Annotated in this window: 48 protein-coding genes and 4 tRNA genes (1 of these 52 only partly in view); 38 read left to right on the forward strand and 14 right to left on the reverse strand. The window is 39.6% G+C overall.

From position 1 onward, the window contains the following. The first annotated feature begins 49 nt into the window (after window positions 1–49). On the forward strand, window positions 50–2,236 hold the full coding sequence (locus WBW42_RS04845) for a SulP family inorganic anion transporter (RefSeq protein ID WP_032057225.1): 2,187 nt from the start codon (window positions 50–52) through the stop codon (window positions 2,234–2,236). Window positions 2,237–2,304: 68 nt separating this feature from the next. On the opposite strand, the gene WBW42_RS04850 is transcribed toward WBW42_RS04845, so the two are convergent. Both WBW42_RS04850 and WBW42_RS04855 read right to left on the reverse strand, forming a co-directional pair. Then, a complete protein-coding gene (locus tag WBW42_RS04850) occupies window positions 2,305–3,195 on the reverse strand; it encodes an SDR family NAD(P)-dependent oxidoreductase (protein WP_032057226.1) in 891 nt (296 codons plus the stop codon). 274 nt (window positions 3,196–3,469) lie between these two features. Then, a complete protein-coding gene (locus WBW42_RS04855; RefSeq protein ID WP_032057227.1) occupies window positions 3,470–4,747 on the reverse strand; it encodes an O-acetylhomoserine aminocarboxypropyltransferase/cysteine synthase family protein in 1,278 nt (425 codons plus the stop codon). A 295-nt stretch (window positions 4,748–5,042) separates the two neighbouring features. On the opposite strand from WBW42_RS04855, the gene ettA reads away from it, so the two are divergent. Then, window positions 5,043–6,704, forward strand: a complete 1,662-nt coding sequence (gene ettA / locus WBW42_RS04860; protein ID WP_005067029.1) for an energy-dependent translational throttle protein EttA — start codon at window positions 5,043–5,045, stop codon at window positions 6,702–6,704. Window positions 6,705–6,748: 44 nt separating this feature from the next. Here ettA and WBW42_RS04865 read toward each other — a convergent pair whose 3' ends face one another. Both WBW42_RS04865 and WBW42_RS04870 read right to left on the reverse strand, forming a co-directional pair. Continuing rightward, a complete protein-coding gene (locus WBW42_RS04865) occupies window positions 6,749–7,132 on the reverse strand; it encodes a tetratricopeptide repeat protein (RefSeq protein WP_002116715.1) in 384 nt (127 codons plus the stop codon). A gap of 340 nt (window positions 7,133–7,472) precedes the next feature. Continuing rightward, on the reverse strand, window positions 7,473–8,165 hold the full coding sequence (locus tag WBW42_RS04870; RefSeq protein ID WP_032057228.1) for a YidX family protein: 693 nt from the start codon (window positions 8,163–8,165) through the stop codon (window positions 7,473–7,475). 147 nt (window positions 8,166–8,312) lie between these two features. Between WBW42_RS04870 and WBW42_RS04875 the strand changes: the two genes are divergently transcribed. The 9 genes from WBW42_RS04875 to WBW42_RS04915 all read left to right on the forward strand — a co-directional run bounded on the left by WBW42_RS04875 (window position 8,313) and on the right by WBW42_RS04915 (window position 17,389). Beyond that, complete coding sequence (locus WBW42_RS04875) at window positions 8,313–8,711, forward strand: cation efflux protein, CzcI-like (protein WP_032057229.1); 399 nt, start codon at window positions 8,313–8,315, stop codon at window positions 8,709–8,711. A gap of 56 nt (window positions 8,712–8,767) precedes the next feature. Then, window positions 8,768–8,962: a hypothetical protein gene (locus WBW42_RS04880; RefSeq protein ID WP_005804517.1), complete on the forward strand. Its 195-nt coding sequence runs from the start codon at window positions 8,768–8,770 to the stop codon at window positions 8,960–8,962. Then, window positions 8,953–9,570, forward strand: coding sequence for a methyltransferase family protein (locus WBW42_RS04885; RefSeq protein WP_002116753.1), 618 nt, complete (start codon window positions 8,953–8,955; stop codon window positions 9,568–9,570). Before WBW42_RS04880 ends, WBW42_RS04885 begins: the two co-directional genes overlap by 10 nt. Before the next feature lie 144 nt (window positions 9,571–9,714). Next, window positions 9,715–9,888, forward strand: a complete 174-nt coding sequence (locus WBW42_RS04890; protein WP_191113142.1) for a hypothetical protein — start codon at window positions 9,715–9,717, stop codon at window positions 9,886–9,888. Window positions 9,889–10,084: 196 nt separating this feature from the next. After that, window positions 10,085–10,477: a cation efflux protein, CzcI-like gene (locus WBW42_RS04895; protein WP_031944216.1), complete on the forward strand. Its 393-nt coding sequence runs from the start codon at window positions 10,085–10,087 to the stop codon at window positions 10,475–10,477. 57 nt (window positions 10,478–10,534) lie between these two features. Continuing rightward, the gene (locus tag WBW42_RS04900) at window positions 10,535–11,944 is read left to right on the forward strand and encodes a TolC family protein (RefSeq protein WP_032057232.1); all 1,410 of its coding nucleotides are present in this window, start codon (window positions 10,535–10,537) and stop codon (window positions 11,942–11,944) included. Next, window positions 11,944–13,152, forward strand: coding sequence for an efflux RND transporter periplasmic adaptor subunit (locus tag WBW42_RS04905; RefSeq protein ID WP_032057233.1), 1,209 nt, complete (start codon window positions 11,944–11,946; stop codon window positions 13,150–13,152). The genes WBW42_RS04900 and WBW42_RS04905 overlap by 1 nt, the downstream gene beginning before the upstream one ends. Beyond that, entirely contained in the window at window positions 13,142–16,300 is a 3,159-nt protein-coding gene (locus WBW42_RS04910; protein WP_017400513.1) for an efflux RND transporter permease subunit, read from the forward strand. Before WBW42_RS04905 ends, WBW42_RS04910 begins: the two co-directional genes overlap by 11 nt. A 132-nt stretch (window positions 16,301–16,432) precedes the next feature. Beyond that, a complete protein-coding gene (locus WBW42_RS04915; protein WP_002116718.1) occupies window positions 16,433–17,389 on the forward strand; it encodes a cation diffusion facilitator family transporter in 957 nt (318 codons plus the stop codon). A gap of 19 nt (window positions 17,390–17,408) precedes the next feature. Here WBW42_RS04915 and WBW42_RS04920 read toward each other — a convergent pair whose 3' ends face one another. Then, a complete protein-coding gene (locus WBW42_RS04920; RefSeq protein WP_002117013.1) occupies window positions 17,409–17,747 on the reverse strand; it encodes a hypothetical protein in 339 nt (112 codons plus the stop codon). A gap of 273 nt (window positions 17,748–18,020) precedes the next feature. Here WBW42_RS04920 and WBW42_RS04925 point away from each other — a divergent pair, with 273 nt between their 5' ends. Next, the gene (locus WBW42_RS04925; RefSeq protein ID WP_002116860.1) at window positions 18,021–18,968 is read left to right on the forward strand and encodes a hypothetical protein; all 948 of its coding nucleotides are present in this window, start codon (window positions 18,021–18,023) and stop codon (window positions 18,966–18,968) included. Between the two features lie 91 nt (window positions 18,969–19,059). Here WBW42_RS04925 and WBW42_RS04930 read toward each other — a convergent pair. The 8 genes from WBW42_RS04930 to WBW42_RS04965 form a co-directional block, all read right to left on the reverse strand. Beyond that, window positions 19,060–19,135 (reverse strand) — tRNA-Glu (locus tag WBW42_RS04930). Window positions 19,136–19,164: 29 nt separating this feature from the next. Then, a tRNA-Glu gene (locus tag WBW42_RS04935) sits at window positions 19,165–19,240 on the reverse strand. 121 nt (window positions 19,241–19,361) lie between these two features. Continuing rightward, window positions 19,362–20,261, reverse strand: coding sequence for a PGAP1-like alpha/beta domain-containing protein (locus WBW42_RS04940; protein ID WP_080777191.1), 900 nt, complete (start codon window positions 20,259–20,261; stop codon window positions 19,362–19,364). A gap of 120 nt (window positions 20,262–20,381) precedes the next feature. Then, a complete protein-coding gene (locus WBW42_RS04945; RefSeq protein WP_005067053.1) occupies window positions 20,382–21,803 on the reverse strand; it encodes an amino acid permease in 1,422 nt (473 codons plus the stop codon). 128 nt (window positions 21,804–21,931) lie between these two features. Next, a tRNA-Glu gene (locus tag WBW42_RS04950) sits at window positions 21,932–22,007 on the reverse strand. 25 nt (window positions 22,008–22,032) lie between these two features. Further along, window positions 22,033–22,108, reverse strand: a tRNA-Ala gene (locus WBW42_RS04955). A 57-nt stretch (window positions 22,109–22,165) separates the two neighbouring features. Further along, complete coding sequence (gene gltX, locus WBW42_RS04960) at window positions 22,166–23,674, reverse strand: glutamate--tRNA ligase (protein ID WP_032057236.1); 1,509 nt, start codon at window positions 23,672–23,674, stop codon at window positions 22,166–22,168. A gap of 116 nt (window positions 23,675–23,790) precedes the next feature. Then, window positions 23,791–24,090, reverse strand: a complete 300-nt coding sequence (locus WBW42_RS04965; protein WP_002116889.1) for a hypothetical protein — start codon at window positions 24,088–24,090, stop codon at window positions 23,791–23,793. 400 nt (window positions 24,091–24,490) lie between these two features. On the opposite strand from WBW42_RS04965, the gene WBW42_RS04970 reads away from it, so the two are divergent. From WBW42_RS04970 to WBW42_RS05010, 9 genes are all read left to right on the forward strand, one after another. Then, window positions 24,491–25,492: a sulfate ABC transporter substrate-binding protein gene (locus tag WBW42_RS04970; protein WP_032057238.1), complete on the forward strand. Its 1,002-nt coding sequence runs from the start codon at window positions 24,491–24,493 to the stop codon at window positions 25,490–25,492. A 231-nt stretch (window positions 25,493–25,723) separates the two neighbouring features. Then, window positions 25,724–26,647, forward strand: a complete 924-nt coding sequence (gene rsmH / locus WBW42_RS04975) for a 16S rRNA (cytosine(1402)-N(4))-methyltransferase RsmH (RefSeq protein WP_032063185.1) — start codon at window positions 25,724–25,726, stop codon at window positions 26,645–26,647. Next, window positions 26,647–26,979, forward strand: a complete 333-nt coding sequence (gene ftsL / locus WBW42_RS04980) for a cell division protein FtsL (RefSeq protein ID WP_002116847.1) — start codon at window positions 26,647–26,649, stop codon at window positions 26,977–26,979. Before rsmH ends, ftsL begins: the two co-directional genes overlap by 1 nt. A gap of 11 nt (window positions 26,980–26,990) precedes the next feature. Beyond that, window positions 26,991–28,823, forward strand: coding sequence for a penicillin-binding protein PBP3 (ftsI, locus tag WBW42_RS04985; RefSeq protein ID WP_017400506.1), 1,833 nt, complete (start codon window positions 26,991–26,993; stop codon window positions 28,821–28,823). Between the two features lie 3 nt (window positions 28,824–28,826). Then, window positions 28,827–30,326, forward strand: coding sequence for a UDP-N-acetylmuramoyl-L-alanyl-D-glutamate--2,6-diaminopimelate ligase (locus WBW42_RS04990; RefSeq protein WP_032063184.1), 1,500 nt, complete (start codon window positions 28,827–28,829; stop codon window positions 30,324–30,326). A gap of 8 nt (window positions 30,327–30,334) precedes the next feature. Continuing rightward, on the forward strand, window positions 30,335–31,735 hold the full coding sequence (locus WBW42_RS04995; protein ID WP_032057242.1) for a UDP-N-acetylmuramoyl-tripeptide--D-alanyl-D-alanine ligase: 1,401 nt from the start codon (window positions 30,335–30,337) through the stop codon (window positions 31,733–31,735). After that, window positions 31,736–32,854, forward strand: a complete 1,119-nt coding sequence (gene mraY, locus WBW42_RS05000; RefSeq protein WP_002116751.1) for a phospho-N-acetylmuramoyl-pentapeptide-transferase — start codon at window positions 31,736–31,738, stop codon at window positions 32,852–32,854. Window positions 32,855–32,913: 59 nt separating this feature from the next. After that, window positions 32,914–33,246 carry a DUF7709 family protein gene (locus WBW42_RS05005; RefSeq protein ID WP_002116981.1) on the forward strand — a complete coding sequence of 111 codons (333 nt, stop codon included), beginning with the start codon at window positions 32,914–32,916 and terminating at the stop codon, window positions 33,244–33,246. A 2-nt stretch (window positions 33,247–33,248) separates the two neighbouring features. Continuing rightward, the gene (locus WBW42_RS05010; RefSeq protein WP_080777164.1) at window positions 33,249–34,073 is read left to right on the forward strand and encodes a putative RNA methyltransferase; all 825 of its coding nucleotides are present in this window, start codon (window positions 33,249–33,251) and stop codon (window positions 34,071–34,073) included. 15 nt (window positions 34,074–34,088) lie between these two features. On the opposite strand, the gene ponA is transcribed toward WBW42_RS05010, so the two are convergent. Beyond that, the gene (gene ponA, locus WBW42_RS05015) at window positions 34,089–36,650 is read right to left on the reverse strand and encodes a penicillin-binding protein PBP1a (RefSeq protein WP_032057246.1); all 2,562 of its coding nucleotides are present in this window, start codon (window positions 36,648–36,650) and stop codon (window positions 34,089–34,091) included. A 161-nt stretch (window positions 36,651–36,811) separates the two neighbouring features. Here ponA and WBW42_RS05020 point away from each other — a divergent pair, with 161 nt between their 5' ends. From WBW42_RS05020 to WBW42_RS05100, 17 genes are all read left to right on the forward strand, one after another. Continuing rightward, entirely contained in the window at window positions 36,812–37,870 is a 1,059-nt protein-coding gene (locus WBW42_RS05020) for a pilus assembly protein PilM (protein ID WP_005067078.1), read from the forward strand. Then, window positions 37,870–38,511 carry a PilN domain-containing protein gene (locus WBW42_RS05025; RefSeq protein WP_002116944.1) on the forward strand — a complete coding sequence of 214 codons (642 nt, stop codon included), beginning with the start codon at window positions 37,870–37,872 and terminating at the stop codon, window positions 38,509–38,511. Before WBW42_RS05020 ends, WBW42_RS05025 begins: the two co-directional genes overlap by 1 nt. Then, entirely contained in the window at window positions 38,508–39,287 is a 780-nt protein-coding gene (locus WBW42_RS05030; protein ID WP_032057248.1) for a type IV pilus inner membrane component PilO, read from the forward strand. The genes WBW42_RS05025 and WBW42_RS05030 overlap by 4 nt, the downstream gene beginning before the upstream one ends. An 11-nt stretch (window positions 39,288–39,298) precedes the next feature. After that, complete coding sequence (locus WBW42_RS05035) at window positions 39,299–39,826, forward strand: pilus assembly protein PilP (protein WP_005067086.1); 528 nt, start codon at window positions 39,299–39,301, stop codon at window positions 39,824–39,826. A gap of 62 nt (window positions 39,827–39,888) precedes the next feature. Next, entirely contained in the window at window positions 39,889–42,054 is a 2,166-nt protein-coding gene (locus tag WBW42_RS05040; protein WP_032063183.1) for a type IV pilus secretin PilQ, read from the forward strand. Between the two features lie 11 nt (window positions 42,055–42,065). Further along, entirely contained in the window at window positions 42,066–42,635 is a 570-nt protein-coding gene (aroK, locus tag WBW42_RS05045) for a shikimate kinase AroK (RefSeq protein ID WP_002116987.1), read from the forward strand. 28 nt (window positions 42,636–42,663) lie between these two features. After that, window positions 42,664–43,746 carry a 3-dehydroquinate synthase gene (gene aroB / locus WBW42_RS05050; protein ID WP_002116776.1) on the forward strand — a complete coding sequence of 361 codons (1,083 nt, stop codon included), beginning with the start codon at window positions 42,664–42,666 and terminating at the stop codon, window positions 43,744–43,746. A gap of 16 nt (window positions 43,747–43,762) precedes the next feature. Then, entirely contained in the window at window positions 43,763–44,632 is an 870-nt protein-coding gene (locus WBW42_RS05055; protein WP_032057253.1) for a hypothetical protein, read from the forward strand. A 461-nt stretch (window positions 44,633–45,093) separates the two neighbouring features. Further along, window positions 45,094–49,569 carry a glutamate synthase large subunit gene (gene gltB, locus WBW42_RS05060; RefSeq protein ID WP_014207826.1) on the forward strand — a complete coding sequence of 1,492 codons (4,476 nt, stop codon included), beginning with the start codon at window positions 45,094–45,096 and terminating at the stop codon, window positions 49,567–49,569. 73 nt (window positions 49,570–49,642) lie between these two features. Beyond that, entirely contained in the window at window positions 49,643–51,064 is a 1,422-nt protein-coding gene (locus WBW42_RS05065) for a glutamate synthase subunit beta (protein WP_002117101.1), read from the forward strand. A gap of 173 nt (window positions 51,065–51,237) precedes the next feature. After that, window positions 51,238–52,125: a metal-dependent hydrolase gene (locus WBW42_RS05070; RefSeq protein WP_014207824.1), complete on the forward strand. Its 888-nt coding sequence runs from the start codon at window positions 51,238–51,240 to the stop codon at window positions 52,123–52,125. Between the two features lie 130 nt (window positions 52,126–52,255). After that, window positions 52,256–52,846: a LemA family protein gene (locus WBW42_RS05075; RefSeq protein ID WP_002117090.1), complete on the forward strand. Its 591-nt coding sequence runs from the start codon at window positions 52,256–52,258 to the stop codon at window positions 52,844–52,846. Window positions 52,847–52,870: 24 nt separating this feature from the next. Further along, window positions 52,871–53,953, forward strand: a complete 1,083-nt coding sequence (locus WBW42_RS05080; protein ID WP_032063182.1) for a TPM domain-containing protein — start codon at window positions 52,871–52,873, stop codon at window positions 53,951–53,953. Then, window positions 53,947–54,507, forward strand: a complete 561-nt coding sequence (locus WBW42_RS05085; protein ID WP_032057259.1) for a TPM domain-containing protein — start codon at window positions 53,947–53,949, stop codon at window positions 54,505–54,507. The genes WBW42_RS05080 and WBW42_RS05085 overlap by 7 nt, the downstream gene beginning before the upstream one ends. A 348-nt stretch (window positions 54,508–54,855) precedes the next feature. Continuing rightward, complete coding sequence (locus WBW42_RS05090) at window positions 54,856–55,293, forward strand: pilin (RefSeq protein ID WP_004789794.1); 438 nt, start codon at window positions 54,856–54,858, stop codon at window positions 55,291–55,293. A 57-nt stretch (window positions 55,294–55,350) separates the two neighbouring features. After that, window positions 55,351–56,664 carry an O-antigen ligase family protein gene (locus WBW42_RS05095; protein ID WP_032063181.1) on the forward strand — a complete coding sequence of 438 codons (1,314 nt, stop codon included), beginning with the start codon at window positions 55,351–55,353 and terminating at the stop codon, window positions 56,662–56,664. A 105-nt stretch (window positions 56,665–56,769) separates the two neighbouring features. Then, window positions 56,770–57,671, forward strand: partial view of a PglL family O-oligosaccharyltransferase gene (locus tag WBW42_RS05100; RefSeq protein ID WP_017481721.1) — the 5' portion only. It continues 727 nt past the right edge of the window; 902 of the gene's 1,629 nt are visible here — the first part of the coding sequence; its start codon is at window positions 56,770–56,772; its stop codon lies beyond the right edge, outside the window.

Raw genomic sequence — 57,671 nt, forward strand, 5'->3', positions numbered from 1 at the left:
TGTAATAGTACAACTTTGCTTATTTCTTTATATTATAAATGGTTGTTTTATGTCGGTTTTAAACCTGAAAAATAGATTTCATTTAAAAGACCTCTTGTCCGGAGTTGTCGTATTCCTCGTGGCATTACCGCTGTGTTTGGGTATTGCTTTAGCCTCAGGTGCTCCCATCATCTCTGGTATTATTGCAGGTATTGTGGGCGGCATTATTGTGGGTTTACTAAGTGGTTCTCACATTAGCGTTGCAGGCCCAGCGGCAGGGCTGACTGCTGTCATCCTTGTACAGTTAGAACAATTAGGCGGCAATTATGCCGCCTTTTTATTATGTATTATTTTTGCCGGTGTTCTACAAATTCTATTTGGATTATTTAAGTTAGGTTTTTTTGCGAACTTTATTCCAAATAATGTCATTTTAGGGTTATTAGCTGCTATTGGCGTGATCCTGATTGCCACGCAATTGCCTTATCTGTTCGGACTTTCTGATTTTTCATGGAAACAAGTTTGGACTTCAACACCTGATGCATTCCTTCAACGTTTTGATGGAGGCGCAGCGCTTATTGGCTTACTCAGTTTATTTTTAATTTTAGCGTGGGATAGCAGTCCACTTAAAAAACTAGCTTTACCTTCTGCTTTGATTGCGGTTGTACTAGCAGCAGTTTTAAATTTTATTTTGGTGAGTATGGGTTCTGCATGGGCAGTGCAAATTGATAACCTCATTCAATTGCCGAATATATTAAAAGCTCCCGAAGAAGTATTAATTTTCCCTGATTTTAGCTATTTAGCTGAGCCTATGATTTACACAGGGGCAATTACTCTGGCTGTCGTTGCATCTTTAGAAACGTTATTGAATTTAGAGGCAGCAGATAAAATCGATCCTCAAAAACGTTCTTCTCCGCCGAACCGTGAACTTTGGGCACAAGGCACAGGGAATATCGTTTCGGGCTTAATAGGTGGTATGCCCGTCACTTCCGTGATTGTGCGAAGTTCGGTGAATGCGAATACAGGTGCGCGTAGTAAATGCTCTACCATTATTCATGGGATATTGTTGCTGTTGGCGGTTTTGTTCTTTGTGCCATTGATGAACATGATTCCTTTGTCTGCATTGGCCGCGATCCTTATTGTCACAGGCTTTAAGCTTACTCATCCAAAACTATTTAAACAGCTTTATCAAAAAGGTTGGAAACAGTTTTTACCTTTTATTATTACCTTAGTTGCAATTTTGCTGACCGATCTTTTAATGGGAATTTTAATTGGTCTGTTCACCAGTAGTGCTTTTATTCTTTATGGCAATTTTAATAAAGGTATTCGTGTTTATAGAGAGAAGCGTTTGCATGGCGTAGTGACTCGTATTGAGCTTCCTTCTCAAGTCACCTTTCTTAATCGTTCTGCGCTTATTTCGGCATTAGAACACGTACATAAACATCAACAACTCATTATTGATGCAACTCAATGTGATTCGATCGATCCTGATATCTATCAAGTTATTCAAGATTATCAAAGTGAAACGGCTATTAAACGCCAAGTAAATCTTAAACTGGTCGGGTTTAAGCAGCACTATCAAGATGTTGATGATGCGGTACTTGATATTGATATTAGTACACATGATTTGCAACAAAAGCTGAGTCCACAACAGGTCGTTAACCTACTTAAAGAAGGGAACGAACGTTTTGTAAAAAATGAACGTCTACAACGAGATATTTACCGACAAATTCGTGTGACTGCAGATGAAGGGCAACATCCGATTGCAGCAGTCCTTGGGTGTATGGACTCACGTGCCCCTACCGAAATGATTTTTGATGTGGGTATTGGTGATCTGTTTAGCTTACGAATTGCAGGTAATATTGCTGGGCAAAAAGTATTGGGTTCACTTGAGTTTGCATGTCAGGCCAAAGGTTCTAAAGTCATCGTTGTTTTAGGACATACCGATTGCGGTGCGGTAACAAGTGCATGTCAATTGCGTTTAGAGCAAAAGCAAGTGTCTGATGTGAAGGAAATGCCACACATTCAATATGTGCTTGGACCATTAATGCATTCGGTTGATAGCGTATATGACATTATGCAACCACGTGAATTAGGTAATGCTTTTATTAGCCAAGTGACAGCAATGAACGTTCATTACAATATCCAGTACATTATTAATAACAGCAGTGTGCTTAAAGATATGGTTGATCGAGGTGAGATCGTAGTTGTGGGTGCAATTTATGATGTAAAAACAGGGCACGTTCAGTTTCTTGATTGATCAGTCCTTTAGTTAAAAAAAGCGCCTTAGTTAAGGCGCTTTTTATTCGTTATGCGTTTAACTCAAAATTACCAGTGTTCACCAGGGAAAATACGTGCATAAGCTTTTTGTGCCCAGTTTAATTTCTCAGTTTTTTGTCCCTTCGCTGCATCTGAACTTGGGAATAAACGGAAACCAATCGACATAAACATATTATTGATGCCTGGTGCTACAGAATAAGTCATTGAAGCTAAGCGACCTAAGTTGGTTGCCATACGTTTCGGGCGTTTCACAATTGCATAAGCAATTAAGTCAGCAGCCTGCTCAGGTGAAAGGGTTGGGACATATTTATAAATTTTAGTTGGTGCAATCATTGGGGTACGAACCAATGGCATATAAATTGAAGTAATTGCGATTTTGTGTGCATGAACTTCGGCCGATAGACAGCGGCTAAATGCATCAAGCGCTGCTTTAGAGGCGACATATGCAGAGAAGCGAGTAGCGTTTGCTAACACACCAATCGAGCTAATGTTAATGATTTGTCCATCTTTACGCTGAATCATATGCGGCAAGATATTGAGAACTAGCCGAACTGCGCCAAAATAATTTAATTGCATCGTGCGTTCAAAGTCATGAAAACGATCATAAGACTCATGTACAGCACGGCGAATAGAGCGACCTGCGTTATTAATTAAAATATCAATGTGATCCAAAGTTGCTAAAATTTCTTTAGAAACTTGGTCAATCATTTCCATATCGTTGAGATCACATGGGAAAATTGATGCCTTACCGCCACGTTTTTCGATATCTGCTTTTACTTCTTCCAAAGTTTCTTGAGTACGGGCAACCAGTAAAACATGGGCTCCAGCATCAGCAAGTTTGTTTGAAATCGTTAATCCGATTCCACTCGAGGCGCCTGTCACTAAAATGACTTTATCTTGTACCTTTTCCTGGAACAGAGCTTCTAATTTTTTATTCACAGCATTTTACCTAAGTAGGGGCAGGGACTATTTATTCCGGTATGTAATTTTTATTTTTTACAACCGTAGATTCATCCAGATGAACTCATAAATATTGTCTTTATCTTAATAGATGTTTAAAAATTGTCTAGTCTGTAAATATATGAAATTTAACAATTTATTTAGAGTAAAAACTCTAAAATAGTATCTTAATCCATTAATTATTTTAGTTATATAGTGAACAGAAAAATGAAAAAAGCCTCTATTTCCAGAGGCTTGTTGAATGGTTTAAAATTTATACAGCTGAAAGTGCTTGGTCTAAATCGGCAATTAAGTCATCAATATGCTCAATTCCAATAGAAAGACGAACCATATCTTCACTTACACCAGCAGATTTAAGCTCTTGTTCATTAAGTTGACGGTGAGTTGTAGTTGCAGGGTGGCAAGCCAAACTTTTCGCATCACCAATATTCACCAGACGAGTAAATAGCTGAAGTGCATCGATGAATCGAGTACCGCCTTCACGCCCATCTTGTACACCGAAAGATAAAATTGCAGAAGGTTTACCTTTTACATATTTTTGAGCAAGCTGGTGTTGCGGATGATCTTTTAAACCTGCGTAATTCACCCATTTTACTTTTGGGTGGGTCTGTAAATACTCTGCAATTTTTTGCGCATTTTCAGTATGACGCTCCATGCGGAGATTTAGAGTTTCTAGACCTTGTAAAATCAAGAAAACACTCAGTGGACTAATAGCCGCGCCTGTATTACGCAATGGTACAACGCGAGCTCGTGCTATATAGGCAGCTTCGCCTAATGCCTCAACATAATTCACACCATGATAACTTGGGTCTGGCGTGTTCAAAACTTTAAAACGCTCTGGATATTTACCCCAAGGAAATTTACCGTTATCGATAATTGCACCACCAATGCTATTGCCATGACCACCAATATATTTAGTAAGCGAATGGATGACGATATCGGCACCATATTGAAATGGTTTTAATAAGGCAGGGGTGGCAACCGTATTATCGACGATGACAGGTACGCCATATTCATGTGCAATTTTTGAAATTGCTTCTAAATCGATAATATTTCCGAGTGGGTTACCAATCGACTCAACAAAAACAAGTTTAGTTTTATCATCAATTAAATTACGTAAGCTTTCAGGCTGTTGATAATCAAAAAAGCGAACTTCAATGCCTTGTTTTGGTAAGGTGTGGGCAAATAAATTATAAGTTCCGCCATATAAAGTTGAGACGGAGGCAATGTTGTCTCCTGCTTCTGTAATCGTTTGGACGGCATAGGTAATCGCTGCCATTCCAGAAGCCAAGGCTAAAGCACCAATTCCGCCTTCGAGAGCAGCAAGGCGTTGCTCAAGCACAGCAGTGGTCGGGTTCATAATGCGAGTATAAATATTGCCCTGAACTTTTAAATCGAAAAGGTCGGCACCGTGCTGTGTATTATCAAATGCATATGAAGTGGTTTGATAAATAGGAACCGCAACCGCTTTTGTTGTTGCTTCGGGTGAGTAGCCAGCATGAATTGCTAAGGTTTCATCTTTATAAGTCATTATTACTTCATCTTCGTGAGTTAAATATTGAGCGAGTCTAGCTTAAAAGTTAAATAGAAAATTGCAGAAATTCTGGTTTGTTTTCTAATTTTAGGAATAAAGATAGAAAAATAGGCGCTGAAACGCTGTACAAATCTTATCCATAAACATTTTGCAACTTATTGAAAAAGAAAATTGTTTGATAAATCCGTACGATGGAAATCATAACTTCAAGTCATAGAGGTTTTCAGCGTATAATACGCGCTATTATTTATCGCTTATGCGATGTATTGGTTTTTCAATTGAGGAGTCCTGCGTGGCCCAATATATTTATACGATGAACCGAGTGTCTAAGATGGTTCCGCCAAAGCGCGAAATCTTAAAAGACATCTCTTTATCATTTTTCCCGGGTGCCAAAATTGGTGTACTCGGTTTGAACGGTGCAGGTAAATCTACCTTGCTTCGTATTATGGCTGGCGTAGATAAAGATTTCTCTGGTGAAGCTCGTGCACAACCTGGAATTAAAATCGGCTATTTAGAGCAAGAGCCACCTCTTGATCCGACTAAAGACGTTCGTGGTAACGTTGAAGATGGCGTACGTGAAGCTTTAGATGCTTTAGAACGTCTTGATCAGGTATTTGCAGAATATGCAGACCCGGATGCTGATTTTGATGCACTTGCAAAAGAGCAGGAAAAATTAGAATCAATTATCCATGCTTGGGATGCACATAACTTAAATAACCAGCTTGAAATCGCGGCAGATGCGTTGAACCTTCCAGCTTGGGATGCAGACGTAACTAAGCTTTCAGGTGGTGAACGCCGTCGTGTAGCACTGTGCCGTTTATTACTTTCAAAGCCAGACATGTTGCTTCTTGACGAACCGACGAACCATTTGGATGCAGAATCTGTTTCTTGGTTAGAGCGCTTCTTGAAAGATTTCCCTGGCACAATCGTTGCGATTACGCATGACCGTTATTTCTTGGATAACGTTGCCGAGTGGATCTTGGAGCTTGACCGTGGGCATGGTATTCCTTACCAAGGTAACTATTCTTCTTGGTTAGAGCAAAAAAATGCTCGTTTAGAACAAGAGCAGAAACAAGAAGAATCTTTTGCTAAAGCATTGAAAAAAGAACTTGAATGGGTTCGTTCAAATGCGAAAGGTCAGCAAAAGAAAAACAAAGCACGTATGGAGCGTTTTGAAGAGCTTAACTCTAAAGAATTCCAGCAACGTAATGAAACGTCTGAAATCTACATTCCACCTGGCCCTCGTTTGGGTAATAAAGTTGTGGAAGTGGAAGGTATCAGCAAATCATTTGACGGCCGCGTATTGTACGAAAACTTATCGTTTACTGTACCTCCAACAGCAATTGTGGGTATCGTTGGTCCAAACGGCGCGGGTAAAACGACTTTATTCCGTATGATGACTGGCGAACAGCAACCTGATACAGGTACTGTGACTTTAGGTGAGTCAGTTAAAGTGGCTTACGTGGGTCAGATTCGCGACACTCTAGACAATAACAAAACTGTTTGGGAAGAAGTATCTGGTGGTTTAGATATCTTGAAAGTGGGCGATTATGAAATTGCTTCACGTGCTTATATCGGCCGCTTTAACTTCAAAGGTCAAGATCAGCAAAAACGCGTAGGCGAATTGTCTGGTGGTGAGCGTAACCGTTTACAACTTGCGAAAATTTTACAGCAAGGTGCAAACGTTATCTTACTGGATGAGCCATCAAACGACTTGGATATTGAAACTTTACGTGCGCTTGAGGATGCAATTCTTGTGTTCCCAGGTACAGTAATGGTGGTATCGCATGACCGTTGGTTCCTTGACCGTATCGCGACACACATCTTGTCATTTGAAAATGAACAGCCAGAATTCTACACAGGTAACTATGCAGAATATGAAGCGTATCGTCAGTCACGTTTAGGTGAAGACGCTGTTCAAAAACGTACTAAATACAAAAAAATTAGCGGATAATCTCTGTTAATTTAAAAACCAGCCTAAGGGCTGGTTTTTTTATTTTAAGAAAAAGCGAGCTTGCTAAACGCTTCTTGTAAGCAGCGTTCAGCATCGGGATGTCCCTGACTTGCTGCTTTTTGTAGCCATTTTTCAGCTTCACGATAATTTTTATCTAATCCAAATTGACCATTTAGATAACCGATACCAAGTTTAAAAGAAGCATCAGAGCTACCACGTAAAGCTGCTCGTAGGTAGCACCACATAGCATTTCGGTCATTAGGAGTTACATCTAACCAATTTTGCATACGTTCATGGTCTTGCTCGGCTAGTTCCTCAAAGCGTAAACCCTGTTCAATTTCATCAACTGCTTGTGAATGCATATCAGAAGGTAAGTTTTCAAAAGCAAACAAGTGATTAAGCCTATACTTGATTGATTTCATATTCATGATAGTCTCCCTTGTTCCTCAATTTAATTGAATTGACTCACACTTTTAAGCTAGTCCCTTATATTGAAATATTATGTTTTTTTTTGTAAATGTGATATAGCGCATTTGGATGAAAAATAATGAAGTTTTGGCTTACATAAAAGTTACACGTGTTTTTACGCTAAGTGAAATTACTATGAGAATAGCTGCATTCTTAAGTGAAATTAGAGCTTTTAAAATTAAAAAATAACTATTATTTAGCGCAAAAGACTTTTAAGAAAATTTATAAATATCAAACAAAAGAAATTTCTTTAAACAAAACCAGCCTAAGGGCTAGTTTTTATTTTAAGAGTGAAAGATCTTATTTATTAAAGTCACCATGTAAATCTGACCAGATTAATGATGGAGCTACCGTAATCACGTCAAAGGTCATTGCTAGAGGATATAAAGCCATGCGTGTTACACGTTTAAACGGATGTTTCTTGGTTATTTCATCTTTTTGTTGTAGAGCGACTGGGTAGGGAGTTGGGAGCTGCTGTTGAATCTTTTGATTATCTGCTTTTTGATAAATCTTTCCTTTAAAGCGGATTATGGTAAAAGGGTAGAAAACTTGTTTTTGATTTTCCATCGCCATAAATTGATTTTTAAAACCTAATGTATTTAAAAGTTCTTTTTGTTTTTCATCTATTTGATAAGTGGGAATATTATAACGAATCGTTATTTCACCATGAAAATGAGTAGAATCATCCATCTCAAGTACAAGCGGTGATGGTGTCTTTAAGTTTCTCTGTTCTGCTGGAATACTTTTGATAATATTTAAAAGGTTTGAGCTACCGTCAGTCATTAAATAGTTGTAGTCTTTCCCCACAAATACAAAACCTTGTTCTTGGTCATTTTCAACTGTTTGACCTAAGGCAATGATTTGATCTTTTGCTAAAATGATCTTCTCGGTTTTTGTGGTTTCGTTAGGTAAAGCTTCTGAAAGTAATGTCGTGGCACAAGCACTCAAATTTAAACAGACGACAACGAGTAGGGTAGAAAATAGTTTATACATTGCAGGAACTCAAACAGGAAATTAATTTTTCTAAAGAAAAAACTTTTTTAAAACAGCGATAAATTAACCAAAAATCATTTTGTAATTTTATTACATTGGTATCGCTTGCTATAGTGACTTTGTGCAATTTACTGTCATGGTGTACCGTTGTCACGTTCTACAGTTTTTATGTCCGTCTTGTTTAGTTTGCTTATATTCCAAAGCTTATGGAATGTGGCAGCGGCATTTTGCGTGCATAAAAATCAGGAAAAGGCATTACAACATTTCGGTCATCATGCAGATTTAAATGTATATCAATCTTCAGACCATATGCAGACTGAACATGTTGGTATTGTAGAAAATTCTGATAATGCTCCATTAAGCTGGCAAGATCATCACGATCATTTACCTTCATGTTTTCATGTAGTGATGACTGAAAATGCACAACAAGCTCAAGAACCTTTTGTGCGTGTACATGAGCTTTCACAAATTTATTACTGGTCTAATTCTTATCAGTCTCCGTATCTTGGCTCTTTAAATCCCCCTCCTGTCTTAACCCTGCTATAGGTGGGGTAGCCGAAAAATAACCCACCAGAAATTTATTTATTTCAAAGGGTTATTTTATGCTTAATTATATGTGCAAACAAAGCGCAGCAATCTTCTATGTAGATTACTCGCTTAAACATTCACGTCTTTATGTTAATGACAAGGCGGGATATAAAGTTCTGACAAATTTTTCTGGAACACAAAAATATCATTTTAATGAATCTGTTATCTCATCTCTTATGATTCACAGTGATGGAGGTTTATGGAAATGAATATTTTATTTACCCCCCGTGTTAGAACTGTGAGCTCCCGAGTGATTGGGCTGATTTTAGCTATTATTCTTGCTTTAAGTTTTAGTAAATGGCATTTCCAGGCGGCATTTATAGAACATATTTTATGGTTCTTTGGATGGTTTTTTGTGGGCATAGGAGTAATGGGAAGAATATGGTGCAGTCTTTACATTTCCGGATTTAAGAATGCCAAGTTGGTGACAGACGGTCCCTATTCTTTATGTAGAAATCCACTCTATCTGTTTAGTTATCTGGGTGGAGTCGGGATCATGTTGATTACAGAGACGTTTATCTTCCCAATATTATTCACACTTTATTTTCTCTGTTACTACCATTTTGTTATACGCCAAGAAGAAGCATTCCTGAGTGAAAAATATGGAACTGCATATTCAGATTATATAAAGACAATTCCACGTTTTTTACCAAGTTTCAAAAATTTTAAAGAGCCTGAGTTCTATCAGGTTTCGCCGAAGCATTTCCGTATTTTTTTAACGCAGGTGGTGTGGTTTGTCTGGGTTGCAGCCTTAGTCCAACTTTTTGATGAGTTGCGACTACACGGTGTTCTCCCTTCATTGTTTAGTTGGTTCTAAAAATGAAATGAAAGTATATCCGCATGCTTCTTAGAGACTCAGAAGATTTGTCCTGAATTGATTAACTAAAGCATGCGAAAAATTAATTTTATTTCTGGGCTAAGTCCTTAAATAAATTCGGAATATTTAGATCTGGTGATTATTATGTCTATTAAACTAAATACAAAATCGGCTTTGATGGTTTTACTTCTTTCAACAAGTTTGGCTCATGCTGATGGAGGGTTAATATTCCTCGAAAAGAATATTAAGTCTCAGCAAGAAACAAAAGCTAAAGCTGAAGAAAGTAAGAACCCTCATTTAACTTGTAAGCGTAAATAATTTCTTTTGTAGGAAACTAATTACTTAATAATTAGTTTCCTATGAGTAAAGATAGAGATTCTTAATGATTTATTCTTATCTTTACTCAGGCGAGATTAGAATCGCTTCTATACTGCTACTTATAGATGTAATTTTATTACATGCCCACTGCCTGCTATAGTGGCTTTGTTCAACTTCTTAGTTTAATGGTGTGCTGTTGCCACGTTCTGCACTTTTCATGTCCGTCTTATTCTGTTTGCTTATATTCCAAAGTTTATGGAATGTGGCAGCGGCATTTTGCGCCCATGAAAATCAGGAAAAGGCATTACATCATTTTGGTCATCATGCAGCGTTGAGTTATGAAGCTTCACAGCATAGCCATACGGAAAAGACAGATATCGTAGGGACTCATAAAGCTCCCTTAAACTTGTCCGATCATCATGACCATTTGCCTTCATGTTTTCATGTTGTGATTGTAGAAGCACAAGAAAAACTTGTTTCACCGTTAATACAGTCATCTGAGCCAAAACAACAATATTATTGGTCCAATTCTTATAAGTCCCCTCATATCTCTAAACAAGACCCGCCTCCTGTTTTAGCCCTGCTATAGGTGGGGTAGCCGAAAATTAGCCCACCAGAAATATTATTTATTTCATAGGGTTAATTTATGTCTATTTTTTTATACGAAAAGCGTTTCGTTAGTCTGAGCACATCTTGGGTATTTAAATCATTAGTTGTTGCTGTTGCACTTTCAACTGGTGTCGTAACAAACGCAGCCAGTTCAAATCAGAACCTTGCTGAGAATACACAACCACAGCGTGTACAGAATGTTTTAACGTTTGAACAGGTGCTCGATCAGGTTAAGCAGTTTCAGACTCAAACAGGAATTTGGCAAACTCAACAAGATATCGCCGAGAGCAATATCAAACAGAGCCAGCTATGGGAAAATCCGACGGTTTCTGTACAGCAAACGGGTTTTAAATCTGGAAAAGATCAGGAATTAGAACTTGGGATCTCGCAAAAACTAGATATTTTTGGTGTACGTTCCGCAGCAAAAAAACTAGCAAGTGTTCAGCAAAATCAAGTTGAGTTAAATCAGGTTTTATATGAGGCTCAACTGAAGCTGGCGGTAAAATATTTATGGTCACAAGTATCTATTTTAGAGCTTGAACATGAAGTTGCTAAAGCCCAGTTAAGAACGAGTAAAAATCTTCTTGATGCTACCCGCTTACGCTTTCAGGCAGGCAGTATTGCTCAGGTTGATTTAGATCGAACTCTCATGACGCATGTTGAAAATCAGCGTTTATATCAGGAAGTTGAATTATCACTGAGTAGTGCTAAAAGAAAATTGGCTAACTTATGGGGTGAGACAGAAGATAACTTCACGTTACGTCCAGATATAAAAAGTGTGTGGCCTTTAAAAAATGAAGGTGATATCGATCAATATCTAAAACAGAATTTGTTAGAACAGTCCCTGCGGCTTCAAGCAATACAACAAAATTCTGAAATTAATTATTTAAAGGCAAAAAATCGGCCTACGCCTACTGTAAATATGGGCGTGGTTCGTAGTAAAACCGCAGAAACGAGCAGTACCGAAAATCAGATCCGAGTAGGTATAGCAGTTCCTTTAAACATTTTTAATCGCCAGCAATATGCACTAAAAGTTGCTCAAAGCAAACTTGATTTAATTGACCAGCAGCAGAGCTTTTATAAAAAGCAAAGCCAGAATTCCATCCGTACTCTACAGTACGAGTTAGCGGGTTTAAAGCAGCAATATAATTTAATGAATGAGCAGCAAATCCCTTTATCAGAGACGGTACAAGAGAAAATGTTGCTTGGCTTTAAGGTCGGTAAATTTGCAATTACTGATGTTCAGCAATCTACCCTTCAATTACAAGAACAACGTTTGAAGAAAGTTCAACTCCTTAAATCTGCTTGGCAAAAAGCAATTGAGGCAGAAAGTTTAGCTCTCGGGATCGATCCAAATATGGTGATGTCTGGAGATGCATTAAATCAAATTAATCAAAATTTATGGCAAGACACCTATCAGTTGCCGACAGTTGGAGGGGCAGAGTAATGTCAGTTAAAAAAATGAAAAACCAATGGCTTATTGCTCTTTTGTTGCTGATTGTCTGCCTTGCTTTAAGTGCTTGGTTATTTTTCTCTGGAAAAAAACAGCCTAATACTGATGAAGGTGAAGAAGCGCATGCAGAGGGTGAAGCTGGTCATGAGGAATCTGAAAAAGAGGAAGGAAGTTTAAACCTCACTTCTAAGCAACTGGTTGAATATGGAGTGAAATTAGAGCAAGTAGGACGTGGAGAAGTTGAACAGACCCTCTCTTATCCTGCCAAACTCGTTGTAAATACAGACCAGCAAGCACATGTCTCTTCAACGTTTTCTGCGCGTGTAGATAGCGTAAATGTTGCGTTGGGACAACAAGTTGAAAAGGGTCAAGCGCTTGCGACTTTATTTGTACCGGATTTGGTCGATCAACAAGCTAACTTAAGCATGGCACAAGAAGCACTGACATTAGCGCAGCAAGATTATCAACGTGAAAAACAATTGTGGGAACAAGGGGTTTCAGCACGTCAAGATTACCAGCGCGCTTACAATGCATATCGTCAGGCGCAGATTCAAGTGCAGGCTGCAAATAGCCGTTTATCTGCATTGGGAGCGAATCGCTCAAGTAAAGGCCGATATGTTTTAACTGCACCTTTAAGTGGTGTAATCAGTAATAAAGATATTGTCATTGGTGAGCAAATTGGTCCTGAAAAACAATTATTTGTTATTGATCGCCTGGATCAGTTATGGGTCGAGTTTGTGCTACCAAGTGCAAATACCAATATTCAGCCTAATCAGGAAATTGAATTTAAATCGTTGCAAACGAACAATATTTTTAAAGCGCAGGTGCAAAGCCTAACTTCAGAAGCAGATACTCAAACTGGTCGTTTACAGGTTCGTGCCAAGGTACTAACACCTTCAAAAGAATTACGCCCTAACTTAATGGTCAATGTGTTACTGAAACAAAATAATGCAGCGACTGTATTACGGGTTAACAAGACAGCGATACAACAGATTGATGGAAAGAATGTCGTCTTTATTGCAAAACAGGAGAAGGACAAAATTCATTTTGCCCCTGTTGCCGTTGAGTTAGGCAATTATTCTTCAGATGCACAATGGGTAGAAGTTAAATCAGGAATTACTGAAAAACAGCAATATGTGACTCAAGGTAGTTTCTTGCTTAAGTCCGAACTTGAAAAAGGGGAGGCTGAGCATGGACATTAATAAACCTGATTTGCCAGAGGCTGAAGGTTTGTTTGATCGGATCATTCAGTTTTCAATTAACAACGCCATTTGGGTCATGATGTTTGTTATTGCTTGGATTGGTGTCGGAATTTATAGCTACCAAAAACTTTCAATTGATGCCGTGCCTGATATCACCAATGTACAGGTGCAGATCAATAGTCAGGCCAATGGTTTTACAGCACCTGAAGTTGAGCAAAGAATTACTTATCCGATTGAAAATGCCATGTCTGGTATTCCCAATCTGGAACAGACTCGTTCAATTTCCAGATATGGTCTTTCTCAGGTCACGATTATCTTTAAAGATGGTACTGACATTTACTGGGCAAGACAGCTGATTAACCAACGTTTACAAGAAGCTAAGAGTGCTTTACCAGATAGCATTGATCCGCAAATGTCTCCAATTTCGACTGGACTCGGTGAGATTTATCAATGGGTGGTAAAAGCAGAGCCAAATGCTAAAAAAGCAGATGGTTCAGCTTATAGCGCGATGGACCTGCGTGAAATTCAAGACTGGATTATTCGGCCCCAGTTACAACGTGTACAAGGGGTAGCCGAGGTTAATAGCATTGGTGGATATAACAAAACCTATGTGGTCTCTCCAGATCTGACACGGTTACAACAGTTGCAAATTCCACTCACCGACTTACAGGATGCGCTTCAAAATAATAATGAAAACCGCGGTGCTGGATTTATTGAAGAGAATGGTCAGCAACTCACAGTTCGTGTTCCGGGTATGCTGACATCGATACAAGATATCCAGAATGTTACGGTCGCCACTAAAAACGGTTTACCTATACGGGTTGCGGATGTAGCGTCAGTATCGATTGGTCATGATTTGCGTACAGGTGGTGCTACCTATAATGGACAGGAAACTGTTTTAGGTATCGCCATGATGATGATGGGTGAAAACAGTAAAACTATTGCTAAGGCGATTGACGACAAAGTTCAGGAAATTCAAAGATCACTCCCTCAGGGCGTGGTGATTGAAACAGTCTATGATCGTAGTAGCCTCGTAGATAAAGCGATTAAAACAGTAGCTAAAAATTTGATTGAAGGGGCGATTTTAGTCATCGTTATCCTTTTTATTTTTTTAGGAAACTTTCGCGCCGCTTTAATCACTGCTTGTATTATCCCATTGGCAATGCTTTTTACCTTAACAGGTATGGCGGAACAAAAAATCAGTGCCAACCTGATGAGTTTGGGTGCTTTGGACTTCGGGATCATTGTTGATGGGGCCGTTGTTATTGTTGAAAACTGTATTCGGCGTTTAGCTGAAGCGCAGCATTTAAAAGGTCGCTTATTAACACGTTCCGAACGTTTCACTGAGGTCTTTCTAGCGGCTAAACAGGCACGCCGACCATTAATATTTGGTCAGATCATCATTATGGTCGTGTACCTACCAATTTTTGCTTTAGCAGGCGTTGAAGCAAAGATGTTTCATCCTATGGCAATGACCGTTGTCCTAGCATTATTAGGAGCAATTATTTTATCTGTGACCTTTGTGCCAGCAGCAGTAGCTCTGTTTGTTACGGGTGAAGTGAAGGAAAAAGAAAGCCGCTGGATGATGATGCTGAAAAAAGGTTATGCAGGCTTACTCGATAAAGCTTATGCTTTCCGATATGTTGTTGTAACAGCAGCAGTCAGCATCTTGATTCTTACTGGTGCAATTGCAACAAGAGTAGGTAGTGAGTTTGCGCCTCAACTCAGTGAGGGGGATTTTGCCTTGCAACTCATGCGTGCGCCAAGTACTGGTATAGAGGAATCACTTAGGATTCAAGAGACCGTAGAAAAGCAGTTACTCAAAGCTTTTCCTGAAATTAAGGCTATTTTTGCAAGAACAGGAACAGCCGAGGTTGCTACCGATGTCATGCCTCCTAATATTTCCGATGGTGTTGTTTTACTAAAGCCACATGATCAATGGCCTAATCAGAAGGAAACGGTAGATGAATTGCGTACCAGAATGCTGCAATTCGTGAATCAGATTCCTGGTAATAACAGTGAATTCTCGCAACCCATCGAACTACGTTTTAATGAACTCATTTCAGGTGTCCGTAGTGATATCGGGGTGAAAGTTTTTGGGGATGATATGCAAGTCCTCAATCAGGAAGCAGAAAAAATAGCCCAACAGCTACGTAGCATTCCAGGTGCTAGTGAAGTCAAAGTCGAACAGACCGATGGTTTGCCATTACTTAATGTAGATGTTAATCATGCACTAGCGGCTCAATATGGATTATCAGTCAAGTCTATTCAGGATATTGTCGCTGCGAGTATTGGAGGACAGAGTGTAGGGCAAATTTTACAGGGCGATAGACGTTTCGATTTCGTGATTCGCTTACAGGAAAACATGCGTACGCCTCAGCAGCTAGCACAATTACCGATTCGCTTACCAAACGGCGGTCTGATCCAGTTACAAGACGTTGCCAAGGTTGAGAATATTCTGGGCCTTGCTCAAGTGAGCCGTGAAAATGGCAAACGCCGAGTGATTGTGACGGCAAATGTGCGTGATCGTGACCTTGGGTCTTTTGTACAAGAGATGCAAAGCAAACTGGCGCAGCAAAAGCTACCTAGCGGTTATTGGTTGGGTTATGGAGGACAGTTTGAGAATCTTGCTTCTGCCACTGCAAGAATGCAAATCGTTGTACCGATGGCGCTCATCATGATCTTTGTATTGCTGATGGCGGTATTTAGTAATTTTAAAGACAGCTTACTTGTATTTAGCGGAGTTCCTTTCGCTTTATCTGGTGGATTAGTCGCTTTGTGGCTGAGAGATATTCCGCTTTCTATGTCTGCTGGAGTCGGGTTTATCGCTTTATCAGGTGTTGCGGTATTGAATGGTTTGGTCATGCTCACATTCATTAAAGAGCTAAGAGCAACCCTAGATGTTCATGCAGCTACTTGGAAAGGTGCTGTACTGCGACTACGCCCTGTATTAATGACGGCATTTGTTGCTTCACTTGGTTTTATTCCAATGGCTTTGGCAACTGGAACTGGTGCAGAGGTACAACGACCTTTGGCAACGGTAGTAATCGGTGGCATTATTTCATCTACGATACTAACGCTGGTTTTATTGCCAGTCATTTATCGATGGATGAATGAAAGCAAGACGAATAAAGTTGAGCATTCATAATGTCATCGATTTGAGATATCTTTTTTGATGAAAAAGTTTGAGTCAGAAAAGTATTTGAAACAGGTAAAGGTAAGCATGAATTCATGGTTACTTTTACCTCACCATAAAGATAAATAATAAGGAGTCCGCAAAATGGGTGGACAACATGGTCATGACCATAGTCATGCTGTAGTGACTGAAGGTAATGCCAAGAAATTAACGATTGCCTTGGCGCTTACTACGACATTTTTAATTGTTGAGGTTATTGCAGGTTTAATCACACAAAGTCTGGCGTTGCTCTCTGACGCTGCGCATATGTTTACAGATGCAGCTGCTTTGGCAATTGCTCTGGTCGCAATTCAGATTTCAAAACGTCCCGCTGATAATAAGCGTACTTTTGGTTATCAACGCTTTGAAATTCTGGCCGCTTTATTTAATGCACTCATGCTGTTCGTGGTGGCAATTTATATTTTATATGAAGCCTATATCCGTTTCTCTAAGCCACCCGAAATTCAAAGTGTGGGTATGCTGGTTGTAGCGACTATTGGTTTAGTAATTAACCTCATTTCAATGAAACTTTTAATGTCGAGTGCCAATAACAGCCTAAATGTGAAAGGTGCTTATCTAGAAGTATTGAGTGATGCACTAGGCTCGGTAGGCGTTATTATTGGTGCAATTATTATTTACTTCACTAATTGGTACTGGATTGACACGCTTATTGCAGTACTGATTGGATTTTGGGTGTTGCCAAGAACATGGGTTTTACTTAAGCAAAGTATTAACATTTTGCTCGAAGGTGTACCCGAAGAGGTCGATATTGAGAAGCTACGTGCAGATTTACTTTCTTTAAATGGTGTTGAGAGTATTCACCAACTCAAAGTGTGGGCGATTACTTCTAAAAATATCCATTTAACCGTGCACTTATTTGCGCCTGAAGCTGATCGTACCAAGTTGTATCAAGATGCTGTTGAAATGCTTTCTCATGAACATGGTATTGGTGAAGTGACATTGCAAATTGAGGACGATGCCGAGATTAATTGTCAGCACATTGCTCAGCATGCTTCGCATAAACATGATGAAGCAGATAATGCACATTCACATCAGCATTAAGCTGATGTGAACAGTTTTTTTAAATTTCCCATTCGTTATTGCAGTCACGGCATTTCCAGTGTTTTTGTGACTGCATAAATGCTTGCATAGACAATTTAAAATCAGGCAAATCACGCCAGAACATAAAACCAGCCCCTACAGTAACCACAAATGCAACTACTGTTGCGATTTGAAGAGAACTACCTGCACCATTGCCAAAAATCCACATAAAGATGCTAATGACTACTAACAGTAAAAGCACAAAAATTGCAGGAATCAAGATAACCAGACTTTTAGGAACGACAGGTTTTGCGCTGTTCACGCCTTGGCTCACAGGCATAATTTTAACACTTTGACATTTAGGGCAACGATATTGCATGAGAACTCCACATTTAGTTTGAATCTATTCTAACGGAAATGTGCAGAAAGAAAAAAATTTGTAAGATATCGATGAAATGCGTTGAGTTAGCAGAAAAATTACTTATGAATAAACAAAGAAATATAAAAAACAGATGATTTATCCGTACACATAAAAATTAAAATAATATTGTAGAGCATGCTAATCTACAGAAAAATGAAGTGTGATTAGCACAATAAATGAGCTTAAATACTCGAATAGGATGTGGGATAAATATAAAAAGGAGAGAGGGACTTGGGTCAACAAGATGACAATAAGTCGCAGCCTACAACGACAGCATCGGTTTTAGCTACCCCAGATACCGCTAAACCGTCATTATCTCGTCGATTACTGCATAAGACATTGCAACATGCCCAAGATGCAGTTGGGTTTGCTAGCGACACGACACGTAATATTGCAGAGGTTGCTGATGCTGCTTTGGACGCACTCGATCAAGTAACTACTCATACACGACGTGGAGTTGTCGGAATGACAAATCTGGCAGCAGGTACTGTAAGAGATATGGTGTCTGAAACCAGTGAAACAGCACGCCAAGTCGCGTTGATTATGGCGCGAACTTTTTTGGGCAAAAGTACCTTAACGTTGTACTTACCCGAAATGTTATTAAATAATCAAATTCGTAAGCGCATTGATCGCTCCGAAATTGATGATATTAAAATTAAATGCGGCAATGACAGTTTCCAAGTCGAGATCGATGGGCATTATCATCGCTTCATGTATCGTTTGAGTTTAGATTTTAAAGTATTGGAATGTCGTATTGGGCAGGAAAAATTCTTACGTTTGCGACAAATGGATGAAAGTCTTGATGTTCAGATTCGACATGGCGGCACCTTGTCAAATTGGGCTGTGCGCCGTATTGGTCGAGTTGGTTTCGAAGTCGTAAATATGTTGCCTATTCCATCACTCATTAATCACTTGATTGGCGATATTCCCGGAATCCAACGCGATGGGCATCGCATGTGGTTTATTGACCTAGAGCAAGCAGGATTTATTGACTTTATTAACAACCGTTCATGGATGGTTGAAAAGCTTTTAAGTTTGACTGATTTTAGTATTTTACCGGGCTTGAATATTTTGAGAGAAAGTCGTGAGCTTGTGCAGCAGCTCGTAGATCAGTTTGAAATTAGAGGACTACGAGTGCAGTCAGGTCGCCTTGAAGTACAAGTGGGAATTGCGGGTTGAGAGAGCATATGAAAAGCTAATCATTGATTAGCTTTTCATTTTTTTAGGCAAGAAAAAAGCCACTGACGTTATGCAGTGGCTTTTTAGAATTTGGCGTCCCTACGGGGATTCGAACCCCGGTTACCGCCGTGAAAGGGCGATGTCCTAGGCCTCTAGACGATAGGGACTTATATGAGGCATACATCTGAAAAAATATTGGCGTCCCTACGGGGATTCGAACCCCGGTTACCGCCGTGAAAGGGCGATGTCCTAGGCCTCTAGACGATAGGGACGTTTCAGAGGTGGGCGTATATTAGGTCGATTTAATAAAAGTGTCAAATAGTTTTCTGAAGAAATATTAAAAAAAACAGTCAAGCGATTAAAAATAACTCAAATTGTAGAAAATATATACATTTAGCCCTCATTTTTCTGAAAAGGTTCAATAATTGCCTTTATAACCGACGGATGTTGTAAATATCCTAAAATCTCATGCGGCTGGTTGGCGAAAGTATAAATTTTCTGATTAATAATGGCAGGTTCAAAATTAAATGGGGCTTCACACAATGGAAATGCAGTCAAAAAATCATCCTGAGAGTAAAAATTAAACCAATCACCGTAAATACATGGCGGTCTAGAAATTGGACTCGGGAGCTTACTTTGAATCACGCGAAAAGATAAAGGGGAAGCTAGGGTGATAAAACGCTTAACTGAGAATTGATAAGATGGATCTGATAATAATTGGAAAGCGATAACTGAACCAAGAGAGTGTCCGACCACAATATAATCTTCGTCTTCTCGCATTTTCTTTAAAATTCTTTGATGTACTTCCTCCATAAACTCTGGGTTAGATAGATACATATAGGTTTCGATGAGGAATTGTTGAATCAAACTTTCATGCAGTTTAGGAAAGTTATTTAATAAAACAACTAGTTCTTTCAGTACACGATCTTTAACTAATTGAGAAGTGAGATAAAGCCGTTCTGAGAAGCTTTTATCAGTTTGATCGGTTGAGGGACGTAACAACGGAACAAATGGAGTGTGCTCTCTAGTAGGAGGATTACTTGGGTGTACGTTAATAGGGAAATAATTATTAAAAAATGACTTAGGTAACAACGTGTTAAGGTCTAATTGGTTACTTAATTGGTATTTGGTCATTAAGTCGCCATAAAATGGCATGTGGATATGAAGATCGCGGACATTAACTTTGCAAGGCATTTGTTTTAGGCCGAGCTTGAATACTTTTAACCAATGCTCTTTCAAGCGATGTGCTGTGTAGTTTTGTTGATTCATCCCGTGGATAAATATAATTTTCATTCTATACAAGATTTTGTTTTTAATATAAATTTTAATCTACAACGGTATGTTATTTAAAACCAGTATATAGGCAAAAAAAAGTGTAGCTTTTTGCTACACTTTAATTGAATAACGACGGGTTTAGTCTTTATTGCGATAAAAAATAAAATAACTGACATAACATAAAGCTGTAAAAATAAGACAGCCTACAAAACCAGCGCGCATTTCAGGGTCTGCTGCCATACTCAAGCAAGTAATGAAACAGAAAACAAAACCTAAAATTGGCACAATAGGGAATAAAGGCGCAGCATATTGTAAGTCTTTAACTGTATGACCTGATCTATACCATTGGCGGCGGAAGTTGAACTGACTTAAACAAATGCTCATCCATACAATGACCATGGTAAAAGCAGCTACACCCAGCAGATTCTTAAAAATAGTCTCAGGTGCAAATTGCTCTGATAATAAACCTGGAATTGCGCCGAACATAGTTACAACTAGGGCTACGATTGGTGTTCCACTTTTTGATAAAGTCGCAAACACACTAGGTAGTAATTTTTGTTCTGATAGAGACCACATCATACGTGAAGCTGCATATAGGCCAGAGTTGGCTGCTGAAAGCAGAGCTGTGATGATTACAAACCTAATAATGTCATCCGCATATGGAATGCCAATATAATTAAATACCGTCACAAAAGGACTGCTACTTACACCGTCACCGCCTAAACCTGCAAGTTGGAAAGGAAGTAAGGCGCTAATGACAATGATGGTACCCACAAAGAAAATAAGGAGGCGCCAGATCGCGGCATTAATCGCTTTTGGTACATTTTGAGCCGGATCTTTTGTTTCGCCAGCTGCTACACCAATTAATTCGGTTCCTGAGAATGCAAAGTTAACAATTAACATGGTCGTAAAAATAGGAATTAAACCATGAGGGAACCAGCCTTGAGCCGTAAGATTGCTAAATAGTGGAGCAGTTTGGGCACCATGGAATGGAATTAAACCAAAAATTGCTAATAGGCCGAGCACAATAAAGGCAATGACAGTAACGACTTTAACAAGAGCCAGCCAAAACTCAGATTCAGCAAAAATACGCGTTGAACTAATATTTAAGCCAAAGATAGTAACTGCAAAAATAATTGTCCAAATCCACATAGAAATCTGTGGAAACCATTCTTGCATGAGTAGGGCTGCGGCAGTGAATTCGGTTCCAAGCGTTGCAGTCCAGGTGAGCCAGTACATCCAAGAAATCATATAGCCAGTACTTGGACTGATATATTTTTTGGCATAGGCACCAAAAGAACCTGAAACAGGCATGTGTACAGCGAGTTCTCCTAGGCAGAGCATGACCATGTAAGCGATCGCGCCACCAAGAATATAGGCAATAATTGCGCCAATAGCTCCAGTTTGTGAAATGACTTCCCCTGAACCTAAAAATAGACCAGTTCCGATCGCTCCGCCCAGTGATAACATCACAAGATGGCGAGTGCTCATGGCTCTTTTTAAAGGTGCAGTACTGTTCTGATGCTGATGAGCATCTAGTTGATTGTCAGATGGCTGCATATTACACATTGAGAGAATTAAGAAAGACGCTATTTTAGATAAAATAGACAAATGTGCAATCTAGAAAGAGATAAAGAATAAACAGTAAGGTGACGATAGAGTCTTTTTATAATTTTTAAAGCAGAATATGGCGTCCCTACGGGGATTCGAACCCCGGTTACCGCCGTGAAAGGGCGATGTCCTAGGCCTCTAGACGATAGGGACTTGATGAGGCAAACACAAAGGAGCGTGGTGGAGTCAAGCGGGATCGAACCGCTGACCTCTACAATGCCATTGTAGCGCTCTACCAACTGAGCTATGACCCCAGTTTGTGTGAGCGCAATCTTAGGGTGAATGCGCTCACACGTCAACAAAAAAATGAATTAAACTTCGCTAGTTGCGTCATTTTTCGGCAATTTTAAGCTCTCATTGAGTTTTTCCCAATTTTTAACTTCTTTCTTGCTCGGTCCGCCCACAATTTCTAAGGCATGACGTAAGCGAGCGAAAGTTAAATCAGGTCCAAGCGTAACCATTGATTGCATCACTGGTGTTGAACTCGTTGAACCGGCAATTGCAATAAAGAACGCTGGCATGAAATCACGTAATTTGATGCCCATCTGATTCGCAAGATCCATTAGGGTTTGGCTAACGGTGTCATTATTCCAAGTAAACTGACCTTCAAGACGCCAAATTGCAAATTGTAAACTTTGACGAACTTGCTCTTGAGTCAATTTTTTACTTTCAAACATTTCAGCAGTAATTTGTGGCATATGGTTAAAATAGAAACCAGCCCAATTCACAGCTTCTGAAAGTAAATTAATACGTGGTTGAATAGCGGCAGCAATGTCTTCTAAAGTGTTGCGATCACTCTTCCATGTTAATAAACGGTCTAATAATTGACCTGGAGTTAACCCTTTGATCCACTGACCGTTAAGCCAGTTCAATTTTTCAACGTCAAAAATTGGTCCGCCTAGTGATACACGTTGAACTTCAAAGTTATCCATCATGTCTTGTAATGTGAAAACTTCTCTTTCATCTGGCATTGACCAACCCATACGGCCTAAATAGTTGAGTAAGGCTTCTGGTAATACACCGATATCGCGGTAGTAGTTAATTGATGTCGGATTTTTACGTTTAGATAGTTTTGATTTATCTGGGTTACGTAACAGTGGCATGTGGCAAAGAGTTGGCATTTCCCAACCAAAATATTGGTAAAGCAACTGATGCTTTGGTGCAGAAGGAAGCCATTCTTCACCACGCAATACATGAGTGATTTCCATTAAATGGTCATCAACAACGTTAGCTAAATGGTAAGTTGGTAAACCATCTGTTTTAAGAAGGACTTGCATATCGACTTGAGCCCAAGGAATTTCAACTTCTCCACGTAGCAAGTCGTTAAATTTACAAACACCTTCTTCAGGCACTTTCATACGAATGACATGAGGTTCACCCGCTTCAAGACGTCGAGTCACTTCTTCTTGAGAAAGTTTTAAACCGCGGCCGTCATATTTTGGTGTCTCGCCACGTGCTTGTTGTTCAGCACGCATTTGGTCAAGTTCTTCTGCGGTTGCGAAACAGTAAAAAGCATGACCTTTTTCAACAAGTTCTAATGCGTATTGCTTATAAATTCCCATACGTTCAGATTGGCGATATGGTGCATGTGGGCCACCTACATCTGGACCTTCAGACCAATTCAAACCTAACCAACGTAATGAATCCAAAATCATTTTTTCAGACTCTGGTGTAGAACGAAGTTGGTCTGTATCTTCAATCCTTAAAATAAATTCTCCGCCATGTTGTTTCGCAAAACACATGTTAAATAAAGCAATATAGGCTGTGCCAACATGAGGAAAACCGGTAGGGGAAGGTGCAATACGAGTACGAACTTTCATAGATAAAGGGTCAAAATAAAAATTGAAACTATTATAACGAAAAAGCCCAGTATTCTGACGTTTTATTTAACGTCAGGCTGGGCTAAAACTGAAACGAAGAGGGGGTGTTTCAGATTTTAAGAAGCATGGGGCTGAAAGATTGCCTGAACAAAACGTGAAAAACGTTCGTGTTGTGCAGCAAGAAAATTTTGAGTTGGTGTAACGCGAATCGTATTTAGAACTTTAAGCTCATCATTTGTAGAAGGTAACACAATAGGGTTACGTTTCTGCTGATCTAAAGCTTTTTCAATAAGCGAAGTCTGCTTCTCTGAACCAGTTTTGCTTGGAGTATCTTTAAGTACTGCTGCTGCAGAAAACTGTGATGCCAAACTCAGCACCAAACTTAAGCTTAAAGCTTTTCCATAATGAATTTTCATTGTTAATCATCCCCTCTGTTTCATTACATTTCATCTATTTTTTGAGTTTAACAAAATGTAAAATTACGGTAATGCTACGATTTAAACATAAATATTAATAAAAAAGTGGAACTGTGTCACACTTTTTACAAAATTTACCTATATTTTAAACTGGTCGACTCAAATGTAGACCCTATGTATCCTTTACGCTTCATTATTTAACAAATTAATGTGTAGATAAAGTGAAGGTCTAAAATAAGTTGTAAGAATAATTACAAAATTTTTCAAAAATGAAATAACTTAGACATTCTAAGCTATATATCTAAAAAAGATTAATAAAAAAGATATAAATATAAGTAATTGATTGTAAAAAATAAAATTAAAAATATAGTTAAACTAAAACGAATGATGGATTTTGTAAATGAAAAAAATATCAATAATAGCTGTCGCTTTATATGTGGGAATAGCAACAACAGCGGCTCAAGCAGCGACCTCTTTTTTAAATGTTTCTTATGATCCGACTCGAGAGTTCTATCAAGAATATAACCAAGCATTTGGTAAATTTTGGAAACAGCGAACAGGGCAAGACGTTGAATTCAAACAGTCACATGGTGGATCTGGCAAACAAGCCCGCGCGGTAGCCACAGGACTTGAAGCTGATGTAGTAACGTTAGCATTAGCGAATGATATTGATGAGATTGTGAAAGCTGGGTTTATTCAGCCGAACTGGCAAAAAGAATTCCCAAATAATTCTGCCCCGTATACTTCGACTGTCGTGTTTCTAGTACGAAAAGGTAACCCAAAAAATATACGCGACTGGAATGATTTAACAAAACCAGGTGTGGAAATTATCACTCCTAACCCTAAAACAGGTGGCGCACCGCGTTGGATTTATCTTTCTGCATGGGGATATGCATTAAAACAGCCAGGTGGAAATGACACTAAGGCTCGAGAGCTAGTTAAAAAACTTTATCACAATGTGAAAGTTCTAGATTCGGGAGCCCGTGGTTCACTTACGACATTTGCCGAACGTGGCATTGGTGATGTTTTGTTGTCTTGGGAAAATGAAGCTTTGTTGGCGACGAAAGGACCTGATAAGGATAAATATCAAATTGTTTATCCATCAATTTCAATTTTGGCTGAACCATCCGTAGCGATTGTAGATAAAACCGTAGATAAAGATGGAAACCGAACCTTGGCAAAAGGTTATCTGAACTTTTTATATTCACCTTTAGGCCAAGAATTGGCTGCTAAACATTATTTCCGACCGCGTAATGCTCAAGTGGCTGCGAAATATGCAGTGCAATTCCCAAAAATTAAATTATTTACCATTAATGATGTGTTCGGTGGTTGGGCTAAAGCTCAGAAAACTCATTTTGCAAACGGTGCTATTTTTGATCAAATTTATGATGGCAAGCAGTAAATAAAATGATCTAAAAACAATAGTCCAAAAAGAAAACTTAGAAGTTAAATATTCATAAAGAAAGTAAGCAAACTTAAAAAAGTAAGCTTGCTTTCTTTTTTTGCTTAAAAAATGCTAATAAAACGGTTTTATCTATGAAAAATTAATATTTTCCTACAAAAAGCCGTTTGGCGTTGGTCATAAACAAGGTGATAATGTGCAGTTACATTTTTACGCAATGATTTAACACCTATGTCGCATATTTCTGTCTTACTTTTTGAGACCGTTGAGAGCTTATTGGCAGATCGCACAACAGGGGTGTATATCGATGCAACCTTCGGACGAGGTGGGCATACACGTTTATTGCTCTCGAAACTTGATGAAAATGCACGAGTATATGCATTTGATAAAGACCCTCAAGCTTTGGAAGTTGCAGCTGCTTTGGCACAAGAAGACCCGAGATTTACCATTATTCATGCCAGTTTTGCTGATATTAAAGAAAAAATGCAGGAAATTGGTGTGGTGAGTGTTGATGGCATTATGGCTGACTTAGGGGTGTCATCTCCTCAACTCGACCAAGCTGAGCGTGGTTTCAGTTTTATGCAGGATGGTCCTCTAGACATGCGAATGGATAATTCTAAGGGGTTAACCGCAGCTGAGTGGTTACTTGAAATTGAAGAAGAACAATTAGCAAATATTATTTATCAATATGGCGAAGAACGTTATAGTCGACGTATTGCAAAAGCGATTAAACAAGCTGGAAAACTAGATACAACAGCCCAATTGGCAGAACTTGTTAAAACAGCTCATCCAAAGTGGGAAAAACATAAGCATCCAGCAACACGTACATTTCAGGCAATTCGTATTGCTATTAATAAAGAACTAGATGATATTGAAGTATTTTTACCACAAGCTGTAGACTTACTAAAACCAAAAGGGCGTTTGTCTGTGATTAGCTTTCATTCTCTTGAAGATCGCTTGATCAAACAATTTATTCAAAAAGAATCGACTTTGGCAGAAGATATTGGCTGGGGAATTCCTCAGCAACAGGTAGATACAAGAAGGTTAAAGAAAATTTCACGGGTTCGTGCGAGTGAAGAAGAAGTAAAAGCGAACCCACGTTCACGTAGTGCATGGCTTCGGGTTGCTGAACGCTTGGAACAAAAAGGCGCGTAATGAAAAGCAGTGATGAAATTGAAACCACCGAAAATAAAGTGGTGAAAAAAGTTGTGGCATACACCGTATTAGTGGCGCTTGTTTTTATCAGTGCCATGATGGTGGTTTTTCAAGTATTTGAATATCGTCATGATTATAGAGAGCTCAGCTCTTATATGCGTGAACGTGATGATCTCAATGCTGAATGGGGGCGTTTGCTTATTGAGCAACAAACCTTCGGTGCAACAGCACAGATTGGTACGCGTGCTGTAACCCAACTACGCATGTTTTCGCCACCTGCTGCAGAAACGGTGGTAATTTCTTTACCGATGACCTCAGAGCAAAATAAGTAAGGCCTTGCTGTATGGTAGATAAGCGAATAAAGCAAACACGGAAAAAACAGCAGTCTATTTCGGAAAAACCAACTCTTGCCTTCGATATGTGGCGGTTTTATCTGCTCTGGGCAACAGTATTGCTCTGTTTTGTTGTATTAATTGCACGTGCATTTTATGTGCAAGTGATTAATAAAGACTTTTTACAAAACAAGGCCAATGCCAATATTTTGCGTACGGAACGTATTGAGGCAATGCGTGGGGTTATTAGCGACCGTCATGGTGTGCCTCTGGCCATTAGTACGCCTATTATGAAAATTGTCATTGATCCACGTGATTACTTTGATACCAAGCATTTATATGACGAAATTACAGCCGAATTAAAAAAAGATCCGAATAATCGTAAGTTAAAACGACAATTACCAGATAAAAACTTAAACCTTGATGAGTTGGCGGATGTGGTTGGTTTAGATCGTGCAGATCTAAAAAAACAGATGAATGCGCGCCCACGTTCTCGTTATTTGGTTTTGAAAAAAGAAGTGCCGCCACAGCAGGCAGATCTCATTACAAAGGGTAACTTCCAAGGCGTTTATGCTGAGAAAACATATAAACGTTATTATCCTCAACCGCAGCCAAATGCTCAGATTATTGGTTTAACCAATAGTGAAGGCCAAGGGATTGAAGGCTTGGAAATGCAGTTGAATAAACAACTGTCTGGGGTAGATGGCGAACAAAAAATTATTCGTGATAAACGTGGTAACCGCTTAAAAGTTTCAGAGGTTATTCGTGAAGGTGAGCCAGGCGAAAACATCACTTTAAGTATCGACTCTCGTTTGCAATACATTATGTACCGTGAGTTGACTGCTGCTGGTGTCGCAAATAACGCCCGTTCGGCGACAGCAATTGCTGTAGATGTTAAAACAGGCGAAATTCTGGCTATGACCAGTTGGCCATCTTATAACCCGAATGATAAAAACGGTTTATCTAATAAAGATGCCATGCGTAACCGCGGTGCGATTGATATGTTCGAGCCGGGTTCTACCATGAAGCCTTTTACAGTTTCTGCTGCACTCGAAACTGGACAATATACGCCAAATACGATTGTCAACACTTCACCAGGTTCAATGCGTTTAGGCTGGCATACCATTCGTGATACGCATAACTATGGTGCTTTGACTGTCAGTGGCGTAATTATTAAGTCATCAAACGTAGGTTCGGCAAAAATTGCATTGTCACTTCCTAAAGAAACGTTACCAAGCTTCTTTAACCGTGCTGGCTTTGGTAAACGTTCTGCTGTGAAGTTCCCCGGTGAAAGCTCTGGTTTAGTACTTCCTGTAAGCAAATTAAACTCTTCCCAAATTGGTACCATGGCTTATGGTTATGGTCTAAATGCAACTATTCTTCAGTTGGCGCAAGGCTATGCAATGCTTGCAAACCATGGGGTAAAAATGCCTCTAAGTTTGCATAAACTCGATCAAGCACCTAAAGGTGAGCAAGTTCTTGCTCCAAAAATTGCTGATCAGGTTTTGCTTATGCTTGAGCAGGTGACGATGCCGGGCGGTACTGCAAAGCAAGCTAATATTCCGGGTTATCGCGTTGGTGGTAAAACAGGTACAGCTCATAAACTTCGTGCAGATCGTAAAGGTTATTCAAATAATGAATACCGTGCTTTATTTGCAGGCGTAGCTCCGATTAGTGATCCTCGTTTAGCGGTTATTGTAGTTGTTGAAAATCCACAAGGCCGTTATTACGGTGGTTTGGTTGCGGCCCCTGTTTTCGCACGAATTATGCAAGAATCATTGCGCTTAATGAATGTGCCGCTTGATAAGCCCCTTGATACTCCAGAAAATCCTATTCGCAGGTAAGCTATGTCTGTTTCTTTCCAAGAAATTAATCCAGTTGAGATCGATGCACAGTGGTCTAAACAGCCTTTTCAAGGCTTTAGTTTAGACAGTCGTAAGGTTGCGTCAGGCCAGATCTTTATCGCTTTGACCAGTTATAGCCAACCTGAAAAAACACGCGCTTTTGCTGAGTCAGCTTTAGCTAATGGTGCACTTGCCATTATTAGCGAGACGGAGTTGGGCGTAGCAAATGAGTGGGTGTGTTCTGATGTGCGTCAACGTATGGGTGAATGGCAAGAACGTTATTTACAGCATATAGATCCCGTAGTACCAGTGCGTATTATTGCAGTGACTGGTACAAATGGTAAAACCACAATTTCGCGTCTAGTGGCTGAATTAATTAGCTCTCAACAACAGCGCTGTGCTGTGATGGGTACTACAGGCAATGGTATTTTGCCAGACTTAACACCCTCAACGCACACTACGCTTGATGCTTTACAACTGCAAAATGCATTGCATGATTATGCAAAACAAGGTGCGACTTTTGCTTCTTTAGAGGCAAGTTCACATGGTTTGGAACAAGGTCGTTTAAATGGTTGTGCGATTGAGATTGCTGTTTATAGCAATTTGAGTCGTGATCATCTGGATTACCACGGCACTTTAGAGGCTTATGCAGAGGCTAAGGCTCTTTTATTCCGTTTTAGCTCTTTAAAAGTAGCTGTTATTAATTTAGATGATGAGCATGCTGCTCTCATGATCAATGCAGCAAAGCAAAATCCTGCTCAACCGAAAATTTTAACGTATTCACTTACTCAAAATACTGCTGATTATTATATTACTGACCTGAGTTACAGTTTAGCAGGAGCGACATTTAATTTAGTGAGCCCACAAGGTTCTTTTGCTGTGCAAAGTCCATTGTTAGGGCATTTTAATGTCGAAAACTTGGTTGCAGCTCTTATTGCTGCTGAGCAAGCAGGTTTTGATTTAAAAGCGTTAGTAGCTTTCGTTCCTAAACTAATTGGTGCCCCAGGTCGAATGCAGGTTATTCGTGATGGTGAGCGTTTATTTGTTGTTGATTATGCGCATACACCAGATGCATTAATTCAAGTGCTTAAAACCTTAAAACGTCATGTGTCTAATCAACTTTGGGCTGTATTTGGGTGTGGCGGGGACCGCGATCGCGGTAAGCGCCCATTAATGACTCAAGCAGCTTTAGACGGCGCAAATCCAGTTATTTTGACGTCGGATAACCCAAGAACAGAAGACCCTGAACAAATTTTTGCTGACATGAAGCAAGGAATCGACTTTTCAGGGCACCGTATGCATGAAATTCATGACCGCCGTGAAGCAATTAAATTTGTTGCACAGCAGGCTCAGGCTGGTGATATTGTTGTGATTGCCGGTAAAGGACATGAAAATTATCAAGAAATTAATGGTGTGCGTCACTGGTTTGATGATGTTGTTGAAGTGCGTTCTGCGATTGATGCACAACATCACACTGTAGACGCTGCTTACCCTGCACAATAGGACGAATTATGCATACTTCAACCACCAGTACCGTGCCTTTGGAACCGTGGACAGCTCAACAATTACAACAGGCAACACAGGGCTACTGGCATAAAGACCAGATCCCTCAAACTGAAATTAAACGTATTTTGACGGACTCGCGTCATGCGGAAACTGGGGATGCCTTTTTAGCACTAAAAGGTGAGCGTTTCGATGCGCATGATTTCGTTGCGCAAGTTGCTGCAAATGGTTGTCAAATAGCTATTGTTGAACGTCCGCTAGATGTAGATATTGAACAACTCGTTGTTGCTGACACCAGATTGGCTTTAGGGCAACTCGGCGCTTATCGCCGTGAGCAAAACTCACAATTAAAGGTGATTGCCTTAACGGGAAGTAGTGGTAAAACTACAACCAAAGAAATGCTGGGAAGTATATTGTCGCGCTTAGCACCGACACTAATCACCCGAGGGAATTTAAATAATGACCTTGGTGTACCAATGATGTTGCTAGAGCTTCGCAAAGAACATCAATATGCGGTGATGGAGTTGGGTGCAAGCCATCAAGGCGAGATTGATTACACATCAAAACTCGTTCAGCCTCATGTTGCGGGCATATTAAATATTGGTACAGCTCATTTAGGCGAGTTTGGTGGTCGTGAAGGTATTTGCCGCGCAAAATCGGAAATTTATCGTCACATTTTACCAAATGGCGTTGCAATCGTGCCGCAACAAGATGACTTCACTGCCGAAATTCTAGATGCTGCGAAAGCTCATCGTATTTCTACATTTGGTGTAGGAGGCGATGTCTATGCAACAGATGTGGAGTTATTGCCTCAATCAACGAATTTTATCCTTCATACACCACAAGGTAGTAGTGGAGTTAAGCTTCCTTTTGCGGGTGAGCATAATGTTCAAAATGCGACCGCAGCTGTAGCTTTTGCTTTAGCAATTGGTATTGGACTAGAAGATATTGTCCAAGGTTTAGAGCAAGCTCAAGGAGCGAAAGGTCGTCTTAACTTTATTCAAAAGTCACCTTACTTATTTATTGATGATACCTACAATGCCAATCCGACTTCTATGCGCGCTGCTGCACAAGTGTTGTTGCAGCAACAAGGCGTAAAAGTGATGGTCATGGGGGATATTGGTGAGTTAGGTAATAGCAGTTGGCAAGAGCATCATGATTTAGGTCGTGATCTTGCCGAACTCCCTTTAGATCATATTATTGCAGTTGGACAGTTCGCTCCAGCTGCTCTCGAGGGTGCAGACTCTCATTCTAATAAAGTGAAAGCATTTCAGACACAAGCTGAGGCACTTCCATTTTTAATCAATCTAATCCAAACACATCAACCCCAGTCCATGAGTTTCCTGTTTAAAGGTTCTCGCTTTACTCATATGGAAACGTTGATGGCTGATTTGATGGAGAAACTTTAAATGCTGTTATGGTTGTTTGAACAACTTGCGGGCTATCACAGCTCGTTTCAGGTCGTTCGTTATTTAACATTACGTTCTTTACTCAGTGTATTAACTTCACTGACCATTGGTCTGGTCCTTGGACCGATCATGATTCGTAAATTACAAGCGTTAAAATACGGTCAGGCAGTAAGTTCGTTTGCTCCTGAAAATCATGCTAAAAAAATGGGTACACCAACGATGGGTGGAATTTTAATTCTGCTTTCAATTGGTATTAGTACTTTGCTATGGGCTGATTTATCTAACCCTTATGTCTGGATTGTGCTTGGTGTAATGGTTGTATTCGGTGCTGTAGGCTGGGCAGATGACTGGATTAAAATTCGCTATAAAGACAATGCAGGTTTACCCGCACGTAAGAAGTTTTTCTGGACTTCTGTTGCATCGCTGGGTGCTGGTATTGCGTTATATTTAATTGCAACTCAACAGTCCAATGCAGAACATACGGCAAACATGCTGGATTTATTGATTCCATTCTTTAAGAATCTTTCAATTCCACTCTCAATTGTTCCTTTAGGTTTGGCATTTATTGTATTTACCTATCTGGTGATTAATGGTGCTTCTAACGCTGTTAACTTAACAGATGGTTTAGATGGCTTGGCAATTATGCCGGTTGTCATGGTGGCTACAGGTTTAGGCGTATTTGCTTACTTGTCTGGTGACATCCGTTTCGCTAACTATTTACATATTCCATATGTGAAATATACCTCTGAACTCGTAGTAATCTGTTCTGCCATGATTGGTGCAGGTTTGGCATTCCTTTGGTATAACGCGCATCCTGCTCAAGTATTTATGGGTGATGTCGGTGCTTTAGCTTTAGGTGCGATGCTTGGAACAATTGCAGTTATGGTTCGTCAAGAAATCGTATTTGCAATTATGGGTGGTGTATTTGTAATGGAGGCAGTATCTGTATTCTTACAAATTGGCTCTTTGCGTATGCGTAATAAACGTGTGTTCTTAATGGCGCCGCTGCATCATCACTATGAAAAGCAGGGCTGGAAAGAAACGCAAGTTGTGATTCGTTTTTGGATTATTACAATTATATTAGTAGTTTTAGGTCTAATGACTTTAAAATTGCGATAGATCTTATTTTAGTGTCAATATAAAGCCAGTTCTACTGGCTTTTTTTATTGGAGAGGTGAATGACAAAAGTTGCTGGTCTAGACCAATTATCGGTGATTAATCAAAAAGTAGTTGGAGAGGGCGAGGTATTACCTCAAGTTGTACTTAAAGATGGAAGTCAGGTTCAAACAGGAACTGTAGCAACAATGCTGCACAATATTGAATTATACAATGCAGGGCAAAGAGGACAAATTGAGGAAGAGCTAAAGATCGCAATTCCAACTTTAGTCAAGGTAGGTCTGTTTGATTTGTTTCAGGTAGATGAATGGATTAATGGTACAAATGCAGGTCGCACCTTTGTTGGACTACACGCAAAGACTTATTTACAACAAAAAGAACAAGAGAATAATTAAACGTGGCTAAGCAAGTTTTAATGTGTCCTGTGTGTCGTCAGTCCCTGAATTTAACTGAACGAACTTGGCGATGTGAGCAGGGACATAGTTATGATGTAGCTAAACAAGGCTATGTCAATTTACATGTGGTGCAACATAAACATAGTAAAAACCCAGGGGATACGCCCGAGTCAGTCGATGCGCGACGAGCTTTTTTGCAAGGTGGTTATTATCAGCCATTACAGCAAGCTGTAGTCGATTTATTAAAGCAACTAGATGTAAAAGCAATACTCGATATCGGATGTGGTGAGGGCTACTATACAAGTGCTATGCAGCAAGTTGTTGAACAGTGTGTTGGAGTTGATATTGCAAAAAACGCGGTACAACGTGCGGCAAAGCTCAACACTGAAGTAACTTGGGTGGTGGGAACAGGAGCAACTTTACCTGTATTGGATAGGAGTATGGATGCTTGCACCAGTTTATTTAGCCCAATTCCGCAAGCAGAAATTGCGCGTGTTTTAAAAGATGATGGCTATTTAATTGTTGTTACGCCTGCTTCTGAACATTTGTATGCCATGCGTGAGGCTTTATTTGAGCAAGTTAATCCTCACACACCAGAAAAGTTTGTAGAGCAACTAAAAAATTTGTTTGAGTTAAAGCAAGAGCAAATTATTGATGCGCCTTTTGTGCTCGATCAACAAGCCCTAAAAAATCTGATTGCTATGACACCTTATGCTTATAAAGCCTCTCCTGAGCGCCGTTCGCAGTTAGAGCAGCAGTCACAATTAGAAATAACTGCATCTTTTCAAATTTATGTCTTTCAGAAGCGCAATAAAAAAGCCATCTAACGATGGCTTTTTCTATTATTCAATCTGATTAATCAGATTTTCTAATTCATCTTTTTCTCGCTTAGGAGCGGACTCCTGTGAAGGTCTCATGGCAGGAGGCGCAGCTTTTGACGGAATAACAATTTCTTCACCTGGTAAATCGGAAAAGTCATTGTCATTGCTTAATTTTGGTTGTGGTGGTGCTGGTCGATAGAGCGGACGTGCTAGTGGCGGAGCCGCACGATAAGTTTTCTTATCAGTTACTTCTGTCACGGTTTCTTGTTGGTCACGTGAAATAGGACCTTTAGCATCTTTATCTAAACGGACCCAAGCTGCTGGCGTACCTTGCAATGCTTGACCCATAAAGTTAATCCAGATCGGCAATGCAGCAATACCACCATATTCACGACGGCCAAGCGTAGTCGGTTGGTCAAATCCAACCCATGCTACAGTCACTAACTTGCCGTTGAAGCCTGCAAACCATGCATCTTTTGCATCATTCGTAGTACCTGTTTTACCACCTAAATCACTACGGCCAATTTTAAGTGCAGCACGACCTGTACCATGCTCAATTACATCACGTAAGATGTTCGCCATATCATAAGCAGAGCTTGATTTTAAAATACGTTGAGCTTGGCGATATTGACTGTTGTTTTTGTCAGTCTGTTTAAGATTAAGCTGCTTAGCTGCGTTTTCTTTCTGTTCTATATCTTTATTCGTAACCGCAATGACTTCATCATCAGTTGTTTTAGGTTTTTGCTCATCATCCGTTGTGTCAGGTGCATTAATACATGGAATACATGCGTATTCTGGTTTGGCTTCATAAATGACTTTGCCGTAAGCATCTTCAATACGTTGAATGAAATGTGGTTGAACACGGTAACCGCCGTTTGCAAACGTTGCATAACCAGTTGCCATTTGAATTGGTAATACTTGAGGAGTACCTAAAGCAATGGTGTAGTTGCGAGGAATTTGATCTTCTTGTAAACCGAAATCCATAAATAATTGGCGAGTACGTTCAATCCCTACTGTTTGTAGAAGTCTTACTGATACGGTATTACGAGACAAATATAAAGCACGACGTAATGGGATCATACCTAAGTAACGCCCATCAGAGTTTCGCGGTGTCCATTTGCCAATCGTAATTGGGCTATCATTCACCATACTATAAGGTGTCATACCTCTTTCTAATGCTAAAGCATAGAGGAATGGCTTGATTGTAGAACCCGGTTGACGCCAGCCTTGTAAGGCACGGTTAAACTTGGATTGGTAGAAGTTGTAGCCACCTACAATTGCTTCAATTGAACCATCATTCGGGTTAATTGCAATGAGTTGACCTTGAACTTTTGGAACCTGAACTAAAGACCATGCGGTTTTATTATCGTTTGGGCGTAAACGAACAATATCTTTAACTTTAACAATTTGGGACGCACGTGAAGGAGCGCCACCTACGCTATTTGCATTGCGATAGGGGCGTGCCCATGACATGCCTGACCATTGAACCGTAACGGTTGAGCCATCTTGCATTAATGCTTCAAAAGAGCTGCTATTTACCTTAGTGACTTGTGCAGGATAAGTGTTGGCATATGCTCTAAATTCAGTTAACGGTTTGTCATGTGCTTCTGCACCACGCCAGCCATGGCGACGGTCATAAGCTTCAAGGCCATCTTGCACAGCTTTTTCTGCAATCGCTTGGCGTTTAGCATTAATTGTTGTGTAGACTTTATAACCAGAATCAATGGCTTGTTCACCGAAATGCTTTACAAGTTCTGAACGAACCATTTCCCCAGCATAGGGATGAATATTATTTAAATCCCGATTGGGCATATTTAAATTGATCGGCTCTGCAACTGCTTTTTGATATTCTGCTTGAGAAATATAACCCAGCTGTAACATACGGCCTAAAATCCAGTTGCGTCGTTCGAGTGCGCGCTCAGGATTAACTACAGGGTTATATTTAGATGGTGCTTTGGGCAAACCAGCGATCATCGCCATTTGAGCAATGCTGAGCTCATTAATGCTTTTGTTGTAATAAATTTTGGCTGCTGCCGCGATACCATACGCATTTTTCCCTAAGAAGATTTTATTCACATAGAGGCTGAGAATTTCTTCTTTAGATAAATTTTGCTCAATTTTTCGAGCCAAAAAGATTTCGGTTATTTTACGTTTTAGGGTTCTTTCTGGACTCAAATAATAGTTCTTTGCAACTTGCATAGTGATTGTTGAACCACCAGTTTGCACATCTGAACCCGTCACACTTTCGCTCAAAGCACGACCTAAACCCTTAAAACTGATCCCGCTATGTTCAAAGAAAGAAGAGTCTTCTGCTGCTAAAAATGCATGAATAAAAGCAGGAGGAATTTGTTTGTATTCAACCGGAATAGAAAGCTTACCACCGTACTCGGCAATCAGTTGATTGTCTGAAGTGTAGACCTGTAATGGTTTTAAGAGGGGAGCTTTTTTTAGTGAACTCATTTCTGGAAGCGATGGGGCGATATAGAGATACATGCCATAAAAGCCCATCGGAAGTGAGACTAAGATAATAATAATGATCAAAAAAATTGGACGCACGAAGCCCAAACTGGATAGCTTTTTCATGATAAGTAAGCTTTAATAAGATCGAATACAAACTAATTGTGGTCAGTATAGCCTTTAGACATGCGGATTGTTAGATGAGATATTGTATCCGTGTAAAAATAAAGACCTAGATTATTGGTTTGTAATTTTTTTTGGGGATAAAAAAATAATAGGACAATAGTGTGCTCAGGTTATATCGTAAACCGAATAAGGGGTTAATGGGTGTCGATATTAGTTCGACTTCTGTTAAGTTGTTAGAGCTCTCTGTTAAGAACGGTAAATATTGGGTAGAAAGCTATGCTTTAACGCCTTTACCTGAGAACAGTGTAGTTGAAAAAAATATCTTGAATCCAGAAGCAGTTGCAGAAGCTTTGGAACGGGCGATGAATTTAGCAAATCCCCACACCACTAACGCTGCAATTGCTGTTCCAACATCGACGGTTATTCATAAAACCATCGAAATGGATGCAGATATGAACGATGATGAACGTGAAGTTCAGATTCGATTAGATGCGGAGCAATATATACCGTTCCCTTTAGATGAGGTGAGCCTTGATTTTGAGGTTTTACCAGATCGACTGCCGAATCCAAATCGTGTGAATGTACTTTTAGTCGCAACACGAACAGAAAATGTTGAAACACGCGTAGAAGTACTGGAACTGGTTGATTTAACGCCTAAGCTTGCTGATGTTGAAAGTTATGCTGTCGAGCGTGCTTTTAGTGTGTTTGCTGATAGCTTACCCATGGGTGCAAATACCATTGGTATTTTAGATATCGGCCATACCATGACCACATTATCGGTTATGCAAAATGGCAAAATCATTTATACCCGTGAACAAGTGTTTGGCGGTAAACAGCTTACTTTGGAAATTCAAAGCCGTTACGGTTTGTCATTAGAAGAAGCGGGACGCGCTAAAAAAGAACGTTCTTTGCCAGATGATTATGACATCGAAATCTTAGAACCATTTTTAGATGCTGTAGTTCAGCAAGCTGCTAGATCTCTACAATTTTTCTTCTCTTCATCCCAATTCAATGAAATTGACCATATTTTGCTAGCGGGTGGTAATGCCAACATTCCAGGGCTTGCTAAATTGTTGCAGCAAAAACTCGGTTACCGAGTCACTATTGCCAATCCATTTTTACAAATGGGTTTCTCTCCTCAAGTCGACGTTCAAAAAATTGAAAATGATGCTTCTTCATTAATGGTGGCATGTGGCTTGGCTTTAAGGAGTTTTGATTAATGGCAACAATTAATTTACTCCCTTGGCGTGATGGGCTTAGGGAGCAGCGTAAAAAACAATTTATTATTTTATGTTTTGGGGTCGTTGTTTTGGGGATAACCACTGTATTTGCAGGGTGGTTTTATTTGAATCAAAAATTAAATGATCAAGAACAAGCAAATCAGCTCATCATCAGTACAAACCAGAATCTAGATCAACAACTTAAAACCTTAAATGGCTTGCAAGAACAGCGGGATGCAATTATTGAGCGTATGAAGCTCATTCAAGGTTTGCAAAGCCAGCGTCCGGTCGTTGTACGTTTGGTGGATGAATTAGTACGTGTGACCCCGGCAGCCATGTATTTGACTAAATTCAGTCGAACCGGAGATAAATTTACGATTGAAGGTAAAGCGGAAAGTCCAAATACGGTTGCAGAATTATTACGTAATCTCGAAGCATCGCCATGGTATCGCAACGCTTTTATGAGTTCTTTCTTGGCGACCGAAGAGAAAAAAGATAAGGCTATCAGTTCTTTGCTTCCTAGAGTTGAAGATAGCTATGGCAGTTTTGTTGTTACTGTTGATGTAGGGGAAATGGGTGTGACTACAACAGATGATACCGCCAATACGTCTGTAGGTACGGATAAGGAGGCGGCAAAATGAGTCCTGATGAACTTCATGAGCTGTCTTTAGAACAAGCTCCATCTAAGAAAAAAAAGATCACCTTAGAAAAATTTCTTCAGCAATTTAACACGCTCGACATGAACAGTTATGGCAGCTGGCCATTATCTGTGAAAATTACGTGTTGGATTTTTATTTTCTTTGCTGTACTGGCTTTAGGGTATTTTGTTGCTATTCAACCAAAGCTACAAGCAATTGATAATGCTCAAGCACAAGAAAGTAATTTATTAAATGAGTTTCGAGAAAAAGACTCAAAATTACGCAACTTGCAGCAATACCAGCTTCAACTTCAAGAGATGCAAGCCAACTTCAATCAGCAGTTAGAACAATTGCCAAAAGAAACCGAAATTCCAAGTTTAGTTGAAGATATTAACTTAACGGGGGTGAATTCTGGTCTGAAATTTAAAAATATCCGCTTAGAAGATGAAGTGAAGCAGGAAATTTTTATTGAACAGCCTATTACTATCGAAGCAACTGGGGATTATCACGCTTTCGGTGCTTTTGTTAGCAGTATTGCGGCATTACCACGTATTGTGACGATGCATGATTTTATTGTTGAAGCTGCTCCTGTTAAGGATGGTAGATCAGATATTCCTGTGCTTAATTATTCTATCAAAGCAAAAACTTATCGCTATATGGGCGCGGTTGAAAATCAAAATAATAGTGATCCTCAAGTGATAAATGGTGAAAGTCAGATAAATGCCTCCGATAGCCGTAATGCACATATTCCTTCTATAAAGAAGTCAAAGCGAAAGTAGGAGGATAACTAATGAAACTAAAGAAAATTTTACTTTCTCTGGGGATAGGCTTGGTTTTGGTTGGATGCGACTCTAGAATCGACGCCGTAAATCAGCAAATGGCCGATATACGTAATCAGCCACCACAAGCCATAGAACCCGCGCCTGTTTTTACGCCTGTACCACAGTTTAATTATGCAGCCCATCAGTTAAAGAGCCCATTTTTACCAAGCTCACTTGCTGCTGAGCTCAAAATTATGGCGGGGAAACGAGTATATCCGAATTTCTCACGAGCACCACAGCCACTCGAAAGCTATGCATTAGAGTCCTTAAATATGAAAGGAAGTATGCGTAACAGCCGCGGGCAAGTCATGGCTCTGATCCAAACACCTGATCATCAAATTGAGCGAGTACAGGTAGGGAACTATATCGGGATGAATCAAGGTCGAATTACCCATATTGGTCCTACTCAGATTGATCTGGTGGAGATTGTCCCTGATGGGCGAGAAGGCTATGTGGAGAGACCAAGAACCTTAGTGTTAATTGGACCCGCACCCTAAAATTTAGGGAATAACAAAGAAAAAATTATTTTTAAAGATTATTTATTGGGGATGGTTAGACAATGAATCACGTATTCCGTCAGTTTTCTATGGGAGCTGTGGCGATTGCAATTATGCAGGTTGCATCTGCACAGGTCAGCATGACTAATATTGTACCGATGCAAATAGCGGGTCAGGGAACAGAAATTCGAGTGATATTTAATGGCTTGCCACCGCAACCACAGGCCTATCAGCTTGAGAATCCTTCACGTTTGATTTTAGATTTTAATAAAGCGCAGCAGAATTTAATACAGTCAAAAGTAGCGATTGGAACGAATGAAGCGAGTTCGGTCGATGTAAGCTCCGATGATCAGCGTTCACGTTTAACTGTAAATTTGAAAGAGGCAGGTGCTTTTACTACTCGTATTGAAGGCAACACTTTTATTTTAAAGATTAATTCTGCGCAAGCTGTAGCTAAACCTGTATCAGCAAGTGCAATGCAAACCCAAGGTGTTTCAAACATCGGCTTCCAACGCGGTAGTCAAGGGGAAGGCCTTATCGTTATTGACCTGTTGGGAGGTAATACCCCTGTTGATGTGCAACAACAAGGTAGCAAAGTTGTAGTAAGAACGTTAGGCTCTAAAATTCCTACACATCTAGCTAAACGCTTAAATGTAAATGATTTTGCGACGCCTGTTTCGACCATTGAATCTTATAATGAAAAAGGCAATGGCGTTATTACGATTCAATCTACTGGTAGCTATGAATATATGGCTTATCAGGCAGAAAATAAATTAACCATTAGCCTCAAGCGTCCGCAGGACAAAAATGTAACCTCTTTACATAAGACGCCTAATTACTCTGGTAATAAGCTTTCTCTCGATTTTCAAGATATTGAAGTTCGTCGCGTTTTACAGTTACTTGCTGATTTTACTGGCATTAATATGGTCGCGGCTGATAGTGTGCAAGGTAATATCACTTTGCGTTTAAAAGATGTACCATGGGACCAAGCACTTGATATTATTTTAAAAACTAAAAATTTAGATAAACGCAGAAATGGAAATGTAATTTGGATTGCTCCAGTTGCGGAACTGATCAAGGCTGAAGAAGAAGAAGCAAAAGCTGTTGCACAGAGCGTGAAATTAGCCCCATTACAAACTGAGTATATTCAACTTAAATATGCGCAAGCTCAGGATATTATGAGTTTAATTACTCAAGGCTCAAATAATAGCAATGGTATGCAGCGCACATCTGATGGTGGAAATTCTACATCTACTAATTTAAATACTGGTGTTGATAGTTTAGGTAATAATGTAGGAAGTTTATTGAGTCCCCGTGGAACAATTACTCAAGATGATCGTACCAATACCTTAATTATTAATGATACGGCTCAGTCGATTGATCAAATTCGTAAAATGATTGATCTGTTGGATGTACAAGTTAAACAGGTTATGGTTGAGGCGCGAATTGTAAGAGCATCTACTTCTTTTACCAAAGAGCTCGGTGTTAAATGGGGTATATTATCGCAAGGGATCACTAACAATAATAATTTGTTAGTTGGTGGTAGTGAAACGACCTTGTGGAATTTACGAGAGCCCAAAAAGGATGAGACTACGGGTGGTTATAAATACACGATTGAACGTCCAGATAACTTAAATGTCGATTTAGGTGTAACCAATCCGGCTGGGAGTATTGCCTTTGGCTTGATTAGTATGTCTGATTTTATGCTTGATCTTGAACTTTCTGCATTACAAGCTGATGGCTATGGTGAGGTTATTTCTACCCCTAAAGTAATGACTGCAGATAAACAGCCTGCAAAAGTTGCAACAGGTCAACAGGTCCCATATCAAACTACAACGAATTCTGCTGCTGGTGCTACAGCAAGTACCTCTTTTAAAGATGCACTATTAAGCCTAGATGTTACCCCGAGTATTACGCCTGATGGTAAAATTCAAATGAAATTGGATATTTCAAAGGATTCGGTTTCGGGTGCGGCTCCTAATGGTGAATTGATCCTAAATAAAAATAATATCAAGACAAATGTGTTGGTGAATAATGGTGAGACAGTCATTTTAGGAGGGGTGTTTGAGCAGACAACCCTTAACTCTCAAACCAAAGTTCCTTTCTTTGGGGATTTACCGGGAATTGGACGCCTATTTAGGAAAGATCAGAAATCTGATGATAAGCAAGAGTTACTGATTTTCGTTACGCCACGAATTGTTAATGACACTTTGGTGAGAAATCATTAATATATTTTTTAATGAAAGCAATTGAAATAGGTGGCGCCTTGCCAAGCAAAGCGTTTGAAACCCTGCCAAATATTTATTTGGTAGGGCCCATGGGGGCAGGAAAAACAACCGTTGGACGTCATTTAGCCGAACTATTAGGGCGTGAATTTTTAGATAGTGATCATGAAATTGAACGCAAAACAGGTGCCACTATTCCCTGGATTTTTGAGAAAGAAGGGGAGTTTGGATTTCGCACTCGTGAAACGGTAGTGTTAAATGAGTTGACTTCCCGTAAAGCCTTAGTGTTGGCGACAGGTGGAGGTGCAATTACTCAAGCACCCAACCGCGAATTTCTAAAGCAACGTGGTATTGTTGTTTATCTTTACACTCCTGTAGAACTACAATTACAACGAACTTACCGCGATAAAAATAGACCTCTATTACAAGTTGAAAACCCTGAACAAAAATTACGTGATTTGTTGAAAATACGTGATCCTTTATATCGTGAAGTTGCGCATTACACGATTGAAACCAATCAGGGTGCTGCTCGTGATCTTGCTCAAAAGATTCTGCAACTTATTTTGTCCAACCCGCTAAAATAGCCAAACTTACTTGTGGTTTTATAAACTCATGCAAACTTTACATGTTGAATTAGGCGAACGCCGTTATCCTATTTTTATTGGCAGTCAACTTGATCCTAAGCAGTTGCTTGAGCCTTATATTCATGGTCAACAGATCATGATCGTGAGTAACGAAACGGTCGCTCCTTTATATTTATCTCATTATCAAGAGGCTTTAAAAAGTTTGGGTAAAACTGTAGCGACTTGTATTTTGCCAGATGGTGAGAAATATAAAGATATTCAACATCTAAATTTAATTTTTGATGCTTTACTTGAAGCTGGTTTTAATCGTGATTGTACGGTTTTAGCTTTGGGTGGTGGTGTTATTGGGGATATGGCTGGTTTTGCGTCAGCATGTTTCCAACGTGGTGTTTATTTTGTTCAGGTTCCGACTACACTTCTTTCACAAGTAGACTCAAGTGTGGGTGGTAAAACGGGGATTAATCATCCTCTTGGTAAGAACATGTTGGGCGCATTTCAGCAACCTCAAGTTGTTTTGGCTGATATGGCTCAACTTGATACTTTACCAGATCGAGAGTTATCTGCTGGATTATCAGAAGTCATTAAATATGCCTTGTTGGGTGACGCTGATTTTCTTGTTTGGTTAGAGCAGAATATGGATGGGTTAATTGGGCGAGATGCTGAACTTTTAGCAGAAGCTGTTTATCGTTCATGTGCTCATAAAGCGCGTATTGTCGCTAACGATGAAAAAGAGCAAGGCGAACGAGCTTTACTCAACTTGGGTCATACTTTCGGTCATGCGATTGAATCTTACCTTGGCTATGGCACTTGGTTGCATGGTGAAGCAGTAGCGACAGGCATGGTGATGGCAGCTGATTTATCACAACGTTTAGGTTGGATTTCAAGCGATGATGTAGGGCGTACAAAAAAAATTATTCAACGCGCTAATTTGCCGATATCATGTCCAAAAATTCCATTGGATGAATTCCTTGGATATATGGCGCATGATAAAAAAGTTCTCAATGGTCAATTACGTTTAGTGCTGTTAAAGCAACTTGGGCAAGCAGTAATTACTAAAGACTTTGATGTTGAACTCATGAAACAAGCTATTTTGGCAAATCAACACGGATAATAAATTAAGGTAACACATGACTGTATCACGTACACTTTGGCAGAATGTTCAACAATATATCTGGTTGGTGGGTGGTATCGTCTGCTTGTTGCTCGCTTTTATTTTTTGGGTAATGACCGATAGTAAAAAGCTGGTTGAAGTTGAAAAATCAGCTGATTCGGATGCGCCAGTGCAAATTCAGCCAGAGAAGGTGGCAACAACGGCTAATTTAGGGGCTTTAGCTGATGAAGTTAGACCTCTTGATTTAACAACCCGTACGGTTGCTTCTGGTCAACATGAGGCAGAGTTCCGCGGTACAAAATTTATTAATGAAAACAAGAAACAATGGACGCTTGAGCTTTTCCGTGCGTCTGATGAAGATATTATTAAAAACTTTTTAAAAAATCGTCCAGAACGGAATAAATTTATCTACTTCCGTTTAAGTGGAGATAAGCAATCTGAACAATATGTTTTGACATATGGTGTATTTAAACGTTCTGAAGATGCAATTCAGCAGTTAACCCAACTTAATCTTGATTTACCTGAATCAATTAAACCTCAACCGCAACAATTTTCGACCTATGCGCCATTAGTCAATGATTTAGGGACGGATGAAATGAAAGGTGGTATTAGCCAAACTTATGAAGTGCGGTTACGTCCAGCTGCTCTGCCCAAAATTGATGAGTCCTTACTCATAGGGGGCGGCGTGGCTACACAACCTAAAGTAACGGCTCCAGCAACAAATTCTACAACTCGTACAACGATTATTCGTCGAGATGCTGAGGGGAATGTTGTGGATGTACATCAGTCTAATTCGGCAGTTGATGTGGCTAAAAAGGCTCAACAGAATCGTACAACAGAACCTACAGCAAAAAATGCAACAAATGAGGGCACAAGAGGTAATTAATTATAAGGATGTATCGCACAAATATGGTGCAATAATAATAGTCATATATATTTTTTGATCAACTGTGGTGCATATTTAGTCATTTATTAAAATGATAACGCGAATAAAATCGATCTATTTTCAACAATTATAAATACTTAATTGCAAAAAATAACATTGGCATAGTTTTTGCTTTATTCTTGTGCTTATTAATGTGCTGTAAACTATTTTAGCGCTCTAAAGAGTAAATTCTATGCAGAGTCGAGGGGTCGAACTGCTTTAAAAGAGTGCGAAATAAGTCAAAACATTTTTCTAGCAAAAACCAGTGTACGTAAAAATGGAACAGCGTATATTGGCTTATCAGCCCAAAAATTTTTTTTGTGAAACATTGAGCTAACTGTCGTCCGTAGGCACTATCGCAAAAAGAAGTTGTTTGTTTGACGCTCGAAAGAGCCTTATTGAAAGAAGGGTACGCTATGCACATGCCATCGCCTAATACTGTAGCTCCCGCTCAAGGTTTATATCAACCTGATGAGTTTAAGGATAACTGTGGTTTTGGACTGATTGCCCATATGAAGGGTGAATCAAGTCATCATCTAGTTGAAACCGCGATTCACAGTTTAAGTTGCATGACGCACCGTGGTGGTATTGCCGCAGATGGCAAGACGGGAGATGGTTGCGGCTTATTATTGGCGATGCCAAAGCAATTTTTCCGTGATGAAGCAAAAAAACTGAGTGATATTACACTGAGTGAAATTTTTGCTGTGGGTACTGTATTTTTAAATACTGATCCGGCATTAGCGCAACATTCTAAAAATATTTTAACGAAAGAAATCGAGTCAGATGGCCTACGTGTACTGGCTTGGCGTGTTGTCCCTACAAATAACGATGCACTAGGTGAAATTGCGCTTCAATCGCTCCCTGCTTTTGAACAGGTCATTGTGAACTGTCCAATGGGTGTGACTGAAGTTGAATTTAACCGTAAATTATTCTTAGCACGTCGTCGTGCAGAACAACAATTACAAAATGATCCGTCATTCTATGTGACTACGCTTTGTTCGACAGTAATCAGCTATAAAGGCTTGATGATGCCGGCTGCAATTGCTGAGTTCTATACAGACTTAGCTGATGAGCGTTTAAAATCACATATCGTGGTATTCCACCAACGCTTCTCTACTAATACATTGCCGCGTTGGCCGTTGGCTCAACCATTCCGTTACCTTGCTCATAATGGTGAAATCAACACAATTACAGCAAACCGTAACTGGGCGTTGGCGCGTACTCCTAAATTTGAAAACCCATTATTACCAGGTCTTACTGAGCTTAACCCAATCGTTAACCGTACGGGTTCGGACTCTTCAAGCTTAGATAATATGCTTGAGATCTTAGTCGGTGGTGGTATGGATTTATTCCGTGCCTTACGTATGCTCGTACCACCAGCTTGGCAAAACGTAGAAACTTTAGATGCAGACTTACGCGCATTCTATGAGTTCAATTCTAAACATATGGAAGCTTGGGATGGCCCAGCAGGTCTCGTTATTCAAGATGGCCGTCATGCAATCTGTATGCTTGACCGTAACGGTTTGCGTCCTGCGCGTTGGGTAATTACCAAAAATGATTACATTACCTTGGCATCTGAAATCGGTGTTTGGGGTTATGAGCCTGAAGACGTAGTTTCTAAAGGTCGTGTAGGTCCTGGCCAAATTTTGGTAGTTGATACCTTAACAGGCAAAGTACTTGATACTAAAGATGTTAGTACACATTTGAAAAACATGCGTCCGTACCGTGAGTGGTTACGTGATCATGCGATTCGTTTAAATGCAAACCCAGAACTTGAAGAGCAATTAGTCGATAAAGGTTTAACTGGCGATGCTTTAAAAGCGGCTCAAAAAATGTTTATGGTGACATTTGAAGAGCGCGACCAGTTGTTACGTCCAATCGCTGAAAGCGGACAAGAAGCTGTTGGTTCTATGGGTGATGATACGCCAATGGCTGTATTATCTCGTCAAGTACGCCACGTAACAGATTACTTCCGTCAACAGTTTGCTCAAGTGACAAACCCGCCAATTGACCCGCTACGTGAGTCAATTGTAATGTCGCTTGAAACCTGTTTAGGTCGTGAACAAAATGTCTTTGAGCAAGGCCCTGAGCATGCTGACCGTATCATCATCTCTAGCCCTGTATTGTCAAATTCAAAAATGCAGCAAATCCGTAGCATTGAGCGTCCGGGTTATGAAGCAGTTGATATCAATTTAAACTATGCCGAAGAAGAAGGCTTGCAAGCTGCGATCACGCGTATCTGTGAAGAAGCGGCGCAAGCGGTTCGTGATGGTAAAACTTTAATTGTTTTAACTGATAAAAATATCCGCCAAGGTTTATTACCTGCAAACGCAGCACTTGCAACAGGTGCGGTACATCATTACCTCATCAAAACTGGCCTGCGTACTGATGCAAACATCATGGTTGAAACTGGTTTTGCACGTGATCCGCATCAATTTGCGGTATTACTTGGTTTTGGTGCAACCGCAGTTTACCCATATCTTGCATATGACGTGATCAATGATTTGATCGCTAAAGGTGAGCTTTTAGGTGACCCAATCCATGCGCAAGCAAACTTCCGTAAAGGTATTGAGAAAGGCTTATTAAAAGTCCTTTCAAAAATGGGTATCTCTACAGTTGCTTCTTATCGTGGCGGTCAGCTTTTTGAAGCAGTAGGTTTATCATCAGAAGTGGTAGATCAATGTTTCTTAGGTGTTCCAAGTCGTATTCAGGGCGCAACATTTGCTGATCTTGAAAAAGACCAGAAAAAATTAGCAGCGACAGCTTGGTCAAATCGTAAGCCAATTGATCAGGGTGGTTTGCTCAAATTCGTATTTGATAAAGAGTATCATGCGTTCAACCCAGATGTAATTAATGCATTACACAAAGCCGTTCGCTCTGGTAAATACGAAGACTTTAAAGAATATGCTGAGCTGGTGAATAACCGCCCAGTAGCGACTATTCGTGACTTATTTAAGTTAAAAACAACGAACTCAATTCCAGTTGAGCAAGTTGAATCGGTTGAAGATATCTTGCCTCGTTTTGACTCGGCAGGTATGTCTTTAGGTGCTCTTTCTCCAGAAGCACATGAAGCAATTGCAATCGCGATGAATACGATTGGCGGTCGTTCAAACTCTGGTGAAGGCGGTGAAGATCCTGTTCGTTACGGCACAATTCGTAACTCGAAAATCAAACAGATCGCATCTGGTCGTTTTGGTGTAACTCCTGCATACCTAACTTCTGCTGAAGTATTGCAAATTAAAGTTGCTCAGGGTGCAAAACCAGGTGAGGGCGGTCAGTTACCAGGTGGTAAAGTAAATGGTTTAATTGCACGTTTACGTTACTCGGTACCTGGTGTAACGCTAATTTCACCTCCGCCACACCATGATATTTACTCAATTGAAGATTTGTCTCAGTTAATTTTTGACTTGAAACAAGTTAACCCGAAAGCAATGGTATCGGTGAAATTGGTATCTGAGCCGGGTGTAGGTACGATTGCTGCTGGTGTTGCAAAAGCGTATGCAGACTTCATTACCATTTCAGGTTATGACGGCGGTACCGCAGCATCTCCACTTTCTTCAATTCACCATGCGGGTTCTCCATGGGAATTAGGTTTGAGTGAGGCGCATCAAGCACTTCGTGTAAACGACTTGCGTGGAAAAGTACGTGTACAAACTGATGGTGGTTTAAAAACTGGTCTTGATGTAATCAAGGCAGCAATTTTAGGTGCTGAAAGTTTCGGCTTTGGTTCAACACCAATGATCGCTCTAGGTTGTAAATACCTCCGTATTTGTCACTTAAATAACTGTGCAACCGGTGTTGCAACTCAACAAGATCATTTACGTCAAGAGCACTATATTGGCGAGCCAGAAATGCTTATCAACTTCTTCCACTTTATTGCGGAAGAAACTCGTGAATGGTTGGCAGCATTAGGTGTTTCTTCATTGAAAGACTTAATTGGTCGTGTTGATTTGCTTGAAGTATTGCCGGGTGAAACTGAAAAACATGCTCACCTTGATTTAAGTGCTCTGTTAACTTCTCATCCTTCTGCTGAAGGTAAAGCACAATACTGTCAAGTAGAAGGTAATGCACCATTTGATAAAGGTGTATTGGCTGAGAGAATGGTCGCTGAAATGCTTCCTGCAATTGAGTCAAGCGCTGGTGGTCAGTTCAACTTCAACGTCGTGAACTGTGACCGCTCAATCGGTGCTCGTGTTTCGGGTGAAATTGCTCGTCGCTACGGCAACTTGGGTATGGAAGCTCATCCAGTTGTAATGAACTTAACTGGTACAGCTGGTCAGTCGCTTGGTGTTTGGAATGCTGGTGGTTTACACATCCGTCTTGAAGGTGATGCAAACGACTATGTAGGTAAAGGTATGGCGGGTGGTCGTATTTCGATTTTCCCACCACAAGGTTCACCTTTCCAAACACAGAACACAGCAATTATTGGTAATACCTGTTTGTATGGTGCAACTGGCGGTAAGCTTTTTGCAGCAGGTACAGCGGGTGAGCGTTTTGCAGTTCGTAACTCTGGCGCATTTGCTGTAATCGAAGGTGCGGGTGATCACTGCTGTGAATATATGACAGGTGGTGTTGTGACTGTACTTGGTAAAGTAGGCCATAACTTTGGTGCGGGCATGACTGGTGGTTTTGCTTATGTACTTGACCTCGATAATGACTTCGTAGATTACTACAACCATGAATTGATTGATTTAAATCGTATCTCAACAGAATCTATGGAAGATCATAAAGAGTTCTTGTTGCGTATTATCGATGAGCATATCAAAGAAACTGGTAGTGCTTGGGCTTATAAAATCCGCAATGAGTTCGATTTCTACAGCCGTAAATTCTGGCTTGTGAAACCAAAAGCTGCTAATTTGCAAACGCTTTTGAAAACAACACAAGCTGACCCACAATAATTCCACGACTGCAAAGACATAGGCAGGTGCGGGCAACAAGCAAGGAAATCCGCGCCTACCCACGGAGAGAGACATGGCAGAACGCCTAAATAATGACTTTCAATTTCTGGATGTACCACGCCAAGATCCAGAGAAAAAAGATATTACTGTCCGCAAAGCAGAATTTGTGGAAATTTATAAGCCTTTTACATCGGAAACTGTCACTAATCAGACTCACCGTTGTTTAGGCTGTGGTAACCCATATTGCGAATGGAAATGTCCTGTACATAACTACATCCCAAACTGGTTAAAACTGATCGCTGAAGGCCAAATTTTCCAAGCTGCTGAGCTTTGTCATCAAACCAATACACTACCTGAGGTATGTGGTCGCGTATGCCCACAAGACCGTTTGTGTGAAGGTGCTTGTACCTTAAATGATGGTTTTGGTGCAGTAACCATTGGTAATGCTGAGAAATATATCAATGACACAGCTTTTGCTTTAGGCTGGCGTCCAGATATGTCAGGCGTAAAATGGACTGACAAAAAAGTTGCAATTATTGGTGCTGGTCCAGCAGGTTTAGGCTGTGCGGATATTCTAGCTCGTGGTGGTGTTAAACCAGTTGTATTTGATAAGCGTCCTGAAATTGGTGGCTTACTTACATTCGGTATTCCAGAATTTAAAATGGAAAAAGATGTCATGAAACGCCGCCGTGAAATTTTCACGGGCATGGGCATCGAATTCCGTTTAAATACTGAAATTGGTAAAGACATCACGATTGATGAATTACTTGCAGAATATGATGCAGTATTCATGGGTATGGGAACTTATACCTACATGAAAGGTGGTTTCCCGGGTGAAGATCTTGATGGTGTTTATGATGCACTTGATTTCTTAATCTCTAATGTGAATCGTTGTCAAGGTTGGGAAAAAGATCCAAGTGAATACATCAGCTTAGATGGGAAAAAGGTGATTGTTCTAGGTGGTGGGGATACCGCAATGGACTGTAACCGGACTTCATTGCGCCAAGGTGCTCACGATGTAACTTGTGCATACCGTCGTGATGAAAGCAACATGCCAGGTTCTGCGCGTGAAGTAAAAAATGCCTATGAAGAGGGTGTGAAATTCCTATTCAATCGCCAACCAGTCGAAATCGTTGGTGAAAATGGCAAGGTAACAGGCGTAAAAGTGGTAACGACACAAATGGGTGAACCAGATAGTCGTGGCCGTCGTAGTCCTGAGCCAATTCCTGGTTCTGAAGAAGTATTACCAGCTGATGCAGTTTTACTTGCTTTCGGTTTCCGCCCAAGCCCAGCAGACTGGTTTGGTAATGTGAATATCAATCTTGATGGTTCAGGCCGTGTTGTCGCAGCTGAAAAGCAAGAATTCAAATTTCAGACATCAAACCCGAAAATCTTTGCTGGTGGTGATATGGTACGTGGCTCAGACCTTGTTGTGACAGCGATTTGGGAAGGTCGTCAAGCTGCTGAAGGCATTTTGGATTATCTTGGTGTTTAATAAATTAATTTGTTAAATAACTGAAAAAAGCCTACTTCAAGTAGGCTTTTTTATTGGCTGCCATTAGTCACTTTGATGTTTTTGGCAAATATAATAAGCTTTTTTGCCCTTTTTAGCTTTTTAAGCTCGAGACATACTCGAAACTTCCTTCTTCAATACAGTAGGTGTTGAATATGAACATCGCAGGTATGACGGCAGAAAAATCATATTTAAATCGTCGAAAAGCGTTGGGTATTACAGTGCGTCGTCTTGAATTTAATCCAAAGGCCATCAAGCGGCACTATTTTGCAAATTCACCCCTCATGTCGCATTTTTTAACTGCACTCTCATCAACGTTTCCGGTAGGTGAGCAATTTTTTGTAAATAGCGTACGTAATGTGCGTGATAAAGTCTCGGATCCTCAGCTACAAGCACAAATTGCGGCGTTTATTGGACAAGAGGCCATGCATTCCAAAGCACATGGCGAATTTAATGAAGCTTGGCGACGGGATGATTATAATCTGGACAGTTTTCAAAATTGGCTAAATGAGCGGGATAAATATTTAAGAACAATTCCACCTAAGCTGCAATTGGCATTGACCTGTGCGTTTGAACATTTCACTGCTTTACTTGGGGGATATGTCTTACAGCACCCGGAGTTATTAAAGACGCTAGATGAAGATGCGCTAAAACTTTGGGTATGGCATGCGATTGAAGAAATTGAACACCGTTCGGTTGCATTTGATGTTTATCAACATGTATATGGTGATGATCGTATTCGCAGATTATTAATGCGTAGCGTCACTACAGGATTTGCGAGCCTCGCTTTTTATGGGACAACTCGTTTATTTTGGCAAGATAAATGGAATAGCTTACCTAAAATCGGGGGTAATTTATTTGGATTATATTTGCTGATGAAGATGCTTGTTCAGTTAATGCCTGAATACTTTGCATATTACAAAAAAGACTTTCATCCGAGTCAAAAAGATTATGGCAGGATGGTTAATTATTGGAAAAGCTCTTTGGCAGAAGAATATCAAATGGCAAGTTTTGAACAAGAAAAAGATCAGCGATTGAGCTAATAGATAACCGGATTTAAAAGTCCGGTTTTTTAAAATCAATAAAATAAAAGCAACACAATAATGCCTAATTCATCATACAATCAGGTAAAGAGGTTAAAAATATAAAGAAAAACTTGAGGATAATGTGACGATGAAAACGTTGAAACAATTTGCGATCGCAACAACACTTGCCAGTACCTTACTGTTTTCGGGATGTGGCTATAACACTCTACAAGTAAAAGATGAGGCTGTAACAGCAGCGTGGTCTGAAGTACAGAACCAATATCAACGTCGTTCAGATTTGGTACCAAATCTTGTGAACGTAGTTAAGGGTTATGCTAAGCACGAAGAGCAAGTATTAACTGAAGTGACACAGGCACGTTCTAATGTGGCAGGTTTAAAAGTTGATAAAGAAGTTTTAGAAGACCCAGCTTTACTTGAAAAATATCAACAGGCTCAAAGTCAATTAACAGGGGCGTTATCTCGACTCATTGCTGTTTCGGAAAATTACCCAGATTTGAAAGCCAATACTCAATTCCAAGAACTACAAGTTCAGCTTGAAGGTACTGAAAACCGTATTGCTGTTGCGCGTAATCGTTATATTACAACAGTACAAGACTATAACTCATATGTGCGTCAGTTCCCTCAGGCAGTAACAGCAAAAGTAATTGGTATGCATCCAAAAGCCAATTTCTCTGCAGAAGCATCTGCACAACAGGCTCCAAAAGTTTCTTTTGATTAATTTTACAAATCAAAGGAGTGCCGTATGAGAAATACTCTATTGCTTCAATCAAAGCAAATTAAGGTCTTTATTTCGACCTTAATTTTGCTTTGTTGTGGTGTTCTTTTTCAGAATACGGCATGGAGTGAAACTAATATTGCAACTGCTACCGATGAGGGAGACGCAATAGTTGCTGGCAAAATTGTTCAAAAGCAACAAACTCAAGCTGCTGCAACTAAAATAGAGGGGCAAGCTGCTTCAAGTCCTGCTCCTCAAGTCCAATTTACTAATGATATGGCTGATGGGGAATCAATTCGTGGTTTGCCAACTTTAAACCAGCCTGTTATTGATCAAGCCAATATCTTAAGCGAGGCTGAGAAGCAGCAACTTAATCAAAAAATTCTAAGTTTATACCAACAAGGCAAAGCGCAGATTGGTATTGTGATTGTTCCCACAACTGGTCAAGAAGATATCTTTGATTATGCGTTACGTATTGGTGAAAAGTGGCAATTGGGATCATCTAAACGTGATAATGGATTACTCATTGCAGTCGCTGTAAATGACCGCCGTATACAAATACTAACTGGTTATGGCCTAGAAGGTGTGTTGCCGGATATTGTGGCAAGTCGGATCATTCGAAACCAAATTACACCTTATTTTAAACAAGCCCAATATGCACAAGGTTTGAGTGCAGGTATCGATGAAATTGGAAGAATTTTAAATCTTGACCCAGAAGTAGCACAGCAAGCTGCTCAAGATTTAAAAGAACGTCAGCATCAAGCTGCAGAAGAACAGCAAGCCAAGCAGACAACGCTGACAATGGCTTTATTTATTCTTGTTGCTGGAATTGTGGGTTCATTTATTGTCGGTCGTCCGCTTAGTGCATCTACAGCTGGTGTTGCTGCTGCAGTAGCAGGATTCGTAAATGGAGCAGGGCTAGTCACTAGCTTACTACTTGGTTTTGGTATTTTCTTTTTACTCATTACATCAATTGCCCAATTTATTTTACAGGCCATTCTGAGTGGTTCTGGTGGCGGTGGACGTGGAGGAGGCTTCGGCGGAGGTGGCGGAGGCTATGGTGGCGGCGGAGGCCGTTTTGGCGGTGGAGGTGCTTCAGGCTCATGGTAACAACATCAGAAACAACACAAATTATTACTCAACCAAAAATTGAAGAATCTGTAGAGCCAAGTCTAAAACGTTGGTTTAAACATCTATGTTATTTACCTGCTAGTAGTCGTTATTTTTCAAAACAAGATAAGCAAGCTATCGCAGATGCTGTACAGCAGGCAGAACATGGCCATGTTGGAGAAATACAGGTTGTAATTGAAGGCCATATTCCATGTTCACAAGCTTATAGACAAAACACGCGTTTAAGAGCACAGCAATTATTTGCAGAACTAGGCGTTTGGGATACTGCATTAAATAGCGGCGTATTGTTATACCTAAATTTATGTGAACGAACGGTAGAAATTATATTTGATCGTGGCATTCGAAATGCGACTAACGATCAAGTCTGGCAACAGATTTGTGAAGTAATAGTACAAAAGCTTAAGCAAAAAGAATATCAGCAAGCTGTAGTGATGGGCGTACAACAAATTGGAGAGGTGATGTCACGGTTTTATGACGAAAACATGCCCGATCAATCCAATGAATTAGGCAATGCTCCGATTATTCTTAATTAGCTCGTTTTTTGATATTCTTATATTAGCTAATTTTCATAATTTTACTTTTAAAGGTGACTGACAAAAAATGTCACCTATTTATTTATTTTTAATGAGATTTTTATCACAATAAAGAATTAAAAAATTGAAATAAGTGATGAGCTATTTTTTATTAGTGACATATTACCAATAAAGTTTGAGTGACAATTTTTGTCAATTATTTACACCGATTTAATATTTAAGAATAGTTAAATTTAATATAAATATTTGTTTTTTAATTAAAATAAAAGTTGGCATGGATGCTGCAATATAGTTGATAGCTGAAAAAGCTTATATAAAAACATACATACAATCTTTGGGGAAAAGGCTATGAATGCACAAAAAGGTTTTACATTAATTGAGCTTATGATCGTGGTTGCCATTATTGGTATTTTGGCAGCAATTGCGATTCCTGCATATCAAAACTATATTGCTAAGTCTCAAGTAGGAACAGGTTTAACCGATATTACAGCTGGTAAAACTAATACAGAAACTAAATTAGCAGAAGGTTTAGCAGCTAATTTATCTGCAGCATCTGACGTAGGACTACAAAGCTCGAGTAATGCTTGTTCTTCTATTTCAGTATCTGTTGCTACTACTGGATTGACAACAATTGAATGTACATTGCAAGGTACTTCACAAATCAACGGTAAGAAAATTTCTTGGGAACGAACAGCTGATAGTGCTACAGCAGGCACTACGGGTACATGGCGTTGTAAAACTGATGTTGCAACAAATTTACGTCCTAAATCATGTGGTGCTTCGTAATAAATAGCTAAAAAAAGAGAGGTTGCTACCTCTCTTTTTTTATTGAAGAAAATAAATATGTTGAAAAAAAATATAATGTTCCTACTAATAGGAATTTATCTCATTACAGCATTATTAGGTTATCAAATTGGTTGGTCAGTTTTCCAATATGATGAACTTCGTTTATTACAGTTTCCATTGGCACTATTTGCTTTGTTAATTTTGATTTTTACAAAAAAAATAGAATATTCAATTTCCACTCAAATTACTTTTTTTCTGATTGGTTTATTAATTGCTATACAGATAACAACTTATAGCATTTTTCAGTTTCAAGAACTTTGGTCTGCGATAGCATTACTATTTATATTTTCTGCTTTGCCATATGATTTAAAGAATGTAAAAAATATAGAACATGGCTTAGCATTGATCGTTGTTTCAGCATTTATTCCATGTTTATTTATTTGCATCTCTATCGCTAATTTTATTTTATATAAACAATGGTTTGATTGGCAATTTAACTCTGGCACGATCCGAATTTATGACAGTATTATCGTGCCTATATTCTTTTTTCTAATTTTTTTGAAAAATAAAAAGTATCCATATATTCATTACTTTTATCCATTTGCTAGTTTCTTTTTTGCTCTAGCATGGTTTTTTGATGGAGCTAGATCCGCTTTATTTGCTGTAGCGACAGGATTGTTAGTTTTCGTTATCTACTCTCGAGAAAATCGAAAGCTCATTTTGCAAAGCTGTATTTACATTTTTTTTGCTTTTGTAGTTTATAAAACTACGATTTATTTCGCTGATAAAAATACCATGACCGTAATGAGAGTGGGGACATCCATGCGTGCAGAGATGTGGAGTTTTGTTTTTGAGCAATGGAAAGAAAAGCCATGGTCTGGAGTTGGGGGGGGGTATCTCTCAGAAATCCAATATAAATATGGACATCACATACATAATTTATATTTAAGGTTAATTTTTGAATGGGGAATAGTTGGGTGTATTTTTTTAGTTTGGATGATATATCAAGTTGTTAAGTTGTTTCGAGATAAGGATGCTTTACCTATTACGAAAGCTGGCTTAATTGCAATTTTAGTTGATGCGATGTTCTCAGGAAGTATGGTTTATCCCGCTTCACAAATAGCCTGTATATTATTTTTAGCATTTGCTTTTTCTCAGTCGGAGCAGTCTAAAGAATATTTGAAATATCCTTATAGAGCTACAAAACTACTAATTGCTTTATGGGGAGCTTTATTTTTATACATTACGATTATGTACTTAGGACAAGATTTAACTTGCTGGGGGTGTACGAGTTATGTCGGACGGATGGCACCAAATTTTTGGGAGTATGGTAGTACACAGCACTTGATACCAGCTTCACACATTCCTTAATTTTTTATACTAAATTTTATTAAGGTCTTTTCATTTAGACTTCATACATTCTTTTTTAGACTTCCATGTATAATTCTCACAAGTTTTGGTCTCTAGCCTCTCACTATGCAAGTATTCTTTCTGTTCTTCGCTGCAATCCTGTTGGGTTTTGCATGGTTGTCTCCATTTCACTACAGCCCGTGGGTCATGTTCTCAAGTGAAGTCAGTACTTTTGGGGCTGGGCTATGTGTATTAATTGCTTTACTTCAACAAAATATTAAAATTCCTAGAGCACAGATATTGTTGCTACCATTTACTTTAATTCCTATTGTGCAGTGGGGCTTTGGTTTAGTTTTTGATTTAAGTACGGCTTTATTAAGTACATTTTACTTATTAGGTTTTTGGTTTATGGTCTTGGCTGGCTACAACCTATCTTTAGATCAAAAAAAGAGAGATCAAATTTTTTCAGGTTTTAGCTTATTAGTAATTATTACATCGCTATTAACTAGTCTTATAGCAATTTTTCAATGGTTGAATATTGAATCACATTTAATTTATACCCTTCATCTGATTGGTAACCGTCCTTACGGAAATTTTGGTCAACCCAACAACATGGCAACATTCCTAATTATTGGGTTATTAGGATGTTTGTATCTATATGAAAAAAATAAGGCAACCGTCTGGTTACTCCTGCCTTCAGCCCTCATTATTCTGTTTACGATCGCCTTGAGTCAGTCACGAACATCATGGATCGTTTTTCCATTTTTATTCATCTATTGGATAGTTAAACAATTTGGGAAACAAAAAAGATTTGGAGTTTTTCAAGGTTTTTTGTGGTGCGTCGGTTTTTTCGTAATGGCTGGTGTAATTCTACCATTTGCTACTAATTTAATTGAAGCATGGTCAAGTACTGATGTAACCGAAGCAAGTGGTTTGGTTGAAAGAGCAAGCTCTGGGTATTTGCGTTTTAATATCTGGTCACAAATGTTGCTTGCTGTACAGCAGCACCCTTGGTTAGGTTATGGTTG

Source organism: Acinetobacter sp. LT1 (assembly GCF_059800965.1).

Excerpts from the sequence above, each read along its gene's own strand:
- WBW42_RS04845 (WP_032057225.1), top strand. The coding sequence starts at position 50 with ATGTCGGTTTTAAACCTGAAAAATAGATTTCATTTAAAAGACCTCTTG.
- WBW42_RS04855 (WP_032057227.1), bottom strand. The coding sequence starts at position 4,747 with ATGACTTATAAAGATGAAACCTTAGCAATTCATGCTGGCTACTCACCC.
- WBW42_RS04865 (WP_002116715.1), bottom strand. The coding sequence starts at position 7,132 with ATGAATATGAAATCAATCAAGTATAGGCTTAATCACTTGTTTGCTTTT.
- WBW42_RS04870 (WP_032057228.1), bottom strand. The coding sequence starts at position 8,165 with ATGTATAAACTATTTTCTACCCTACTCGTTGTCGTCTGTTTAAATTTG.
- WBW42_RS04880 (WP_005804517.1), top strand. The coding sequence starts at position 8,768 with ATGCTTAATTATATGTGCAAACAAAGCGCAGCAATCTTCTATGTAGAT.
- WBW42_RS04885 (WP_002116753.1), top strand. The coding sequence starts at position 8,953 with ATGGAAATGAATATTTTATTTACCCCCCGTGTTAGAACTGTGAGCTCC.
- WBW42_RS04890 (WP_191113142.1), top strand. The coding sequence starts at position 9,715 with ATGTCTATTAAACTAAATACAAAATCGGCTTTGATGGTTTTACTTCTT.
- WBW42_RS04900 (WP_032057232.1), top strand. The coding sequence starts at position 10,535 with ATGTCTATTTTTTTATACGAAAAGCGTTTCGTTAGTCTGAGCACATCT.
- WBW42_RS04905 (WP_032057233.1), top strand. The coding sequence starts at position 11,944 with ATGTCAGTTAAAAAAATGAAAAACCAATGGCTTATTGCTCTTTTGTTG.
- WBW42_RS04910 (WP_017400513.1), top strand. The coding sequence starts at position 13,142 with ATGGACATTAATAAACCTGATTTGCCAGAGGCTGAAGGTTTGTTTGAT.
- WBW42_RS04915 (WP_002116718.1), top strand. The coding sequence starts at position 16,433 with ATGGGTGGACAACATGGTCATGACCATAGTCATGCTGTAGTGACTGAA.
- WBW42_RS04920 (WP_002117013.1), bottom strand. The coding sequence starts at position 17,747 with ATGCAATATCGTTGCCCTAAATGTCAAAGTGTTAAAATTATGCCTGTG.
- WBW42_RS04940 (WP_080777191.1), bottom strand. The coding sequence starts at position 20,261 with ATGAAAATTATATTTATCCACGGGATGAATCAACAAAACTACACAGCA.
- WBW42_RS04945 (WP_005067053.1), bottom strand. The coding sequence starts at position 21,803 with ATGCAGCCATCTGACAATCAACTAGATGCTCATCAGCATCAGAACAGT.
- gltX (WP_032057236.1), bottom strand. The coding sequence starts at position 23,674 with ATGAAAGTTCGTACTCGTATTGCACCTTCCCCTACCGGTTTTCCTCAT.
- WBW42_RS04965 (WP_002116889.1), bottom strand. The coding sequence starts at position 24,090 with ATGAAAATTCATTATGGAAAAGCTTTAAGCTTAAGTTTGGTGCTGAGT.
- WBW42_RS04970 (WP_032057238.1), top strand. The coding sequence starts at position 24,491 with ATGAAAAAAATATCAATAATAGCTGTCGCTTTATATGTGGGAATAGCA.
- rsmH (WP_032063185.1), top strand. The coding sequence starts at position 25,724 with ATGTCGCATATTTCTGTCTTACTTTTTGAGACCGTTGAGAGCTTATTG.
- ftsL (WP_002116847.1), top strand. The coding sequence starts at position 26,647 with ATGAAAAGCAGTGATGAAATTGAAACCACCGAAAATAAAGTGGTGAAA.
- ftsI (WP_017400506.1), top strand. The coding sequence starts at position 26,991 with ATGGTAGATAAGCGAATAAAGCAAACACGGAAAAAACAGCAGTCTATT.
- WBW42_RS04990 (WP_032063184.1), top strand. The coding sequence starts at position 28,827 with ATGTCTGTTTCTTTCCAAGAAATTAATCCAGTTGAGATCGATGCACAG.
- WBW42_RS04995 (WP_032057242.1), top strand. The coding sequence starts at position 30,335 with ATGCATACTTCAACCACCAGTACCGTGCCTTTGGAACCGTGGACAGCT.
- mraY (WP_002116751.1), top strand. The coding sequence starts at position 31,736 with ATGCTGTTATGGTTGTTTGAACAACTTGCGGGCTATCACAGCTCGTTT.
- WBW42_RS05005 (WP_002116981.1), top strand. The coding sequence starts at position 32,914 with ATGACAAAAGTTGCTGGTCTAGACCAATTATCGGTGATTAATCAAAAA.
- ponA (WP_032057246.1), bottom strand. The coding sequence starts at position 36,650 with ATGAAAAAGCTATCCAGTTTGGGCTTCGTGCGTCCAATTTTTTTGATC.
- WBW42_RS05025 (WP_002116944.1), top strand. The coding sequence starts at position 37,870 with ATGGCAACAATTAATTTACTCCCTTGGCGTGATGGGCTTAGGGAGCAG.
- WBW42_RS05030 (WP_032057248.1), top strand. The coding sequence starts at position 38,508 with ATGAGTCCTGATGAACTTCATGAGCTGTCTTTAGAACAAGCTCCATCT.
- WBW42_RS05035 (WP_005067086.1), top strand. The coding sequence starts at position 39,299 with ATGAAACTAAAGAAAATTTTACTTTCTCTGGGGATAGGCTTGGTTTTG.
- WBW42_RS05040 (WP_032063183.1), top strand. The coding sequence starts at position 39,889 with ATGAATCACGTATTCCGTCAGTTTTCTATGGGAGCTGTGGCGATTGCA.
- aroK (WP_002116987.1), top strand. The coding sequence starts at position 42,066 with ATGAAAGCAATTGAAATAGGTGGCGCCTTGCCAAGCAAAGCGTTTGAA.
- aroB (WP_002116776.1), top strand. The coding sequence starts at position 42,664 with ATGCAAACTTTACATGTTGAATTAGGCGAACGCCGTTATCCTATTTTT.
- WBW42_RS05055 (WP_032057253.1), top strand. The coding sequence starts at position 43,763 with ATGACTGTATCACGTACACTTTGGCAGAATGTTCAACAATATATCTGG.
- gltB (WP_014207826.1), top strand. The coding sequence starts at position 45,094 with ATGCCATCGCCTAATACTGTAGCTCCCGCTCAAGGTTTATATCAACCT.
- WBW42_RS05065 (WP_002117101.1), top strand. The coding sequence starts at position 49,643 with ATGGCAGAACGCCTAAATAATGACTTTCAATTTCTGGATGTACCACGC.
- WBW42_RS05070 (WP_014207824.1), top strand. The coding sequence starts at position 51,238 with ATGAACATCGCAGGTATGACGGCAGAAAAATCATATTTAAATCGTCGA.
- WBW42_RS05075 (WP_002117090.1), top strand. The coding sequence starts at position 52,256 with ATGAAAACGTTGAAACAATTTGCGATCGCAACAACACTTGCCAGTACC.
- WBW42_RS05080 (WP_032063182.1), top strand. The coding sequence starts at position 52,871 with ATGAGAAATACTCTATTGCTTCAATCAAAGCAAATTAAGGTCTTTATT.
- WBW42_RS05085 (WP_032057259.1), top strand. The coding sequence starts at position 53,947 with ATGGTAACAACATCAGAAACAACACAAATTATTACTCAACCAAAAATT.
- WBW42_RS05090 (WP_004789794.1), top strand. The coding sequence starts at position 54,856 with ATGAATGCACAAAAAGGTTTTACATTAATTGAGCTTATGATCGTGGTT.
- WBW42_RS05095 (WP_032063181.1), top strand. The coding sequence starts at position 55,351 with ATGTTGAAAAAAAATATAATGTTCCTACTAATAGGAATTTATCTCATT.